We start from the raw sequence: 57,671 nt of genomic DNA on the forward strand, positions 1-57,671 counted from the left end.
TCTATACAAAGCTAGAAGAAGATATAAAATATATGAAAAGTGCTTTAGAAAATGATGAAAAACCAAAAGCAGTTCAATTAAAAAAGCGTAGCGAGGATTTTGAAAACTGTATAAAAAGAAGTGGAGGAGCAGCCCTTACAAGTGATGATTCAGGAGTTATTTCACTTCAATATGGAGGACAATTTCCAATAAATAATAATGTTAATGAATGTACAAACGATTATTATAGAAGAATGAATTCTAAATTTGAAGAAATATTAAATTTAGCAAATAGCTTAAGTTTTACATCATTTTCTATTGAAGGAGATGTTGAAAATGCAGAGAATTCACTAAGAAATCAAACAATGAGTTTAACGGACTTTGATAATTCATTTAATGTATATTGTAGTGACGTAAGAGATATGGAAGACAATATATGTTCTGTATTTTCAAAAATATCAGGAATAACTGAAGGAATATCTAAATTTAGAGATGTTTCTATTATTTCAGAAAATGGACAAGTAGATAAAAATGAAGTAAGACAATTAATGTTAAAAAATCCAGGAGAATTAACAGCAGAAGAAAAGCAAATACTAGAATATGCAAAAATTGTTTTAGGAGAAGATGAATATAAGAAAATAAAAGAAACTGTATTTACATATGAAGAAGCAGGGAAATACATTAAATGCAATGTTTTAGGAATTGATGTAGGATTTAAGACATATTTTGCAAATGAGATATCTAATTTGCCTAAGCAAATAGTTTATAAAAAAGATGGATATACTTATATTTACGATTTAATACAATGTCCTCCACCTACATTTTATGGGGTAGAACTTCCTAATGATGATATAGTAACAAAAGATGGTGGAGTGATTAGCAATAAATTATATGGTTATAAACTTGTTTATACTAATGAACCAGTGGTATTAACAGGGATTGTTTCTGTTTCATCTATAGAAGGGGTTACTGAAGTTGAATCAATTGTATCTAAAAATGCATTAGAGCATATTTTTCATGGAAATATTAATGGAAAAGGATTACCTTCTGGATATCACAAACCAAGTATTATGTCAAAAGCTACAATATCTAATATTAGTAGTTCAGATAAATTTGGAGTTTATAAGGGGATGGTTGAAATGAATGGGAAAACAAAATTTTCAACATTTTTCCCTGATAGTTGGAACAGAGTAAATATTATAAATTCAATAAAAGAAGTTCATGAGGGGATACAATTTAATAAAGCAGGATGGTATACGGGGAAGACTAGTTCTGGAATGCCTATAAAAATGTGGTTGAATGAGAAAGGGCTAGTAGATACTGCATTCCCAGTTTATTCAAAATAAATAGAAAGGAGTAAAATATATGAAATATATGTTTTCAATTGAGAAAAGTAATTATGGATATAATAGGATTATCCTTCCACAAGAAATTAAATTGATAGAGTATGTTTTCGAAGATATGGAGTCATTTGGAGAGCCAATCTTCAAAGAATTTATTGAGAGAGTAATTAATAGAGTTAGTAATAATGAGGAGGTATCAGGTAATATTTGCAGTCTTGAAATAAATAGAGATTTTACAAATATTATTGTTGATTTTGTACCAAGTGAAATGTCAAATAAATGTAAAATAGAAACTGATGAATTATTGTCATTAATGCAAGTGTGGATAATTATAAATAAATCACAGTTATAATTAAATTGCATAATTATTATTCTATAGTAAGCATACGAGGAAAGATAAAAGTAATGTTAGGATGGTAGTAATGGTTAAAAATCGTTACTACCATTAATTTTTATGGTTATAGTTTTAACTCTAATCTATTATTTCAGAAAATGGACAAGTAGATAAAAATGAAGTAAGACAATTAATGTTAAAAAATCCAGGAGAATTAACAGCAGAAGAAAATCAAATACTAGAATATGCAAAAATTGTTTTAGGAGAAGATGAATATAAGAAAATAAAAGAAACTATATTTACATATGAAGATGCACGGAAATACATTAAATGTAATGTTTTAGGAATTGATGTAGGATTTAAGACATATTTTCCAAATGAGATATCTAATTTGCCTAAGCAAATAGTTTATCTGATGACTACCCACTCTAATACTCCCATCTTTTTCAAAGTGGGAGTAAAGAGTGGCTATGTCCCTGGATAACGAGTTCTAAGGAGTAAAACTCCTAAGAACTCTGTTTATAAAAAAGAGGGATATACTTATATTTACAATTTAATAGAATGTCCTCCACCTACATTTAATGGAATAGAAATTCCTATTGATGATATAGTAATAAAAGATGATGAAGTGATTAGCAATAAATTATATGGTTATAAACTTGTTAATACTAATGAGCCAGTAGTATTAACAGGGACTGTTTCTGTTTCGCCTATAAAGTGGAAAGGCAAAGCTAAAATTATTAAAGGTAGAGGTAGTGCGACTAAGGGGGTAAGACAACCTGTTTCAGTAAATGCAAATGAAATCAGATTTAGCCAAAGTTCAGTTAATGGTGCAGATGAAATAATTAGTAGTATGAAAGCAAATGATTGGAAAGGTGACCCGATTGATGTTGTTAAAATGAGTGATGGTAAGCTAACTACAATAGATAATACAAGGGTAGTTGCAGCAAGAGAGGCAGGAATAGATGCACAAGCAATTATTCATGATGCTAACGAACTTTTACCAGAAAATTTAATTGATAGATTTACAACTAAAAAAGGTGTTCCTAAGACATGGGGAGAGGCGATTGAATTAAGAATTGGGAAGCAAAAAGCATAATTTAGGAATAGTAATCCACTTGGAGCAGATACTATGGAAAGGATAGGTAAATAATTATGAACGTAGAAGTTTTAGAAGATAGACTAGGAATTGATGGGTTTCAATATCCAGATTCATTTATTAAAGCTATAGAATTAAATTTATTAGACTTTGATTTGTGGTATATAATGGATGAGGAAAGAGTGTTAAATAGGTTAAAAGGAATTACAGAAAGATATCCAAATAGAAAGCTAATACCTTTTGCTAGACGAGATGACAATGATGATATAGCATGCTTTGAAGTAGGCAAAGGTGAGAAAGTCCAAGTAATACATGATTTTGCATCAGAAGGTTATGAGCAAAGAAAAGAATACAATGATTTTTGGGCTTGGTTAGAAGATGCCATTAATGAAATGATTGAATTCAATAGAGAATAAAAAAGGAGATGAGTCTTATTAATTATTTACAATTAAGTAAGGAGATATCATACGCCCTAAGACATGCTCCTTGGGAGTATGAATTGGAACTAGATGAGAATGGATGGGTTAGTGTAGAACAATTATTGATTGTTTTAAAAGAAAATAGTAAATGGGAAAGTGTAACCATAGGAGATTTAGAGCATATAATCGAGAATTCTGATAAGAAGAGACATGAGTTAGTTGATGGAAAAATTAGAGCTTTATATGGACATTCTGTACCGATGAGGATAGTAAAAGAAAGCTCAGAACCACCAGTAATACTATTTCATGGTACTGCAAGACGTTTTTTAGAGTCAATAGAGAATAAAGGGTTATTACCAAAGGGCAGGCAATATGTTCACTTATCGAATGATACCGAAACTGCAATTCAAGTCGGTAAAAGACATGATGATAAGCCGATTATTCTTGAAATTGATGCTAAAAAGGCTTGGGCTGAAGGTGTTAAATTTTATTTAGGGAATGATAAAGTATGGTTAGCTGACAATGTACCAAGCAGATATATAAAAGTCACGTCATAAATACTAGAATATACAAAAATTGTTTTAGAAGAAGATGAATATAAGAAAATAAAAGAAACTGTATTTACATATGAAGAAGCACGGAAATACATTAAATGTAATATTCTAGGAATTCATGTAGGACTTAAGACATATTTTGCAAATGAGATATCTAATTTGCCTAAGCAAATAGTTTATCCGATGACTACCCACTCTAATACTCCCGTCTTTTTCAAAGTTGGAGTAAAGAGTGGCTATGTCCCTGGATAACGAGTTCTAAGGAGTAAAACTCCTAAGAACTCTGTTTATAAAAAAGAGGGATATACTTATATTTACAATTTAATAGAATGTCCTCCACCTACATTTAATGGAATAGAACTTCCTAATAATGATATAGTAACAAAAGATGGTGGAGTGATTAGCAATAAATTATATGGTTATAAACTTGTTTATACTAATGAACCAGTGGTATTAACAGGGATTGTTTCCGCTTCGCCTATAAAGTGGAAAGGTAAAGCTAAAATTATTAAAGGTAGAGGTAGTGTGGCTAAGGGGGCGGCTGAAGCTGAAAAAACTTTTGTTGATATGATGGAGCCTGCAGAAGCTGCTAGATATGAATCATACTGGAAACAAGGTGCTGGTTCAATTCAAAAAGTAAAAGAGAATGGAGAATTTGTATATAAAGTAATGAACGGAAAAAATATCAATACAAGGCAACGCTTATATACTGTACCAGGAGAAAGAAGTATTAAAGATATAAAAATTAATGGTAAGACTGGAGAAACGTATATAAGAGAAACTATATTTGATAAATATGGTAGAAGAATAGGTAATAATGACTATACTGACCATGGTAGACCTGATATTCCATCCCATACAAATCCCCATCATCATCCAAATCCTTATAACGAGCCAGCACAACATGGTGATGGTGTTCCAGGATTACATCCTGATACACCATAAGGGAGGTGATTAAATGACAATAGCAAATTATATATATATAGCAGTTATAAGTGGTTATTATTCTAAATCAGACTGGCAAGGGTGGGCTGATAAACAAATATTAAACAATAATGATGTTGAAGAATGGGTATATAAAATTTCATTAGCAAAAGACATAGATGAATTATGTACAGCAGTGTATGATAAAAAGATAGAAGAATGTTATTATGAGAATAATGAATTTTCACAATATGATGCTGTGGTTGGATATTATTATATGTTATATATAGAAAAAAGAATAAGTCTATATGCTTTAATTGATAGGTTAAGTGATGATGATGATATATCAGCAGAATCATCAATACATGAGCAGGAAAATTTCTATATTATTTTTGATAAAATAAATAAAGATAGCGAATTGATAAGCGACTCATTATTTATTAAAAGTATGCATGATTTATTTGAACCATTTAGAAAAATTGCAGAGGAACAAAAACAACAACTAGAATTATATTAAACTAATAGTTAGTGACTAAACTGAATACAAAATTAATTAATAACCTACTGCATAACAATTTAAATTTATATAGTACAAATAATATCAATAATAGGTTAAAAATAATTAAATGCATAATACTAATTCTGTAGTAAGTCCTCAGTGTATTGAGTGAAAAAATATACTTTAAAAACAACAAACAGCCATCAAAAAGAGGTTTTAATGCCAGTTACTATAGAAACATAGGGCATTCTGTAAAAGCTTCTTTTGATGTCTGATTCAAGCTAATAGGAAAACTCTAATGGATGCTAAAAGGTATCTGTTGGAGTTTTTCTTTTCAAGGTCTAAATTTGGATACAAGCAAGCTCGCTTACCTCTCGCAAAGGGGTCAGACCCTACCCGAAACATGTTGAAAATTAAATAATAATGTAATAGCTGAAGAAAAGGCAAGGATTAATTATAAAGGTAACAAGGATAAGTGAAAAATAAAAGCTTTAGGTGAGGAAATAATCATCTGAAGCTTTTAGCATTTTCAATACAAATGTTTTGATGTATTTATTTGATATTATAGTGTGTAACATAATTAAATAATAGGGTATAATATTAATATAAAGAAAGTATGGAATAATAAAATATAAGAGTAATTGTAAAGTTCATTTTTATCATAAATGTAAAATTATCTCATTAAGCTATAAAAGAATAAGAAAGGTGGAATAGCATTGAAGTGGAGTGAAATAAGAGAAAAATACCCCAATCAATTTGTGCTATTAAAAGCTTTAAAAAGTCATGTTGACGGAGATAAAAAAATTGTAGATGATGTTGCTTTAGTTAAAATAATTGAAAATTCCAAAGAAGCTAATGAATTACTTATTAGGAGTAAAGGAGATACCTTCGTATTTCACACATCTAAAGATAAGTTGTCTTTGACAATTGTGCAAAATCCCGTTTACAGAGGTATATATAATTATGAAAATAGTATATAAGAATGGGCTCTTGTATGTTTCTTTAGAAATAATATACAGAGGTAAGAGAAAAATAGTTGATGATATTATTATAGATACAGGGGCATCACATACAATAATTTCTCCAGATGCAGTTATAGAATTAGGGGTTGAACCTGATGGGGAAGATGAATTCGTAACTATGTATGGAATTGGTGGAGAACAGTATGCATATAGAAAAATTATTGAAGGTATAAAACTATGTGAATATGAAGTAAAGGATATAAAAGTAGATTTTGGTTTAATAGATGATTATGGGAGAATTAATGGTTTATTAGGATTAGATATATTACTAAAATTAAATGTTAATATAAATTTAAAGAACTTAACTTTAAATATGGAGTAAGTAAAAAATAAAAGCTTTGGATGAGAAAATGTTCCATCCTAAGCTTTTTACATTTATTTTATTTAATGATTTTTATTGTAGACGTGTAAAGATGACTATGTATAGTGATAATATTTTTAGAAAGTATTAAAGAAGCTTATAAATAATATTGAAAAAGTAATTCCAAAAGCCCAAGAAAATTTAAGTATTGATGAAGTACAGAAGTCGCAAAGGGGTCAGACCCCACTCTAAATACTTAGATAATTTAAAAGATTGAATACAAATGTGATTTAGTATCAAAATGTTGTACTCTAAAGCCAGAATTATATTTTTTTATAATGTTACTTAATATATTTCCGGAAATTACATGTGTTAATTTATTAAAAAATATTTTATTATTAATAATAGTCAAATATAAAGAACCTCCTTTTGTAGATTTCTCATCAAAATCTATTTAACCAAAAGAGGTTCTTTTTTTCATTATTAAATTATTTCCATTGTCAACAAGTATATATTTTTTTGATGCAACAACAGTAGCCTATTGAACACTTATTTGGGTACTAGGAATTGTGTGGAAAAGAAAATAGACTACCGCAATTTGAAACTATAGTAGATGTAGATAGATATCAAGCAAAATTTATTGATGAACATCAGAAGAACAAATTTGCATTTCAGGAAGGAATATTAAGTCTTTGCTACAAAAGGTTTAAATATCCTATAAATATACAACATTAATGGATTTTTTAAAAGAATCATCTTTGTATTGGAATGATATCCAATATGAGGATACATTTGTTCTCTAGGAAAAATACATCAAACTTAACACTAATATACAAAATTATTAAAATAAAGGAAGAACATTAATATTAATGTAAAAAATAGATATATATTGTCAATTGTATTAATATTGATATGCAATAAAGCAAATCAGTATATAGGAGAATATGGATGGATTTTCAGTTAGACATTGGTGAATTAACTAATACAATAAATGAATATGAAAATTTCATAAAGATACTATCAGAGCAAAAAGAAAATATTAATAAAGCAGTTAAAGAACTTACTGACTTAGGATGGTCAGGTGAAGCAAAAGATAAATTTTTAGAAAATCATATTAAAAAGCAGGAATTCTATACAAAGCTAGAAGAAGATATAAAATATATGAAAAGTGCTTTAGAAAATGATGAAAAACCAAAAGCAGTTCAATTAAAAAAGCGTAGCGAGGATTTTGAAAACTGTATAAAGAGGAGTGGAGGAGCAGCCCTTACAAGTGATGATATGGGAGTTATTTCACTTCAATATGGAGGACAATTTCCAATAAATAATAATGTTAATGAATGTACAAACGATTATTATAGAAGGATGAATTCTAAATTTGAAGAAATATTAAATTTAGCAAATAGCTTAAGTTTTACATCATTTTCTATTGAAGGAGATGTTGAAAATGCAGAGAATTCACTAAGAAATCAAACAATGAGTTTAACGGACTTTGATAATTCATTTAATGTATATTGTAGTGACGTAAGAGATATGGAAGACAATATATGTTCTGTATTTTCAAAAATATCAGGAATAACTGAAGGGATATCTAAATTTAGAGATGTTTCTATTATTTCAGAAAATGGACAAGTAGATAAAAATGAAGTAAGACAATTAATGTTAAAAAATCCAGGAGAATTAACAGCAGAAGAAAAGCAAATACTAGAATATGCAAAAATTGTTTTAGGAGAAGATGAATATAAGAAAATAAAAGAAACTATATTTACATATGAAGAAGCATGGAAATACATTAAATGTAATGTTTTAGGAATTGATGTAGGATTTAAGACATATTTTCCAAATGAGATATCTAATTTGCCTAAGCAAATAGTTTATCCGATGACTACCCACTCTAATACTCCCATCTTTTTCAAAGTGGGAGTAAAGAGTGGCTATGTCCCTGGATAACGAGTTCTAAGGAGTAAAACTCCTAAGAACTCTGTTTATAAAAAAGAGGGATATACTTATATTTACGATTTAATAGAATGTCCTCCACCTACATTTAATGGAATAGAACTTCCTAATGATGATATAGTAACAAAAGATGGTGGAGTGATTAGCAATAAATTATATGGTTATAAACTTGTTTATACTAATGAACCGAAAGTATTAACAGGGAATGTTTCTGTTTCGCCTATAAAGTGGAAAGGTAAAGCTAAAATTATTAAAGGTAGAGGTAGTGTGGCTAAGGGGGCGGGTAAAGCTGAACCCGATTTTGGAAAGAAATTGGATTATCTTTTTGGAAAAGCAACAGGGAATCAACACAATCTCGAGAGAACAGCTGGAATGGAAAGTGAATTAGCAAAAAAGATGGGGATTACTGATACTCCTGAGAACAGAGAATACATTATGCAGAAAATACGTGAGTCTTACTTAGATAACAGCAGTATATCTAAGGTAGAACAAATGTCTTATGTTGCGAAAGAGTTACCAGGTAAACCTACTCTAAATTGGACTGGCACAACAAGAGAGACTTTTATAATGGGACCTGATAGAGGAGCTATGTTGCAGACGCTGTGGGATGATAATGTGCTAAAAAATATCATAGTAAGAGGTGGAAAAGGAGTTAAACCACAAACAATAGAAGAAATATTATCTCAAATTAAAAAATAATAGATAGAAAGAGGCGATTATTTTTGAAAATTGCATTTGGAGAAAAAGCTATTTCATTACAAAAATTTGAAAATGAATATGAATTTTGTGAGTATTTGGAATCGTGTGATTCAAGTTTGTTACTAAGCTACAATGAAGATTATTCAGATACGTATGATACAATAACACTGCATTGTGAAGAGAAATTCTCCATTGGAATAAAGTATGATTGGCATGGATTACAACCTAATATTTTAATCCTTCCGAAAACTCAAAAGATAGTTTGTTCATTTGAGAACGAGATTGTATGTATTAATTGTGAATCAAAAGTTGTAGATTTCAGACATTCATTGAATTCACTTGTCTTTTCAATAATTCATGTAGAAGATTTGAGCCTAATTATTGTGATACATGAGTTTGGAGTATTTGTGATAAATGAAAAAGGACAGAAAATATGGGCTTGCGGTGGGACAGACATTATACAAGATTATAAGTTAGTTGATAAATGTATCAATATTCGATGTGCAGATGGATACGAGATTGCTTACTCTATAGTAGACGGGAAAGCTATTTGTTAGAAACTGGTTGAAAAAATTTAAAAAACTTACTAAAAGTAATAAAGAATAACACAAATAAGGAGAAATGTATTTTTAATGAGCAAGAGTAAGAAGGTTAAGAAAACAAAAAAAGGCAAAGTTGCAATATGAACTGAAGAACAATATGAAGAATACCTAGCAGGATTATATGGTATGGAATATATTGCAGGTTTTACTGAAGTTGGTATATCTTATGGAGTATTTAGAGAAGATTTAGAGGTATATGGTGGAAATAAATTTAATTATCCGAGAGAATTTGATGATAAAATATCATTCTAAATAAAAAAATCCCATGTTAAACAATTCAGTTATGTAAGGATTTTTGGAAAAACAAAAATAATAAATATAGTAAGGATGTAATAAAAAATGAATTATAATGAGTTTATCAAAGCGGTGGATAAAAAACTAGCTACTATGGATGAAAGAGAGAAAGAAAAATGGATACATAACTTAGCACGTACAATTCAAGAAAATGAAAGATGTAAATTTTTAAATTCTCTAAATGGTGAAAATAACTGTGGCGAGATTATTTATGATATTAAAGAAATACAAGAGTGGTGTGAAAAAATACAAAATGGAGATATTTATTTTGAATGTAGTTATTGTGAAGTATATGGTGAAAATTATTGGAGAGATTATTCCTATGAGTATTATGATACCTATGAAATAGGAAAAAAGCTAACTTTTGCATTTCAAGTAGCTGAAGACTTATTATATCAAAAAAAATATGAAAAAGCTTCAGTTTTATACAATTTGCTTATAGATATGGTATTTCAAGCATATGATAGTGACTCAGAAGAGATAATGGAATTAGGAATTGAAGAATTAGTTGATGAAAACTTGGTTTCTTTAAATTTAAAGAAAATAGTTCTTAACTTACTATATGCAAAATATCAAACTTCTAATGGAGAAGAGAGGGTACAGGCAATTTATAGTTATATCAAATTGAATATTTCAAGAGATATAAAGCTGGAAGAATTTTTTACTATAGGGACAGAAGAGTTAGTAGGAATAGGTGTATTTTTAGAAGAATGGATTGCTTTTTTGAAGTGTGAAGATGGAGACTTAGCAGGAAACTTACTTTTTGAGGCTTGTATGCTTCAAGGGGACATCGAAATGTTATGTGACACAGCTAGAGAAATGGTACAAAAGCACCCTGTTTTGTATTTAAGAGCATGTGAATACTTAATTGATGAAAGAAAAGATACTGAATGTGAAAAAATAGGATTAGAAGCGATTAGTTTACTGAATGAAGAGTTAAATATTAGAGGCAAGGTGGCAGATTTAACTGCAAAGGCTGCAAAAGAATTAGGACATACAGAAGTTGTTTGGAAATGCTATAAAGCAGCTTTTCATTCGGAATCAACACTAAACCACTATTTAAGACTTTTTGAAGCTGAAAATTATGAGAATATAACAGATATTAATACTATGAAACTAAGAATATTACCTGAAAAATCATTTATAGATTTTAATAATATTAACAATCAAATGAAAATCAATAATATTTCACTGGAACATAAAAAAATACTTCGTTTCTTTAATGGAGAATTCGATTATATTTATGAAGAATGTAAGAAAGATAAAACTTACTTAGGTTGGAGTAATAATAGTAAGGGTATATTTGTACCATTATTTATTCTATATTTAGGCCAAAGCCATAGCCTTTCTAAGGCCGGTGAAAAATTAATAGAAGGCTTAAAATGTAGGCTAAATTATTCAAATGATGATGATAAAAATTTAGTTGAACGTTTTTTTATCTGGAAGGACAAAATTAAAATAACAAGTGAACAATATGAAAAATATATTACTTGGCTACACTCAGAGGTTGACAAAAGAACTGATGCAGTTGTAGGTGGAGGTTTTAGGGGAAGCTATTACAAAGCAGCAGTACTCATATCTGCACTAGGAGAAACAATGGAATCACATGGTAATATAGGCACAAAGATAAATATTATAGAGAATTATAAAAAAATCTATTCTAAGAAGAGAGCATTTAAAGCGGAATTTGAAGTTTTGAAATAGGGAGAAAAGATCCGTGTCTTTGTGGAAGTGGTAAGAAGTACAAAAAATGTTGTGGAAAATAGTAAAGTAGTGAGAAGGTATTGTGATAGAAACATCAAAAATAAAAGAAGAATTTGAAAAGGTTGAAAGCGAAAATTATAAATTTAGAACATACTTAAAAAATCGTGCAGATATAGATGAATTAGATGAGCAATTTTTAGAATTACATAATGAATTATTTAAAAAATTATGATTGCAGTAAATGCAGAAATTGCTGCAAAGAGTATTTAGTAACATTTGAAGAAAATGAAATAGATCAAGTTTCTAAGCTACTTAAAATAACAAAGAAAGAATTTATGGATAAGTATATAGAGGAGACTATCAATGGATATGAGGTAAAAGGGAAACCATGCTGCTTTCTAACTGAAAATGGTGCTTGTGAGATTGAAAAGTGTAAATCAGAAGGATGTAGAGAGTACCCATTTACAAATAAGCCAGAAAGATTATTCAGTTTGCTTAGTATAATTGATTTTGCAAGTCTTACTAGGATATTTTAACACCATCCTTGGAATTATTAAAGGTGCTAAAACTTTGACGCTTACGTTGTAACTAGGGTATGGGGTATTTAATATACAAATCAGGATAACATTGAAGATATAAATAAAAATAATGAAGAATATATTGATAATACTGAAGTGCTTAGATATTGGAATGAAAAAAGTATTTTAAGTGAATCTATAGAGAGTTTTTTAAATAAATTTAAAGAATTTATAGATAGGGAGTTTGTAAATTATAAGGAGAATGACTTTATCTTAGATATTCATGATAAAACTTCCATAATTAAAATAATAATAAAATATACAAGGTATAAGAATATAATTTTAAGTAAAAATGCATGGGAATGGATTGAAGATGAAAATGAGTTAAATGTTCTTAAAAATTATTTATATAATAGGTTATAATAATTATATAAAGATTTGCAGAAAGTAAGTGAGAGTAGTTTGGATTTTTGGAATAATGATATAGATGATGAGGTGTGGAGTGATGTATAAGCAAGGAGATATATTACTTATACCTATTCCTTTCAGCGATTTAACATCAAGTAAGAAAAGACCTGTCCTAGTATTATCTAATTAACAGTATAATTGTAAAACAGAGGATATAGTTGTTGCAGCAATAACTTCTAATTTACAGTCAAAAGACTGCTCAATTCAATTTACAAATAATGATTTAATAGAAGGGTCGCTTAAAGTTACTTCTTGTATTAGAGTAGATAAAATATATACATTGTCTAAATATATAGTAGTTAAAAAATTTGGAAGTGTCAAAAAAGAGATAATTGATAAGGTTAAAATTCAAATCGGTGATTTATTAAAAGAAGAGATTAAATAAAGTGTTATTTATAACAAAGAACATCTATCTATAAATGGTAGGTGTTTTTGTTATTGATAAAAATGAAAAATTATATTTAATCATACAGTGTTATTGGATATAATATTATTAAAAATAATTAAAGTAAGAGGAATTAATGTGTTGCTTAATAGCAAAGAAATTTGCAGAGCTGAAGGATATGAAAACTATATTCATGAAAAATGTTGTAAAAAGAATAAGTAAAAAGCAAAGCTTCAGGTGAGAAAAGAACAAAAAAGGCTATTTAAATAGTTACTATACTTAAATCATTAATTTTAGTAACAAACCTCATTGAAAACTGAACCAAAGTAATTTGTTATTAATGAGGTTTGTTTTATGTTGCTTTGATTATGAAAGAAATACATTGATAGTTCTTTAGTAGCAACCTCACCCCATGCTTCAGAGCCATGACCAGGGTGTGAACAATAGGGGACTGATTCCTGTAAAAATACAACATATGCATAGGTAGTATAGAATGTGTTGTTGATGATAGGTTATAATGTTGTTATGGGATTAATTTTTAAGAATTTACAGAGCATGGAGGAATTAGAGCATGAAATTTTGCTGGAGTACATTAATGGTTAAAAATATGGAGGAATAAAATGAATTTTATAGCTATAGATTTTGAAACTGCAAATGAAAAAAGAAATAGTCCATGCTCAATTGGTATTGCTGTTGTAAAGGATGGACATGTTGTAGAAAGGATATATCATTTAATAAGACCCAAGGAAATGAGATTTATGCCAATTAATATTGGAATCCATGGAATAAGACCAGGTATGGTTGAGAATGAAGAAGAGTTTGATAAAGTATGGGAGAAGATTAAGCATTATTTCCATGGAAATTTAGTAATAGCTCACAATGCTTCTTTTGATATATCAGTTCTAAGGAAAACCTCAGAACTTTATGATATAGAGATACCTGATTTTAAGTATATTTGTACAATGAAACTTGCTAAAAACTTTTATAAAGGAATTGAAAATGCAAAATTAAATACAGTAAATGATTTCTTGGGATATGAGTTTAAGCACCATGATGCACTATATGATGCACTTGCCTGTAGTAACATATTGCTAAATATAGGAGAAGAATTAAAGTGTGATGATATTAATGAAATTTCTAAATTAGTAGGGGTAACTATTGGAACTGTACATAATAATGGATATAAACCATCACAGATTAAAGGAATGGTAATGAAAACATCTAATAGAATTTATGTTCATAAAAAAAGAAGTGTATTTGAAAGGTTAAAAGATGATGAGTTTAAAAATGAAGTGGTGGTGTTTACTGGAAGGTTATGCTCTATGTCAAGAGATGAAGCTATGTTATTAGTTAGAAGATTTGGAGGAACCACGGGAAGTTCTGTTACGAAAAAGACGACAATTTTAGTGACTAATATGAAAGATATAAAAGATTTGCATAGAGAAGAAATGAGTAATAAGCTTAAAAAAGCAGTGGATTTAAATGCAAAGGGACAGGGTATAAAGTTTTTAAATGAAGAGGAATTTTTAAAAACAAAGGAGCTGTCGCACTAAAATAATTAGTGTGGCAGTTTTTTACATAAAAACAAATCTCCCACTCAGAAGAGTGGAAGACTTATGGTAAAACTAATATATAAGCATATTATATTTCCATTTTTTAACATCATCAGCTATTAGTAAATCAGCCTCAGTGGTCTTTACTACTTCATCAACAGTTACATCTGGTGCCACTTCCATTAATACTAATCCTTTATCTGTAACCTTCATAACTGCTTTATCAGTAATTATAAGATCAACGCACTTTTTAGCTGATAAAGGTAATGTGCATTTCTTTAGCACCTTTGGATTACCTTTTTTATCACTATGACTTAAAGCAGCTATTACATATTTTGCTCCTGCTAAAAGGTCCATTGCACCGCCCATACCTGGTGCAAAAATTCCCGGTATATTCCAGTTTGCAATATTTCCTTCTTGATCCACTTCTAAAGCGCCTAATACAGTTATATCAACGTGTCCACCTCTTATTATTGCAAAAGATAGATCCATTTCAAATGTTGATGCTCCTGGCAATAAAGTAATTGGAGCTCCACCAGAATTAGCTAAGTCAGGATCAGCTTCACCTATGCTTGGAGTTGCACCAAACTTTAATGCACCATTTTCACATTGTAGTATTATTTCCATTCCTTCTGGCAAATAGTCTGCAGCCATGTTTGGTATACCGAATCCTAAATTAGCAACCATTCCATCTTTAAACTCTTTAGCGATTCTTCTTGCAATTATCTCTTTACTATTCATCATTTCTCCCCCTATTTCATTTTATTAGTTCCTGTCCATAAATCTTCAAAATATTCTTTTCTCTCTTTAAAAGAGTCTCCTTGAACTATTATATCTACCAATATTCCTGGTGTTCCAACACTATCAGGTGAAATTTCACCAACTTCTACAATTTCATCTACTTCAGCTATAACTAAATCAGCTGCAAGTGCCATAATTGTATTTGTTCCTTTAGTTGTTCCTCTATATACGATATTCCCAAGTTTATCAGCTTTATATCCCTTGATTAGCGCAACATCTGCCTTTATTGGTGGAAATACTAAATATTCTTTTCCATCTATAGTAAGTTTATCCCTTCCCTTTTCAATTTCAGTTCCAATACCAGTTGGAGTTATAACTGCGCCAAGTCCAGCCCCCCCAGCTCTTATACATTCTACTACAGTTCCCATAGGTATAAATTCAACTTCTAATGTACCTGCATTGTATTGTTCTTGTATTTCAGGACAAGTTCCAATATGTGACCCTACAAACTTTTTTATTTGTTTATTTGCTACAAGCTTGCCAATATCGTGAGTTTGTCCTGGGTGAGAAGATACAGGTTGAATAAGTGTAAGGTCTTTAACATTTGTCTCTGCTAATGCATCTATCATCTTTAATGGAGCACCTACTCCTAAAAAACCTGCTGTCATAATTTTCATTCCATCTTTAATATTTTCTACTGCTTCTTGTATTGTCTTAATCTTTGTCATTTCTCTATATACCTCCCAAATTTTATAATCTAACAAGGACTATTTGTTTTTAAACAACCCTCCTATTCTTAGAAATTTAATTCTTACATTATTATTATTCCTATATAATAATTATTGTTCCTATATAATTATTAGTATTATTATTTAATAATAATTATTCCTATATAATGATTATTATACCACATTTATCCAAATATTGAAAGTATATTATCTAAAGAGCTTTTTATAAGATACTCGTAAACATATAAAAGCTGCTCTAACATTAGAAAGAATGAACTCACCAAAAAAAGCTGCCACGTTAGCATATTTTTTATGCTACTGCGACAGCATCTTTTACATTTTTTTAACAACACTTTTAGAGCGTTAGTATTATATTATACAACATAATTAAACCATGGGATATTATAGTATGAGCATGAATATGAATATTATATCAGGTGGTTATTATAGATTAAAACATTAGAATTTTTATAATTTATGAATCTAAAAATCACTTGATAAATTATTATTATAAAAAATTTTAAATAGGGGTTGAAAAATATACCTTTTAGGTATACAATAAAAGTAGATGGATTGAGTATACTTTTAAGGAATATGTTTCAAAATGTGCTTTATGCAGTAAAATATATTGATTAAAGCGGAGGTGTATTTATGTTTTATAAAACTACAGAACAACATGAAAATTTGAGAGCAAAAATCAGAGAGCTGGCTGAAGAGGAAGTTAAACCTATTGCATTTATGTTGGATCAGGAAAATAAATTTCCTTGGGAAGCAGTTCATAAATTAGCTGATATGGGTATGATGGGAATACCATATGCAAAAGAATACGGTGGAGCAGGACTGGATGTAATAAGCTATGCAATTGCCGTTGAGGAGTTATCAAGAGTGGACGGAGGTACAGGTGTAATTCTTTCTGCCCACACATCTTTGGGAGCATATCCAATTGCTGCCTATGGAACAGAGGAGCAGAAGCAAAAATACTTAGTTCCACTGTCAAAGGGAGAGAAACTTGGAGCATTCGGTCTTACTGAGGAAAATGCAGGTAGTGACGCTGGTGGTACAGAGACTACTGCTGTTCTAGAAGAAGATCATTACATTTTAAATGGTGAAAAGATTTTTATCACCAATGCAGGTGAAGCTGATATTTATATTATTTTTGCAGTTACTACACCAGATATAGGTACTCGTGGTATCAGTGCCTTTATTGTGGAAAAGGGCTGGGAAGGTTTTAGCTTTGGAAAGCATTATGACAAAATGGGTATTCGTTCTTCTGCCACTGGAGAGTTGATTTTCAATAATGTAAAAGTACCTAAAGAAAATCTATTAGGTAAAGAGGGAGAAGGTTTTAAAATTGCTATGTCCACATTAGATGGTGGGCGTATTGGTATAGCATCTCAGGCTCTTGGTATTGCTCAGGGTGCTTATGAGAATGCTTTAGAGTATTCAAAGGAGAGAATTCAGTTTGGAAGACCTATTTGTCAGCAACAGATTATAGCTTTTAAGTTGGCTGACATGGCTACAAAGCTTAGAGCAGCTAGATTACTTGTTTATAGTGCTGCAGAGCTTAAGGAAAATCATGAACGCTACAGCATGGAAGCTGCTATGGCAAAACAATATGCTTCAGATGTTTGTCTTGAGATTGTCAACGACGCTCTTCAAATATTTGGTGGAAGCGGCTATATGAAAGGCATGGAAGTTGAGCGTGCTTACAGAGATGCTAAGATTTGTACAATATATGAAGGAACTAATGAAATTCAGCGTTTAGTTATATCTTCTAGCATCATAGGAAAAATGCCAAAGAACAATGCTATTGGTAGAAGTTCTAAACGTGAACCTGCTACAGGTTATCGTAAGAAAGTGATTTTCAACGAAGGAACTGCTGAAGAAAGAGTTAACGCTCTTGTAAAAGCGCTTAAAGAAGATGGCTATGATTTCACAGTTGGAATTCCTTTGGATACTCCTATTACCAAAGCTGAAAGAGTAGTCAGCGTAGGTCTAGGTATAGGGGAAAAAGAAAATATGAAGCTTATAGAAGACTTGGCAGTTCAAGCCGGTGCAGCTATAGGTTCTTCTCGTCCAGTAGCTGAAACCCTTAGATATGTACCACTAAATCGTTATGTGGGTATGTCTGGACAGAAATTTAAAGGAAATCTTTACGTTGCCTGTGGTATTTCAGGTGCAGGTCAGCATTTGAAAGGTATAAAGGATGCTTCTACAATTGTTGCTATTAATATAGATCCTAATGCTAAAATCTTTAAGAACGCAGACTATGGTATCGTTGGAGATTTAATGGAGATATTACCAATACTCACTGCTGCTTTAGATAATGGAGAAGCAAAGAAGGAGGCTCCACCAATGAAGAAGATGAAGAGAGCTGTTCCAAAGAAAGTTGCTCCAACTTGGAAATATCATGTATGTAATGGATGCGGTTATGAATATGATCCTGGCGTAGGTGATCCAGAAGGGGAAATAATGCCAGGTACATTATTTAAAGATCTACCTGAAGAATGGACTTGCCCAGCTTGTGGTGAAGAAAAGGATATGTTTATAGAAGTATAATTATAGAAGTATAATTTTTGTAAGTAAATATAATGATGTGGTTTAATGTAAAGGAGGTTAAATTTATGTATTGTGTTAGAAATATAACTGAGGATCTTTATTGGGTTGGTGGCAATGATCGTCGCCTGGCTCTCTTTGAAAACATTCATCCCATTGAAAGAGGTGTTTCCTATAACTCTTACCTACTTTTAGATGAGAAGACAGTACTTTTTGATACAGTGGACTGGTCAATTTGCCGTCAGTTCCTTGAGAATATTAAAGGGGTTTTAGGGGATAGACCTTTAGATTATATGGTAATAAATCATATGGAGCCGGATCATGCAGCTTGTATTGAAGAAATTATTCTTCGTTATCCAGATGTGAAGATTGTATGTACCGAAAAAGCTTCTTTGTTTATGAGTCAGTTCGGGTTCCAGATTTATGGTAAGGTGACAGAAGTTAAAGAAGGAGACACTATGTCCTTTGGAAAACATAACGTTGTATTTGTGTCTGCTCCAATGGTACATTGGCCAGAAGCTATGGTGACATATGATACTACTGATGGTGTGCTATTCTCCGCTGATGCTTTTGGAACTTTTGGTGCTTTAGATGGTAAGCTATTCAATGATGAGATGAACTTTGATAGAGATTGGATTGATGAAGCTAGAAGATATTATACAAACATTGTAGGCAAATATGGCCCTCATGTTCAAGCTCTTTTAAAGAAGGCAAGCACTATAGATATAAAGGTTATCTGTCCACTACATGGACCAGTATGGCGTAATGATTTTGGATACTTGTTAGATAAATATGATAAGTGGAGTCGTTACGAACCTGAAGAAAAGGGTGTAATGATTGTATATGCAACAATGTACGGAAACACTGAAGCTGCTGCCAATGACTTGGCAACAAGATTAGTTAAAAGGGGAATGACCAATGTGGTTATGTATGATGTTTCAAAAACTCATGTATCCTATTTGATTTCTGAAGCATTTAAATATAGTCATGTGGTTCTTGCTTCCGTAACTTACAACTTAAAGATTTATCCACCAATGCTAAATTATTTAATGGACATGAAGGCATTAAATCTTCAAAAACGTACCTTCGCTCTTATAGAAAATGGTTCATGGGCTCCTCAGTCTGGCAAATTGATGCGTGAACTTCTAGATGAGATGAAAGAAATGACTGTTTTAGATGATGAGATGTCAATAAGCTCCAGCATGAAAGAAGAAGATGGGGATTCAATGGATGCCCTTGCTGATAGCATTATTAAATCAATGAAATAATTAAAAAATAATGAAAAGCACATGTAGCTGATCCTGTGAATTAGGGAAAGATGCATGTGCTTTAATTTTTATGGACTTTTTAATACCAGCATTATAAGATTTGAAGTTTAGCATAATACAAATATAGTCATTAAACCTTAACATGAGATGTATTCTCAAGCAATTGAAAGTTGAGAATGGAGAGTTGAGAGTTGAGAGTGAATAAAAATTTTACTAAGGAATTTGGTATTTTTTATAAACAGAGTTCTTGGCTTCAGAAGGAGTTTTTACTCCCACTGAAGCTTTATTAACAGAATTCTTAGGAGTTTTACTCCTTAGAAGTCGTTATCCTTTAGGGGAAATCGTTATCCAGGGATGTAGCCGCTCTTTACTCCCACTTTGAAGAAAAGCAGAGAACCCAAATCTTTGATTTGGTGTGAATCGCTTTCACAGAGTGCGATGGGAGTATTAGATCGGGTAGTCATCGGATAAATGGCAGATTATTAATTTTTCCCAAGTGAATTGCAAAATAAAAGTAGGATAAAGCTAATGATGTCAGTGTTTTACATAGTATTTTCTATAGAAAATTACATTTTACAAAATCACCTGGTAAATTTTTAAACAAACCTTGAGATTTCAATAGTTTTATGCTATTGTTAATTTTAAGGAATGCTGATTTTACAGTGTTAAACCTTAACATAGGATGTATTTAAATGCCCTATTTTTTCTCCTAATTCTTGTTGTGTTAAATCGTTAAACCTTAACATAGGATGTATTTAAATATCACTTCTATTGAAGAAACTAAGAACAGTAGAGCTGTTAAACCTTAACATAGGATGTATTTAAATTATTGTATATTAGAATTGTTATATAATCTTTGTATGGTTAAACCTTAACATAGGATGTATTTAAATTGTTCAATAAATCCTTCTATTTCACCTTTTATTATGTTAAACCTTAACATGAGATGTATTTTCAAGCAATTGAAAGTTGAGAATTGAGAGTGAATAAAAATTTTACTAAGGAGTCTGCTATTTTTTATAAGTAGCAGATTATTAATTTTCCCAAGTGAATTGCAAAATAAAAGTAGGATAAAGCTAATAATGTTAGTGTTTTACATAGTATTTTCTATAGAAAATTATATTTTACAAAATCACCTGGTAAACTTTTAAACAAACCTTGAGATTCCAATGGCTATATGCTACTATTAATTTTAAGGAATGCTGATTTTGCAGTGGTTGAACCTTAACATGGGATGTATTTAAATTGATTATGTGGCTGATATGAAAATGGGAGATTTTAGGTTGAACCTTAACATGGGATGTATTTAAATTTGCAGTAGGCGTAGCTGCTAAAGATATGGGTGGCGGTTGAACCTTAACATGGGATGTATTTAAATAAGATTAATTCTAAGAGCAATGGCAAGAAATCAGGTTGAACCTTAACATGGGATGTATTTAAATTCCTGTATATAATATTTAAGGCAGTAGTTGTGGAGTTGAACCTTAACATGGGATGTATTTAAATCTGGCGAGCTTAACGTTAAGCTCGGAACGGTAGTGTGTTGAACCTTAACATGGGATGTATTTTCAAGCGATTGAAAGTTGAGAACTGAGAGTTGAGAGTGAATAAAATTTTACTAAGGAGTCTGCTATTTTTTATAAATGGCAGATTATTAATTTTTCCCAAGTGAATTGCAAAATAAAAGTAGATTAAAGCTAGTAATGTCAGTGTTTTACATAGTATTTTCTATAGAAAATTACATTTTACAAAATCACTTGGTAAACTTTTAAACAAACCTTGAGATTCCAATGGCTTTGTGCTATTGTTAAATTTAAGGAATGCTGATTTTACAGTGTTAAACCTTAACATAGGATGTATTTAAATTCTTATCCAAAACTCCTAATGATTTTGCCATGCTAAGTTAAACCTTAACATAGGATGTATTTAAATTGACAATCAAGTAAGAATATTGGGAGTGATTTTAGTTAAACCTTAATATAGGATGTATTATTTAAATGAAATAGATAATTAACGGCAAAAATAGGAAAAGTAGATTGAACAATATGAAGTTTTTTACATTTATTTAATGGCTTTTATTGTAGACATGTAAAGATGGCTGAGTATAGTGATAATATTTTTAGAAAGTATTAAAGGAACCTTTATTAAGAAACTTATAAAGAATGTTGAAAAAGTAATTCCAAAAGCCCAAGAAAATTTAAGTATTGATTAAATACTATATGGATTAAAAGAACTGCAGTAGGAGCTTATGAAGCTTAAGGCTTAATGTAAATACAGGCTTAGATACAGAAGTCTATAATGGAGAGTATGCATGAATTGAAAAGGAAATAGAAAGTCTAAGAGAAAAAACAAAGAATTCAAGAAGCAAAGTTGGATGAGACCATGAAAAAAATAGAGAAGAAGAGATTGAAGATATTATAAAAAAGCAGAAATTAGTAAAAGAGTTAGAGAGATATTATAGGGAATTTGAATTCAAATTATTTATAATATAGGATATAATATAAATAATACAAGTTATATAATTAATTGTGTGATAAAGGGTGTGAGATAAATGAGTGCTGAAAAAGTAAAAGTTGATTTAAATATATCTAATGATTTAATACCTCTTATAGAAGATTTAGGACTTTCAAAATCTTTAAATGATAATATAACCATATCTATAGCAATTGCATTATTTACAAGTAAGTCAGTATCTTTAGCACGTGCAGCTGAAATAGCAGAAATGAAACTTGCTGATTTTATGACTTTACTTAAAAATAAAAATATACCTTGGAATGAATATACAGAGGATGAATTTCGTCTTGATGAAATTGCAATAAAAGACTTTAAAGATGAATTAGGAGAAAGTAAAAATGATTAAAGTTGTATGCAATTCAAGTCCTATTATAGGGTTAAGTATTATTAAAAAACTAGATTTATTATGGGAGATTTTTGATGAGGTATATATTACAGAAGAAGTTTATAGAGAAATAGCAATAGATGAAAAAGTCAAAAGGATAGGAGCAAAAGAATTAAGTGAAGCTGTTAATAGTAATCATATAAAAATATATAGTGTAAAAAATAAGCTTTTAGTAGAGCAATTATATGGACGACTTCATAGAGGAGAACTTGAAGTAATGATTGCAGCAAAAGAATTAAAAATAAAAAGAGTAATAATAGACGATAGGTCAGCTAGGCATTTTGCTGAAACAATGCTATTAAGATCAATTGGATTGATGGGAGTTCTATTGCTAGCAAAAGAGTATAAAAAGATTGAAAGTGTAAAAAAATACTTAGATATATTAATAGAAAATGGATTTAGAATGTCAGTAAAATTATATAATCAGGTTTTAAAATCAGCAGGAGAAATTGAGTAATGATTATCAAAAATCAATAAGAATACAGAGTTTTTGTGAAAATTGAAAATTGTATTTAGTTTTAAAGATTTAAATCAATTAAATAAATTTTGTTATATAATAATGGGTAGACAAATCTTATAAAGTAAGGTTAATCTACCTTTGTTTTATTTTTGGTATAATTTAATCAAATTTAAACATCATTATTAAAAACTGCAATGTTTAATAATATCTGTGATTTTTCCAAAGAACATATATATGCAGGTTTAACCATAACATGAGATATATTTAAATTAATAAACAGCTAGAAATAAACAAACTCACATAATGTTTAACAATAACATAAGACGTATTTTCAAGTAATTGAAAGTTGAGAGCTGAGAGTGAATAAAAATTTTACTAAGGAGTCTGCTATTTTTTGTAAACAGAGTTCTTGGCTTCAGAAGGAGTTTTTACTCCCACTTTGAAGAAGAGCAGAGAACCCAAATCTTTGATTTGGTGTGAATCGCTTTCACAGAGTGCGATGGGAGTATTAGAGCGGGTAGTCATCGGATAAATGGCAGATTATTAATTTTTCCCAAGTGAATTGCAAAATAAAAGTGAAATAAAGCTAACAATATTAGTGGTTTGCATAGTTTTCTAACAGGAATTTTTATTTTATAAAACTACCTGGTAAATTTTTTGGCAAACCTTGAGTTTCCAATGGTTTTATGCTATTGTTAATTTTAAGGAATGACGATTTTACAGTGGTTGAACCTTAACATAGGATGTATTTAAATAATGAAAGATAGATATAAAGACGGGTGGGAAGATATGTTGAACCTTAACATAGGATGTATTTAAATGATAAGCCAGTATTGGTTGCAGATGTGAACCAATTGTTGAACCTTAACATAGGATGTATTTAAATGAAGCGGCTAACGAGATAAGATGGTTTAAAAAGTGGTTGAACCTTAACATAGGATGTATTTAAATCAACGTATGTAAAGTACATTTGTACGCTAAATTTTAGTTGAACCTTAACATAGGATGTATTTAAATTCTGTGAGGTACATTGTACACTCACCTTTAAATATTGTTGAACCTTAACATAGGATGTATTTAAATTTATGTCATTAGCTGTTAACTTAGGCTTGTATAGCTGTTGAACCTTAACATAGGATGTATTTAAATGACATATCAATCTCGTCTTTAAAAAAATAGGTCCTGTTGAACCTTAACATAGGATGTATTTAAATAAAAAATAAAGCTATGGGAGAACTTCTTAATAAAGAGTTGGATGTATTTAAATTTGTTTTCGTTGCTACATAGTGCGTAGCTAGTAACTGTTGAACCTTAACATAGGATGTATTTAAATTACCTCCCAATATTTGTAATTAAATTCTAAGTTTTAGTTGAACCTTAACATAGGATGTATTTTCAAGTAATTGAAAGTTGAGAGTTGAGAGTGAATGAAAATTTTACTAAGAAGTCTCCTATTTTTTACAAATGGCAGACTATTAATTTTACCAGGTGGATTGAAAAGTGAAAGTGGCTTAAAGTTAATGATACAAATGGTTTGTGCAGTGTTTTCTATAGAAAATTGTATTTTATAAAATCACCTGGTAAACTTTTAAACAAACCTTGAGTTTCCAATGGCTATATGCTATTATTAATTTTAAGGAATGCTGATTTTACAGTGGTTAAACCTTAACATGGGATGTATTTAAATTATAAGAAATTAACAGGTAATTGGTAATTTCTTATAGTTAAACCTTAACATGGGATGTATTTAAATTGTAATGATTCATGAGGGTTTTTATTTACTTAAGTGTTAAACCTTAACATGGGATGTATTTAAATGAAACTAAGGGACTACCTGATACCAAAATAAAAGAAGTTAAACCTTAACATGGGATGTATTTAAATTAGGTATTATTAATGGCTATACTCCTATATTTAAAAGTTAAACCTTAACATGGGATGTATTTAAATTATTCAACCCAATGGACAAACCAAGGAAAATATTCGTTAAACCTTAACATGGGATGTATTTAAATCAACGTGCATCTTTGTATAATAACAATATGCAACCTGTTAAACCTTAACATGGGATGTATTTAAATACAAAATCCTAGTTGGAAATTCTTATATTCGGAGATGTTAAACCTTAACATGGGATGTATTTAAATTTTATATTTACCTCCTAATTTTTACTTAATCTGTGTGTTAAACCTTAACATGGGATGTATTTAAATTGTAAATCTCTGCCAGCCCTTACTCTAAAGAAAAAACGTTAAACCTTAACATGGGATGTATTTAAATGTGGGTGAAGACAAATTAAAAGATTTTAAAAGAGTGTTGAACCTTAACATAGGATATATTATTTAAATGAAATAGACAACTAACGGCAAAAATAGGAAAAGTAGATTAAATAATATGAAGTTTTTTACATTTATTTAATGATTTTTATTGTAGACATGTAAAGATGGCTGCGTATAGTGATAATATTTTTAGAAAGTATTAAATAAAATAGCTAATTCATGTAAATTAGGAAAAGATATATATACTTTAATCTTCATAAACTTTTTTTATAACAATTCCTTTTTTAAATCCACTTCGTTTAAGTTTTTTTCTTCTTTTTAAAAGCTCCTCTTCAGAATATATCAATTCAGAGGAAATTCCAAACATAATTTTAATTAAATATGTAAAATCTCTTTTTTTAGCATAATGTATATTAATTTTTAAGTTCCCAATAATATGTATTTAGCTGAAATAAAAAATACATATAGAGATAATGAATTAACGACAAAGATATAGGACATTACTTAAAATATCAATAGCTATTCTCTTATATAGATATATACTTTAAAGTATGGTAATATATATTTGTTAACCATAATAAATGTTGTATTTAAATATACGTTAAATTAAATGATTTAACAAATATTAATTAAAAATTAACCATAACATTTGATGTAAATTACAAAAAAAATTTAATAGCGTTATTATTTTAGTACAATTCAATATATAATATAATCAATACGTTAAATTAAATGATTTATATTAGAGGTGATTATATGACTAAATTATCTATTCAATTCAGATTGTTATATATATTAATAGATGAAAATATTCATAGTGCAAAAGATCTAGAAAGAGAGTTGGAATTAAAAAATAGCACTTTAAGGTGGTATATAAATAGCCTCATATTATCAGGGTTTCAAGTAGAATCTTTGAGAGGAAGAGGAGGGGGATATAGACTAGATAAAAAATGTGTATAAATAATATTTGGAAATTGATAAAAAATGATAAATAGAGTTGAAAAATGTATGTAAAAATGTAATAATATTTACAAATAAGGTTAAAAAGCGTAAAATTAGGTATGAGGAGGTGGATACATGAAAGTATTTGAAATATCTATTTCAGTATTTTTAATAAAAGACATAGATTCAAAAGATTCTTTTGAAAAAATAGCTCAATTTATTGATAGTGGATTAGCAAAAAAAACAGAATTATTGGAACTGCATAATAGCAATACATATAAGAATTATTGTTTTTGCTCATTTTATCCAATACAACAAGATAGGGTTTACAAGTGTGGGAATATTTATACAATAAGGATAAGAACAATTGATCACAAGTTAGCGAAATTTTTTAATGAGGAATTAGTAAATCATTATAATCAAGATATAAAAGCTTTAACATCAACTATAAGAATATTACCTAGAAAATATATAGATAAAATATATTCTATAACTCCTTTAATACTAAAAACTAATGAAGGGTATTGGAAGAATAATATTTCATTAAGCGAATTTGAAAGAAGATTAAAAGAAAATATGGTAAAAAAATACAACTTGTTTATGAATACAAAAATAGATGAGGATTTTCAACTTTATACATCTATAGAGTTTAAGAATAAAAAACCTGTAGCAATAAACTACAAGGGAAAAACGATACTTGGGGACAAGCTAACTATACACATTAGTGATGATAGAATGGCTCAAGAGTTAGCATACATGAGCTTAGGTACAGGAGCTTTGGAGATGAATGCAAGAGGCGCTGGGTACATGAACGCTAAATGGCTGTAAAAAAGGTGGTGAGTATGTGTTAAGCCAAGCTTTAGAAGTATTTAAAAAAGAATATGAGGAAAAAGGAGATGAATTTATTCTAGGTACATATATTCCAGCAGATGGAACATATGTAGTAGTTAAACCCAATAATAATGATTTTATTATAGAAGATTCAATAGACATAAAGTTGGACAAAAAGACTGGAACTATAGATAGAACTATAAATAATATAGATTTTATATGTTTCGCTGATTATTATAGTAAAGTAACAGATATGAATAAAGCAATTTTACCAAGTGGGGGTAAAGTAATACAAGGAAATAACTATTTATCGTTTATTATAAAAAAAGATAGTCTTACTAATGGAAAGCTTACAATTGATATAATAGATAAATATTATAGTGTACTAGAGAACCCAAGGTTAAAATACTCTCAAAAGCCTAAAGCTTTGGAACTATATGAATTGGCAGAGAGAAAAGTTGGAGAAGTAGATAAAGATAGGTTAAACAAGATAAAGACATGGATTAAAGAAAACTTATTTGAAAAATTCAAAGAACTTAATGGTAAGGATTATCTAAAGATATTTTTTTATTATCCAGCAGAAGATTATAAAAAAGAAAGTGAAAGATACTTTATTCCTAACATATACAATAGTAATGATTATAACGGAAAATCAGACAATATCATATATGGGTTGCCCAATGATAATATGGGGTTAAATTCAAAAAAGCCTTATTTAGAGAACAAAACTCGAAAAGTTTCTGTGCCATATCTTATTGACCAGGAAGAGGTTATGTGTCAAAAGAAGTTTTTTGATTATCTCATGAACCAAGCGTCTTCTGGAAAAGTTAATATTTATATAGGAAATGAAATTAATCCCTTAAATAATAAGGAATCTTTAGATAAAGAGTTTAATGGTATCTTCTTAAGATTAAAAAAAGGTAAAGAGGTAGAAATTCAAGATTATGATATAGTTTGCAATTATAATCCAAATTTAAAAAAAGTGTTTGAATATGAAAATATAATTGGAGTAGATTATGAGAAGTTAAATGCGAAGTATGGACTAATTAAAACATTAAAGGGAATGCATGAAACTATTAATGAAGTTATGTTTAGTAAATTTTTAAGCTCTAATTATTTTACTGAACCAGGTGATATATCAATAAATGATGGCACTTTAAAATCTAATTTGTTAATATGTAGAACAGCATTATTTAATTGGTTTTATAAAGGAAACTATAAAAACATATGGAAGTTACTTAATAAAGTATCGTTGAGTTTGGTTAAAGGATCTATTGAAAACGGTTACTTTACAAAAGCTACTGATCAATTCAATTTAAGACTATCTTTAAAGGAGTATTTTGAAGGAGGGGAAGAAATGGCAGATGTTATATTTGAGGTAAAAAATAACTTAAGAAATAAAATTTCTCAGAAAGACACCAGTTTTATAGAAAATGATAGGGAATATTTTTTTGCAGTAGGACAATTGGTAAGTTTCTTTATATCTAGAAGTAAAGGAAAGAAAAAACCGCTTTCACTTGCAAATCCATTTGTTAATGCTAAAAAAGACCAAGTTATAAAAGAAAAGTTGAAGGCGCTATATAAAAAATATAATTATGATATAGAAAGTTATAATTTTAAATTTAAAGGATTATATGCCATGATTATGTCCTATGAAGTGGATGGCAAAATTGATGAAGATATGATTATTGCGGGATATTTGCACAGTAACTTATTATATGAAAAGGAACAAGAGAATAAGGAGGTAGAAATTAATGAATAAAAGAATTTATGGAATTATTGGAATAGTATCAATTATGTCTAATTGGAATGCAGACTTTACAGGATATCCTAAAACTATATCCACTGGAGAGATTTTTGGAAGTGATAAAGCTTTAAAATATCCTATAAAAAAAATGTGGAGTAATGAAGGAGAAAAAGTTTTATATATAAAATCTATGAAGCTATCAGAGGGCAAAAATGGAGCAGTAGATTTAGTACCAAGATCTTTAAAAGAAAGATATGAATGTCTTTTTAATGAAACTGATTTAAAAAAATCTAAAGACAGTAAAAAACTATTAACTAATTTATTTTCAGCTATAGATGTTAAGAATTTTGGAGCTACATTTGCAGAAGAAGGTAACAACATATCAATTACAGGAGCAGTTCAAATAGGACAAGGCTTTAATAAATATGAGGATTCCTATGCTGAAGAACAGCAAATACTATCCCCATTTAGAGATGCTTCAGATAAAGGTAAGGAAAAAGAGAGTCAGGAGGAAGCTAAAAATTCCACATTAGGTACTAAAATAGTAAGTAATGAGGCTCATTATTTTTATCCATTTACAATTAATCCTTCAGCATACAATGAATTTGTAGATCTTGGTGTAACAGATGGATACACTGAAGAGGATTATAAAAAATTTAAAGAAGCAGCATTGAGTTCTGCAACCTCTTTTGCTACTAATGCAAAGGTTGGATGTGAAAATGAGTTTGCATTATTTGTTGAAACTAAAAGCAATACATATCTTCCAACTCTTTCGGAATATGTAAGATTTGAAAAAGGTGATGATAAAAATATTATAACTTTAAGTTGTGGAGATTTATTGAATTCTTTAAAAGATAGTATAGTATCAGTAGAAATCTACTATAATCCATATACTACAATAATTAATGAGGAGATAGAAGGAGTTAAGAAATATAATATATTTACAAAGCAAGAGGTGTAAAATATGGAGGTTATAAAGTTTACTTTAGAGGGGAGATTTGGCTTTTTTAAGAAACCAGATGTTAATACTTATCTGTATTTTACCTATGGAAATATTCATAAAGTAGCTCTCCTAGGGATATTTGGAGCAATTTTAGGCTATAAGGGATATAATCAAATGAGTTTTGATAAAAAATATAAAAAAGATTTTAAAGGTTTACTCGAAAGCAATGAAAGATGTTATCCTGAATTTTATGAAAAGCTGAATCATTTAAAGATAGGAATTATTCCTAAAGAGGTTAGCATAAATAAAAAGGTACAAGTTTTTAATAATTCTGTAGGATATGCATCTAAGGAACAAGGTGGAAACTTGATTGTAAAAGAGCAATGGTTAGAAAATCCAAGTTGGGATATTTATATAGCTATAGAAGATGAAGAAAGTAGAAAGCTTGCTAAAGCACTGATGGATAGAAGTTTTGTATATATCCCTTATTTGGGTAAAAATGATCATTTAGCAGATATAAAAAATGTTGAGCTAATATCAGATGTTAAAGAAGCAAATTCATTAAGTACTATTGATAGTTTGTTTATAAAGGATGATTTTCAAATAGTTGAAAACAATGATCTTGATGAATTTGATGAGGTAGAAGAAGATATTTCAATATTTAAATATGAAGAAAAGTTACCTGCTTCTTTAGATGAAATAACAAATAAATATGAGTTAAAAAGTTTCATATATACAAATGCAAGTTTGATGAAAACAGGAAATACTGTTGCTTATAGTGTATGTGGTAAAAATATAGTGTTTGTATAATTTAAGAACAGTTCTAAATTTAAAACAGAGTTAATTAAAAGAGGAGGTTCTTATGCCTCCTTTAATTAATTTAAAAGGAGATTTTTATGTATTTTGATTATTGTAGAGAAATTAATATTTGTGATTATATAAACAATAAATATTCAATATATGCTCATACAAAAGAAACAAAGAATGAAAAGTTACAGGATCATATAAACCTTTGTATAAAATACTTTTTTAAAATTATTAATGAAAAACATTTAAATGAAGTTTTTGAGAAATTGGAATTGGAGTTTTTAAATAACTTTTCATTAGAAGGAAGAAAACTATTTAGGGAAATGATTTTAAATACAATTACATTACATGATATTGGTAAGGTAAATCCTTATTTTCAAAAAAGTAGATTAAATAATGATTTAAATATAAAAGAAGCTGAAAAATATAATAACTCTCATCATTCAATATTATCTTCTATTGTTTATATTGATATATATTTCCCAAAGATTAAAACATTTGAATCAAAAGAAAAGTATTTGCTACTAGATTTTATGATGATGAATGCATATATAATATCAAGACATCATGGAAATTTAATTTCTTGGCATGACTTTAAGGAAAAATTTTCATTAGACGGTGAAGGAGAAAAGCTAATTGATAAAGATGGTCAGCGTGTATTGTTTGAAAAAACCCTAAATAAAAAAATAGATATTAAGATAAAAACCATAAACAAGATATTTGAGATTATAGAAGAAAAATGCATTGAAAGATATAAGCAAGAACAGCTGATTTATAGATATATCTATGAAAGATTGATGCTATCTATATTGGTAGCTTGTGATTTTTACTCAACATCAGAATTTATGGAAGATGTGGAGATAAATGATATAGGAATTATCAATGATATTGATGAATTTTATGATGTGTTTAAAGAAGGGCAAATATATAAGTTAATACGAAAATATGAGGAAAAAGAATATGGAGGAAATAAAGATTTTTCTCATATAAAAGATATAAATATATTAAGAAATGAAATGTTTTTAGATGCGGAAACAACACTTGAGAAAAATCTAGAATCTAATATATTTTACTTGGAGGCTCCAACAGGTAGTGGTAAAAGTAATGTTGCTACAAATTTAAGCTTTAAATTATTACAAGAGGATAAGACCAAAAACAAAATATTTTATGTATATCCATTCAATACATTAGTAGAACAAAATATAAATACTTTAGAGAAAGTATTTGAAAAAGAGGACAATATACTCAATAAGATTGCTGTAATCAACTCAATTGAACCTATTAAAGTTGATAAGGAAATTAGTAAAAATGAGGATATGAATTTAGAATACTACAAAAAAGCCTTACTTAATAGAGAATTTTTAAATTATCCTATGATACTTACAACTCATGTTACTATTTTTAAATATTTATTTGGAACAGCTAAGGAGGAACTTTTTCAACTTCATCAACTAGCAAATAGTGTAGTTGTATTGGATGAAATCCAAAGCTATAAAAATTTAATATGGGGAGAGATAATAACATTTTTAAGCTGTTATGCAAAGCTTTTAAATATAAAAATTATAATAATGTCTGCTACATTACCAAATTTAGATAAGTTATCTATTTCAAAGGCTGATACTATTAAATTAATCCAAAATAGAGAAAAATATTTTGAAAATCCTATTTTCAAGAATAGAGTGAAGGTGGATTACTCCTTATTAGAGAGTGAAAATATAACAGATGATTTGTATGAACATGTAAAAAAGCAAAGTTATAGTGATAAAAAAATTCTTCTTGAATTTATAAGTAAAAATTCAGCGTATAATTTTTATAATAAATTAAAAGAAGATGAAGAAATATTCTGCGATGTAGAGCTTATGAGTGGTGATGATAATATAGGAGAGAGAGATAGAATTATAAAAAAAGTAAAATCAATAAATTCTATAATATTAGTTGCAACACAGGTTGTAGAAGCTGGTGTTGATATAGATATGGACATAGGATACAAGAACATATCTATGTTAGATAGTGAAGAGCAATTCCTTGGAAGAATAAATAGATCCTGTAAAAAGGATGAATGTACAGTTTACTTTTTTAAGGTAGATGATGCTGAAAACATTTATAAGGGTGATATACGAAGAAATAAGGATATAACACTAGAAAATGAAAGTATACGAGAAGTTTTAAAAGAAAAGAATTTTAATAAATTTTATGATTTAGTTATTGAGAGATTACAAAATATAACAAATGGATTTAATGAATTAAATATAGAGAATTTTTTTTATAAGGATGTTAAAGAGTTAGAATTTAAAAAAGTAGAAGACAGGTTAAGATTAATTTCTCAGCAGGAAAGCAAAATATCAGTTTATTTAAGTAGCAATATTATAGTAAAAGGTGAGGAACTTAATGGGGAGAATTTGTGGTATGAGTATAGAAAATTATTAATTGATAAAAAAATGGATTATTCTAAAAGAAGAGTTAAGCTATCTGAAATTAGATCGAAGATGAATAATTTTATATATGAAATTAAATGGAGCTATGATTTTCCTTATAATGATAGGCTAGGAGATTTATATTTCATAGAGGATGGATATAAATATTTCAAAGAAGGTAAGCTGGATAAAGAAAAATTTATAACTGGTATAGGAGATTTTATATAATGAGAGTTAATGGAACTTTAATAAACTACTATTTTCATTGTAAAAGACAGTGTTATCTTCATGGAAATAGACTTAATCTTGAAGATAATAGTGAAAATGTAAAGATAGGAAAGGCAATACATGAAGAGAAAGAATCTAAAAGTAAAAATAGTGAAATTGCAATAGATAATATAAAGATTGACAAGCTTACAAGTGAATACCTAGTAGAAATTAAAAAATCAGATGCAGATGTGGAAGCTTCTAAGTGGCAATTGTTATACTATTTAAAAGTTTTAAAAGACAAAGGGATAGATAGAAAAGGCAAATTAGAATTTGTTGAGAAAAATAAAGGAAACAATAAAATTTTATATTTTGAGCTTAATGAAGAATTGTTGCAGGAATTAGATAAATATGTACATGAAATAGATGAGTTAATCCAAAGTGATAAGATTCCTCCAGTTTTAAATGTTGCAAAATGTAAAAAATGTGCATATTACGAATATTGCTATATATAGAGAGGTGAACAAATATAAATGGGTAGTACAAGGTATATAACATCTATGGGAGAATTAACTAGGAAAGATAATTCATTATGTTTTAGGAAAAATGGTAAAAATGTATATATTCCAGTAGAAAATACGAAAGAAATATACTGTTTAAATGAAATTAGTATAAATTCAAAGCTACTAGATTTTTTAGCAACAAATAATATAATTGTTCATTTTTTTAATTATTATGAAGGGTATAGTGGAAGTTTTTATCCAAGAAATCAATATAATAGCGGCAAGCTTTTAGTTAAATAAGTTGAAGCTTTTACTAATAAAAGATTATGTGTTGCTAAACCTATTGTGAAGGGGATTGGTGGTAATATATCAGAAGTATTATATCATTACTATAAACATGGTAAGAAAGAGGTTAAACCAACTATTGATTGGATAAATAAAGAATTTATTGAGAGTATAAATGAAGCTGAGAATGTAAAACAACTTATGGCTGTTGAAGGAGAAGTATGGCAAAGGTTTTATGGCGAATTCAAAAATATATTACCAGAGGATTTTATAATGAATAAAAGAGTAAAACGACCACCAGACAATCCTATTAATGCTTTAATATCCTTTGGAAATACTTTATTATATGCAAAAACTATATCCTCCATATATAGAACTCACTTGGATCAAAGAATTAGTTTTTTACATGAACCTTCAGAGGGAAGATTTTCTTTAAGTTTGGATATAAGTGAGGTTTTTAAACCTGTAATAGTATATAAAACAATATTTGAATTAGTTAATGATAAAAAGTTACAAGTAACTAAACACTTTGATAAAAAGGTGAATTATTGTTTACTAAATGAAGAGGGAAGAAATATATTTATACAAGCATTTGAAGAGCGACTAGAATCTGTATTTACTCATCCTAGATTGAAAAGAAAAGTTAGTTATAGAACTGCAATTAAGTTAGATTGTTATAAGCTAATTAAATTTATGATGGAAGATAAGGAATTTATTCCGTTTAACCTTCAGGAGAAAATGTAAATGGGTAAAAATCTGAATTATAATTATGCTTTTCTTTTCTATGATGTTAATGAAAAAAGGGTTCAAAGAGTTTTTAAAGTTTGTAAAAAATATTTATCTCATTTTCAAAAGTCTGTTTTTAGAGGGGAAATAACTCCATCCAAGCTAATTTCTTTGAGAAAGGATCTGAATAAGGTTATTGATAAAAGTGAAGACTTTGTGTGTATTGTAAAATTATTAAATGATAATGTATTTGGTGAGGAGATTTTGGGAGTACAGAGCAACAATACTGGAGAGGATTTAATAATTTGATTTTACCAGGTGAAATATATTTTAAACAAACCTTGAGTTTCCAATGGTTTTGTGCTATTGTTAATTTTAAGGAATGCTGATTTTACAGTGGTTGAACCTTAACATAGGATGTATTTAAATTGCAAATTGGTAGCGGATTACAAATCTTAAATTTGTTGAACCTTAACATAGGATGTATTTAAATATATATAACTTCCTTATCCTGGGAAGGTCATGCATGTTGAACCTTAACATAGGATGTATTCAAATACTGTTCTGTTGCAGCTAAAACATGGTATCAATGACGCCGGGGTCATTACAGAAACTGGAAAGTTTTTGTATGTTTGAAATTTTTGGTGTTTTAACAGAAGAAGAAAAACAATATGTTGTAAATAATATTGTAAAACAATTTTCATCACAAGAAAAATATAAAGAGTAAGCTTCAACTGATTTTAATACAGATTCTGATAAGATTAGTGCACCAATTAGATTGGAGAATAGTTCAGATGTAATAAAGGATAAAGTAGATAAAGGACAAGCAACTATTGACCATAAGATAAAAGTGTGAAAGAAACTAAAAAAAAGCAGAAGCATTTTGAGAATTGTCTAAAAAATATAAAAATAAAGCTAAGGAAATCGAAGCAGAATTGGCAATGTGCTATTTAGGAGGCATAGAGACAAAAAAGATATTTAAAAAGCATTTTCTTTGCTTGTTAAGGAGTATATGCAAAATCAAATAAAGCATTACAATTATTAGGTGATGATTATTATTGTGAAAATGGTGAAGAGGAAAATATAGTCATAAAATAGTGTTGACAAGATATACCGACTGGTTTATTATGAAGTGAATAACTTTTGTGAAAGGAATATAAACGATGAAATCAACTAAAGGTGAACAAGCAAAGCAGTGCTTAATAGAAATAGCTTCAAAATTATTTCTAAAGAATGGATATTCAAATACAGGAATAAATGAGATACTGCAAGAAGCTAATATGTCAAAGGGTTCATTTTATTTTTATTTTTCGAGTAAGAAAGAACTTGGAATTGAAGTAGCAAAGTATTACGGAAAAGCTCTATTAATTAATTGGTTAGAACCTCTATCAAATAATTCTTGGGACATATTTGTACATAAGATGGTATCTGATATAAAAAGCTCTGTATCAACAGGTAACTATTTCGGATGTCCAATAGCTGTATTAGGTTTAGAAATAGCCTTTATTGAAGATAATCTTTCAGAAGCATATGCAACCGCAATTACAAAACTAATTAATATTTTCTCAAAGTCTCTACAAGTATCAGGATTATCAAAAGATAAAGCTGATATTATTGCTAAAAAAGCATTTGCTCTTTATGAAGGACACATACTTTATTATAGAATATGTAAAGATGAAAGTGCCTTTGATTGTATCCTTAATGATTTATTAGCATTAGTATAATATAGAATAAATTCATAGTTAACTTTATTTGAAATATTATTTTGTTGACTATGAATTTCCATAAAGTTGTTTTTTTGTATTATATAAACCGACCGGTCTAATATATAAAGCGTAATATTATTTAATATAAGCCTAATAAATTAATTAAAAGAAAGGGAGATAAAATATGCCATATGCAGAAGTGTCAATGAGTAAGAATTTTATTACAGATAAGAAAGTGTCTATCTTATCAAAGAAGTTGACAAAAATAATTATTGAATCAGAAGGTTTGAAAGATAATCCTATCTCACATTCAATCGCTTTACTGGATATTAAGGAATTTGATAGTTTGTACGTTGGAGGTGAAAAAGGTAGTAAGGATAAAGTTGTGATAAAGATTTATGGATTTTCGAACGCTTTCAGTGAAGAAATAAAAAAGAAATTATTTTTAGAAATTACCAATGCTTTCATTTCTGTTAGTGATAAAACACGATTGCAGAAGGGGAGAAATATATGGTGTATGATAATTCCTTTGGGTGAATTTGATTTTGGTGTTGGTGGAATACCCGTAACATTAGAATTGACAAGGCAACTTGTTTCATCCTATATAGAATAAAAATATGAATTAATATAGATTCGTAGTATTCTTTTTATACGACATAAATGCTGAAGAAGGAAATACGAACGATGGTCTTTGAAAATTGAATAATGTAGTGTTAAAAATACCTATGCTTTTTGTAAAGTAATAGAAATATACAGATGATATGGTATAATTTTTATAATGATTAAATACAGGATATTTAGACATTAGTAAGATATTGCGTAGTTAAAAAAGTAATTAGAGGTTTATACATTTTGAGAGGTATGAAATGAAAAAAATATTGAAATTAAAACCACATACCTTCTTGCTTGTTATACTTATTTTATTAATTATTGGAGTTATTTGGCAGGAGTTAATGGTAAACAGTGAAAAGAATCAATATACAGCAGTTGGCAATCATGTTGATGTAGGTTCCTACAATGCTCATTATTATACTAAAGGTAGTGGGAATACCATTTTTGTTTTCATTTCAGGTGCTGGAACTCCATGTGCTTATACCGACTATTATTATCTGCAAAATGAATTAAGCAAGTATGGTCAAACCATATCTTTTGACCATGCAGGTCTTGGATGGAGCTCTAAAACAAATGCAAAGAGAGATATTGACAGTATTACAGATGAATTATCTATTATTATTAACACAGTATCTAAGAAAAATAAAGTAGTATTGATAGCTCACTCATTAGGGTCTTTAGAAGCAATCAGATATACTCAAAGAAATTCTGAAAGAGTATTAGGAATAGTATTTCTTGATGCAGGAAGTCCTGAGTTTTATAGTAAAGATTCTGAATTAAAATCTTTTGCTCTTAACCGTACATTGGCTGCTTTTCGTGTTACTGGAGTGAATCGACTATTTGGAGAACTTGATGTTTTGCTCCCAATGTATGGGGAAAGTATGCGATATAAAAAGCTACCTCAGTCTGTGAGAGAAATTGACAAAGCAATGTATTATAGGTATACAGGTAGCTATTCAAATTTTAAAAATATCATATATATTAATGAAAATGCAGAAAAAGTTTTGGATGGTAAGTTATTAGGCAATATTCCAATTTTAATTCTATCCTCTGATGCTGGAAGTTTATGGAGACAAGTGCAAGAGCAATTAGCAAGGTGGTCTGATAACAGTCAGCAGATAATGATAGACAATGGAGCTCACTATCTATATTGGTCAAATACTGAGGATGTAATTAAATATATTGATACTTTCTTAAAGGGAATTCCCATTCACATGGGTTTATAGGAGCAGTTTTACCTATCTAAATATAAAAATTCGAAGGCTTACTTAGATTTCAAAAGGAATATATCATTGCAGCAGTGTTATAATATCCAAAAACATATTTTTGAGGAATCCAAACTTGGGAATTTAAATTAAGTATACTAACAGTTATAATTATTTCATTTATTGTACCAGCAAATACAAGACAAAACGGAACTTTAACAGTATATAACTTTGGATTTCCCTGTGAGTATTGGTCAATATATCAAGGTAATAAAGGAAGTACTCAACTCTTTAGCAATCTATTTAATGGAAATAAAGGAATGAGCATTAATATATTGGGTTTATTTGCGGATGTATTTATGCCTTATTGTTATTAATAAAGAAAATATATATACAAATTAAGATACAATAGAAAAAATTGAACAGTTTATTTAGAACACCATATTATTCAAATTTTATGGTATTTTTATGTCATACTTTTCTTATAAAGCGTCTTATTAGTAAATGTGAATTAAGGAAGGCACAAATGACATCCCTTAAAATTTATAATATTATCAACACATAGCTTAATTATAAAATAAACTTAGTTATAAACATATTTGAAGCTTGTCTACCGTTAGCAGTCAACTGTGTAGTATTAATAGAAAAGAAATAGGCTGAAATCAAAGGGTTAGAGAAATCTAGCCTTTTTTGTGTTTTATGTACCCTAAAACTATTTGAGGGTATTTTTATTTTTAATTAGAATCAACAATGAATAAATAAAGAAATTAATAAGTAAATTAAAATAATTAATAAAAAAATAAAAATATATAAAATAAATTAATTAAAATATTGAAATTATAAATATTAGTAGTATAATACAATTATGGAGAGTGATTTGTATGGCTTATAAAATATTAACTCAATGTCCTGTATGTAATTCCAAGCTTACAGTTACAAAATTAAAATGCAAAAAATGTAATACTGTTATTGAAAATGACTTTGAACTTTCTAAGTTTTCTTACCTCACTATGGATCAACTAAATTTTGCAGAAGTTTTCATAAAATGTAGAGGCAATATTAAAGACGTTGAAAAGGAACTTGGAATATCTTATCCTACGGTTCGAAGCAAAATTGAAGATTTAGTTGTTTCACTGGGGTATGTACCTATTAGGGAGAAAGCAGATAATAGTTCTGAAGTAATTGATAAGCTTGAAAAAGGAGAAATTACAGCAGAACAAGCATTAAATTTATTAAAAAAATAGTTTAAAAGGAGTTGGATTAAATGAATGACGAGATTATGAAGGTATTAAACATGCTGGAAGAGGGAAAAATTGATGCGCAGAAAGCAGGAGAACTTATAGAGGTATTATATGCTTCTAAAAATAATATTCCTGCAGTAACTAATTCAGATAAAATGCTAAAAATTAGAGTTAATTCACAAAATGGAGACAACGTAAATATAAATATACCCGTTAAGTTCATAAGAACCATAGGGGGAGCTATTAAGAGAATACCTAAGGTAGAAGGGGTAGAAGGTATGGAGGATATAGACATTCAGGCTATTCTTCAGGCTGTAAGTGATGGACTGGACGGTAAGATTGTAGATGTGAAAAGTGAAAAAGGGGACAACGTTGAGATTGTTGTTGAATAACACCATCAGAGGCACAGGTAGTAATAATTCTTCTGTGCAGAAAAGGAATGTGGAAGGGAATTGTTGCAATGAGAATTTATATAAGAGAAAAAAATGGTAAAAGATTTTTTATTCCCATACCTTTAAGTATTGCAAGTTTAGGATGTCGAATAGCTTCCTATGCTATAGAGAAATCTGGAAAGAATCTTAATCAGCAGCAAAGGGACATAATTGACTGCATAGATTTTAATGAGCTTGCCAAGAGCATAAAATATCTAAAGGGTTACAGAGGTCTAAAATTGGTGGAAGTTACATCAGCGGATGGCGATGAAGTAACCATAACTTTGTAAACAAAATAGTAGTCGCAACGACCCTGGGTGTCGTTACAGAAACTGGGAAGTTTCTGTAATGTGGTGATAAAAAGTTATATACTATTATATGTAACTATTAAGTATAAAGGAAAGAAAGAATCTTCTATAAAAAATATTAATCTCAATATACAGGAAGGTCAATGTATAGTTTTATGTGGAAGAAGTGGTTGTGGAAAGACAAGCAATACGCGTCTTTTAAACAGTCTTATATCATATTTTTATCCAGGAGATTTAAGTGGAGTTGTAGAGATTGATGGTAAATTAATTTCAAATCTTCCAATTTATAAAATATCAGAAAAAGTAGGGTCTGTATTTCAAAATCCTAATACTCAATTTTTTAATACAGATAGTGAAATTGCTTTTGGCATTGAAAATCTTTTAGTTTCAGCTATAACACATTATGCAGAAGTAAGTAAAATTGAAAGATATGAAAATTATATTCATGAAAAATGTTGTAAAAAGGATAAGTGAAAAATAAAATAGTGACATTAGAAAAATTTATTATTTGTTACTTGACGTTATAAATAAAATAATTTACAATATACATACTGAACGAATGTATGTATATAGGATGTGGTTTAATGGCTAGAAATAAGTATCCAGAAGAAACAATTGAACGAATACTTGATGTGTCTTTAAAACTTTTTTTAGAAAAGGGATATGAACATACTACTATTCAAGACATTGTTAATGCTCTTCAGGGGCTTTCCAAGGGTGCTATATATCATCATTTTAAATCAAAAGATGAAATAGTAGATGCAGTTTTTGAAAAAGTTTTTTCTGAAAATAAATGGTTTTTAAAATTAAAGGAAGATAAAACCTTAAACGGGCTACAAAAAGTGCAAAAATTATTTATTAATTCAATTGCAGATAATACACAGATTCAAATGCTTCCTATAACCAGTTCTCTTTTAAAAAATCCAAAGTTCTTGGCAAAACAGATTGAGCAAACACTTACACGTGGAGCAGAGCTTTTTAAAGAGTTAATAGAGGAAGGTATTGCAGATGGTTCTATTAAAAATGATTCACCTAAGGAGCTAGCTGAGGTGATATTACTACTTACTAATGTCTGGTGGAATCCTGCAATTTCTAAAGTTACTCGTGAGGAATGGATTGCTAAGATAACATTTTTAAAAAAATTACTTGATGGAATAGGATTACCATTTATTAAGGATGAAGCTATAGAATCAAGCAAACAATTTTATGACTTAGCTTATGGTGAAACAAATAATGATTAAGTCAAACTGCCTATGGGCAGTTTATTTTTACAATTATACATACGTTCGGTCGGTATTAAAAGAAGGAGTGGATTAAAATGAATAATTCAATTGTTGTTAAAACAGAAAATTTGACGAAAACATTTTATAGTAAAGAAGTCGTTAAAAATTTCAACATGACAGTATATGAAGGTTCTATTTATGGATTCTTAGGAGCTAATGGTGCAGGAAAAACAACTGTATTTAAACTTCTTACTGGTTTATTAAAACCAACAATGGGGAAAATAGAGATTTTAGGAATGGATATGGCGGTGAGTAAAAATGATATTTTACGAAATATTGGCTGTATTATAGAAACACCTGTATTTTATGAACATTTATCTGCTGCTGAAAATCTCAAAATTCATCTTGGATATATGCATAGGGAGGAAAATAATATTGAACAGACCCTTGAATGTGTAGGACTTGTAGGGGTAGGAAAGCAGTCAGTTTCAACATTTTCTATTGGTATGCGACAAAGATTAGCTATTGCAAGGGCTATTATACACAAGCCAAAGCTACTCATACTTGATGAGCCTATAAGTGGCTTAGATCCAATGGGTATAAGGGACATGCGTGAATTATTTTTAAAACTGGCAAAAACACATAATATGACTATTTTGATATCAAGCCATATTTTAAGCGAAATTGAACATATTGCTGACACTATAGGAGTTATTAATAATGGCAAAATTGTAAAGGAGGCTGCACTAAGTTCTTTAAAAACCCAAATTACACATGGTCTTGAGAATTATTTTTTAGATGTTATGAATGGAGGAAAATAAAATGATTAAATTAATTCAACTTGAACTTAAAAGAAATAAACTTAGAACTTATATAATTTCCACTGGAGTTATTGCTTTATCTTTGATTGTATTTATATATATGTTTTTGTTTATTTCAACAAAAACTCAGGTTAGTGGAGATGTTTATATTAAAAATGTTTTGTCCAACTATGAAACAATTATATTACTTGTAAATATAATAAGCTGTGTATGTTTTGCTACTCTTTCTGGGGTAATGTATTCCCGATTTGTTATTAATGAGTATTCTGGTAAAAGAGCCATACTTCTGTTTTCTTATCCAGTTTCACCTAAAAAAATAATGTTTACTAAACTCTTAATAGTTTCTTTATTTACATTTCTTGCTTATATATTAAGCAGTATTCTAGTTTATACAATCTTTTTTATGGGAGAAATATTTATACATATTATTCCTGATACATTGACAATTTCAAAATTAATTATAATTGTAAAAACTACTGTCATAATGTCTCTTTTTTCATTGGGTACAGGTATCATTGCAATGAGAATTGGTTTTTCAAAAAAATCTGTTCCAGTTACAATAGTTTCTGCTTTTACTTTATCTGTAATTCCATCAAATATTATATCTAATGCTATTGGAATTACTTGGTTTCCTTTTGTATTTATGATTATTTCTGTCATAGTAGGCATGGCAGTATTTGTGAATTTGGTGAATATTGTTAATAAAATTGAGGTGGAATAAATATCATGAGGGAAAATACGAAATTGTTTAATAAAGATTTTTCTTTAATAATTATAGGTCAGATAATTTCACTCATAGGGAATGCAATCCTTCGTTTTACACTACCACTATATTTATTAGATACAACTGGTTCAGCTACTTTATTTGGTAGTATATTGGCCATAGCAATGATACCTAGTATTTTATTATCACCTTTTGGTGGAATGATTGCAGACAGAGTAAACAAGCGTAACATTATGATTATATTAGATTTTCTAACAGCAGCAATTATGCTTGTTTTTGGAATTATGTTGTCTGGTAGTCCATCAGTTCTTAGCATATCTATAGTTTTAATATTGTTATCAGTTATACAATCTTTTTATCAACCTGCAGTACAAGCAAGCATTCCTGCCTTATTATCAGAGGACAACATATTGAAAGGAAATGCCATTGTGAATCAAATCAATGGACTATCCAATTTATTAGGTCCTGTTTTAGCTGGGTTTTTGTATGGATTATTTGGATTTATGTCAATTGTTATTTTTAGTGGAATAAGTTTTTTTATATCTGCTATAATAGAAATATTTATTAAAATTTCCTTTATACCTCAGGAAAAAGAATCAAATATTTTTAAAGCTGTAGCATATGATTTTAAATTAAGTAAAAATTTTATTATAAATGATAATCCAACTATTTTTAAAATAATGCTAATTATTGCAGCCTGTAATTTATTTTTAACTGGAATGATTATGGTTGGTTTACCAGTGATAATAAAAGGCAAACTGGGTTTAAGCAATCAACTTTATGCCTTATCCCAAAGTATGTTAATGATAGGTACATTAATAGGTGGGATTTTAGTTGGGCGAATATCTGAAAAAATTCATGTAAATAATAGTGGAAAATTTTTTTTAATTACTACTCTTGCTTTATTGCCTATTGGCGGAACGCTTGTTTTCAATATAAACTCAATTTTGTCATATGCAATAATAGTATGTTCTACAGTTTTGATTATGGCTTCTGTAACAATGTTTAATATTACAATAATCACATTTATTCAAAAGGAAACTCCTTTGCAGATAATGGGAAAAATTATTGCTTTTATATCTACTATAAGTATTTGCACATTACCTTTAGGACAATTAATATATGGCTATTTGTTTGATGTAATGATGGACAAGGCATATATTATTATTTTGGGAGTTATTTTTATAAATATGTTCATCACAATTGCATCAAAGAGAATGTTTAAACTACTTTGTTAGGTTATTTTCAATCATTTTACCTTACATCAATTGTAAGTGTTTTCAGACTTCTACATTTGATATAATTTAAATAAATCAATGATCAATTCTAGGATTTTTCAGCAAAACTGTAAAAGGAGAGTTATATTGTGATTAATCAAAGAAAATTATTAGAAGTCCAAGGCTTACAAAAAAACTATGGAAAGAATAATAACATAACCAAAGCTATACAAGGGATTAGTTTTGACGTTTTTCCAGGAGAATTCTTAGGAATAATGGGACCAAGTGGATCTGGAAAAACTACATTATTAAACTGCATTGCAACAATAATAAAACCAACATCTGGGCGTATACTTTTAAATGGTAAAAACATAAGTGCTTTTGGTAGTAAAGATTTAGCTGAGTATCGTGGTAGTCGAATTGGATATTTGTTTCAAGACTTTGAATTACTGGATAACCTAACTGGACAAGAAAATATATTATTACCATTATCTATTCATGGGGTAGATTTTGCAAAAGCACAAGTTAAATTAGATGAGTTAGCAAATTTCTTAGAAATTACGGATATTCTTAACAAATTCCCATCTCAGATGTCTGGAGGACAGAAGCAAAGGGTAGCCGCTGCACGCAGTTTGATTTCTGATCCAGATATTGTTCTTGCGGATGAACCTACAGGAGCATTGGACACACGTTCTGCAAGGATTTTAATGAATAAGTTGGAAGGTATTAATAGAAGTAGCGAAAGAACTATATTGATGGTTACCCATGACCCTAATGCAGCAAGCTTTTGCTCAAGAATTCTTTTTATTCAAGATGGTGTAATATTTCATGAACTGCGCTGCAAACAAGATGAGTCTCGCCAGGAGTTTTATGAAAGAATTTTAAAGTTATTATCTCAGTTTGGGGGAGGAAGCGGAAATGTTCTATAGGCTGATTTATCGTAATGCTAATCGAAGTCGTAAGGAGAACTTAATCTACTTTGCAACACTTGTAGCAGCAGTGGCTTCGTTTTATATAATTCTTTCTCTTGGAAGACAGGATGTTATTTTATTTTTAAAGGAGTTTGAAAGTGATGCAATTGATAAGTTTTTAGCTAGAATGCCGATTATTTATATATTTGCATTATTTTTATTGTTTTTCTTAATTTTATTTGCTAATAGGTACCAATTAAATCGGAGAAGTAAAGAGTTTGGACTTTATCTTATGTTAGGAATGCGCAAAGAACGCCTTATTTTTCAACTTTTAGCAGAGGCATTAATTACTTCCATTTTAGCACTTATTGGAGGCATTTTAATAGGCGGATTTTTAGCGGAAATAATTAGCTTAACGGTTTCTAAATTGGTTGGACAGGGAATTGTGGGTCATCAACTAACCTTATCGGTAGATGCGATTTTCTTTACAATAATGGGTTTTTTATTAATTCAGTTTATAGCATTAACCATTCTTGGTGGAGGATTATTTAATCAGGACTTACATCAATTACTTTATGAGCAAATGGATAAAAAACAAGATATGGGGCAGTTAAAAGGCAATACACTGAATATTTTAATAGGTTCTATATTACTAGGTATTGCATATTGGATTGTCTTATATCATTTTATGGACTTTGCAGGAATTGTTCCGTTTGTAGCAATAGCTCTGGGAAGTTTAGGAACTATATTTTTTATGAATGGATTTGGAAAATTACTAGGTTTATTAGCAGGATTGTCTCAGCGTAAATCTACTAAAGGGTTGCACACATTTACATTAAGGCAGTTTCAAGAGAACATAGCTAATAGATCTACCTCTGTTGCGGTAACATCTATTTTAATCACATTATCTATTATTTTGATAGCAAATGGTGCCTCAACTATTTTGAACTCAGGAAGTAGGTTATATAATAGAAAAAATTCCTCCTTATATGATTTTACTGTTAATGGAGATAATGCAAAAGTTAAGGAGTATCTTACTTCAAAAAAAATTGCACCATATGTAGAGGATTTAAATCTATTGAAGCTTGGAAGAATGAAACATCAAGGTGTTCATAGAGAAGATGGAATGTTGTTGTCATTAGTTGATTGGTCCAAGTTAAGAGAGCAAATTATTATGGCTCTGCCAAGTGATTATAAAGATGAAGTTTTATCCAGAGAAATTCAGTGTTATGATATTGGTGAAGGAAATCCTGAAGCAGTTAATCTGTTTGGCATCCTAGAGACATGTACAACAACACCTTATCTCATTCCTGAATCATCTTATAATGGAATTTTAGAAGCTATAGGGGAAAAACCCTTGAACCTACATTCAAATGAAATTGTTTTATATTTTAATCCAGACTTTATGCCTATGGATAATTTAGATAAAATACCTGTACTAGATAACATTATTGAAAAGGCTGCAAAAGAAGGGCAAAGTTTGATGAGTATTAATAATCAGGAAGTATTTATACGTCCATCAGTTCCCATGAGAGGATTAGTAGCAGACCGTTCAGCAGAAATTTTTTCAGCATTTATAGTTCCAGATACTATGTTTGAACAATTAATAAATACAGAAACCTATGTGTCATATTGGAATTTTCGAATCCCACAAAAGATGCAAGAACAGCAAGGGCTACTGAAACCAATGATGGAGGCTAGAGATTTATTAAAATTTTCAGGATTTAGTTTTGAAAGTTATTTACAAAATTTTGGACGCCAGCTCTTTGGTGTTGTTGCTACAAGTTATACAGTTTTATATATGGGATTTTTATTTTTGATTATTGCTTGTACGGTATTAGCTTTACAATTTTTAACACAAATGAGACAGACTGGACAACGTTATTTAACACTTTCAATTTTAGGTGCAAAACGTAATCAAATGAAAAAATCTATGTATAGACAGGTGTTATGGACCTTTTTGTTACCCATATCTCTTGCATGCGTCAGTGGAGCTGTTGGAATAAGGGCTATAGCTTCATTTGTTGATATTTACATTGAAAATCAAGCATCGTATCCTATTGCATTTACCTTTGCGTGTATTGTGATTGTAACAGTAGCGATTTATGGGGTAGCAGTTGCCCGTTCAGCAGATCATGAGATAGATAAGTTACGCTGGAAGCCTAATATAGATTAGTCATATTAAAATAAATAACAAGTCAAAGATGCATACTGACTTATTTGTTTTTTTAATGTGCCTTAAGGAACTATTAAATTTCACATGGAAGGAGGTGCTGAAGTGGCTAGGATTACAATTGTTGAAGATGATTTATTAATGAGAGAAGAATTAATGAATGTATTAGAAAAAGCTGGTTATGAAGTAGCATTAATTGCAGACTTTCATGATATGGTTGATCAAATAGCTACTTTGACACCAGATTTAGTATTGTTAGACATTAATTTACCAGAACAATCAGGATTTGAAGTATGCAAGAATCTAAAATTAAAAGGGATTGGTCCAATATTGATTCTTACATCTAGAGATAAGCTACAAGATGAATTACATGGTCTTAAATTAGGTGCGGATGATTATCTCACAAAACCATGTAATCGAGATAGATTATTAGCGCGTATTCATAACCTGCTAAGAAGATTTGAAGGACAACCAGAATTAATAGATGTTGGCAGTTTTTTGCTAGATCCCAATACTTTTACTTTGTATAAGGGATCTCAATCGCTATTATTATCAGCTAATGAAGGAAGAATTTTACTGGCTTTAGTACAGAATAGACCTGACATTGTATCCAAATCAACACTGAGTAAATTTTTATGGGGAATAGACCAATATATAGACGAAAATGCACTTCAAGTGAATATCACTCGATTAAGAAAAACATTGCGTCAATTAGACTTAGATCATCAAATAGAAACAATAAGGGGGAAAGGGTATAGACTTAGGGGGTATATGAAGCCATGAAATGGATAAAGCAAATATATGATTGTTTTCATGCTTATAAACAATGGTTTCTTATGTTGATAGCTACCAGTGTCCTATTTAGTTTTTTAGCTTGGCTGGCTTATCCAGAAACCTTTAAGGTGTTAGTAGGATTAATGATTGTTTTTACTCTAGCTATGATATGGGTGTCTGTATTTATTATAATTAGAAAGCAAAAAATAATAGAAGAAGCTTTTCAAGATTTTTTATTAGAAGCAAATGAGACCAATGAAGAAATATTGTGCCATGTATCTCCTAAGAATCATTGGTGGTTTATCCATAGGATAGGGAGCCTTATAAGATCATATCAATGGGAGCTTAATGATCAAGTCATTGAATTGGGCGATTATGAAAATTATATAGAGGGCTGGGTTCATGAAATTAAAAAGCCTCTATCATTAATGACATTGGTATTAGATAATCGTACTGACGAAATGTCTCCACTTGTTAGACAGCGTATGCTTCATATTAGAGATGAAATGCTTGGAGATGTAGAGCAAATTTTGTATTTTGCAAGACTTGGGGCTATTCATAAAGATTATATTTTTGATTCTATAAACTTACTAGCATTTTGTAAACAAACAATTGAAGATCATCAAACATTACTAGATGAATCTAGTTTTCAAATACAATTCATAGGTGAAGAAATGGAAGTTTTTTCTGATCCAAAAGGATTAGCTTTTATATTAGCACAAATAATCACCAATAGTACGAAACACATTTCACAGAATCAGGATATTCCAATTTTGAAGTTTGAGACGCTTTATGACAAAGTGAGAGATAAAGCTATCTTAAATATTAGTGATAATGGACCTGGTGTAGCTGAAGAAGATTTACCCTTTATTTTTGATAAGGGTTTTACTGGAGGGAAAGGTACTTATACCAGACAAGCAACAGGCATGGGACTTTTCTTAGTAAGCAAGATGGCTCATGATTTAGCAATTCAGTTGGATGCAAAATCAGAGTTAGGTTCGGGGTTGACTATATCGCTAATATTTCCAAATGTGAAACAATAATCTATCAACTACACATTAATGAGTCAATCTCAAGCAGTGATGATATGAAAAGAACTTTTCTTACTACTGTGCATACATTATTATGAAGAGCAGTAAAATTAAAAAATTAGATGAAATGTGCAGTATATTATAGGAAGGTGATACATTGAAAAGACTCAATCCAGATAAGTTGTATGTTGAATTCAGAACTGGTGTTACAATGACTGAGCCAGTAATAGGCCGTAAGTATACATTAACGCACTCGGATATAACTGCAGACCTTTTTCTTACCATAGGTCTGCAGTTTGCCTATGATAAGGTCAATGCCATGAGGGATGAGGTGCTTGCAGAATGGAGAACGAATCATGGATTTCCATTTCTATACGTATATGTTTATGTAGATGGTGAATTTGGTTCAGGAGTTTCTGCTGTGCGTGATGCAATTTTTAGGCGTGAGCTGCCATTAGCTTTGGAAGCTATCAGGTATGGTGATAGAAAATTCTTCCAAACCCATTCAGATTTAGATAATGCACCAATATGGATACATTTTGATTCAACAAACCCAAAGTATAACCGGTTCGAGAATTGGGGCACTCCCGATGATTATAAGTAAGATGTTGCTCTAAAATGGAATTCTTTTAAACAAACAATATACAAATTGGCAAAAGGTTCATCAATTGGTGGGAAACAGAATGAAATATTTTTTCAAGAATGGCAAGGTAAAAGTCAAATTATCATGTTTTGGTAAAGTATATAGTATTCTTTGTAATGGGTTAAGAAACAGTCCCTTTGTCAAAAATTATAGAAAACATAAAAAAATAGGGTTATAATATAATTGCATTGGTATGGACTAATGCAATTATTTTTTATATTTTGGAGGACAACTAATGATAACAGGTGAATTAAAAAGCAAAATAGATAGAATATGGGAAACCTTTTGGACTGGTGGTATAACTAATCCATTAGAAGTCATAGAACAATTTACATATTTTTTATTTATAAAAGACTTAGATGATAATGAAACATTAAAAGAAAGCGACGCAGAATTACTTGGAATACCTTTTGAAGGAATGTTTCCAAGTGATAAGCAGTATTTAAGATGGAGTAAATTTAAAAATGAAGAAGCAGGGGAAATGTATAGAATAGTATCAGAAGAAGTTTTCCCTTTTATTAAAAATATTCATGGAGATAAACAATCTGCATACTCAAAATATATGTCAGATGCTATGTTTAAAATACCAACTCCACTTTTGCTATCTAAAATAGTTGATGCAATAGATAAGCTTGAAATAGATGATAAGGAAGTTAAAGGAGATCTTTATGAATACCTTTTATCTAAGGTAGCAACAGCAGGTACAAATGGTCAATTTAGAACTCCAAGACAAATAATAAAGATGATGGCGGAGTTAATGAAACCAACACCAGAAGATATTATAGTAGATCCAGCAATGGGAACAGCAGGTTTCTTAGTAGGAGCTGAAGAATATTTAAGAGAAAAGCATAATGATTTATTTTTAGTCCAAGGATTAAAAGAACATTTTAACAATAAGATGTTTAATGGCTTTGATATGGATAGAACTATGCTTAGAATTGGTGCTATGAATATGATGCTTCATGGAGTGGACAATCCTAATATTGAATATAAGGACTCCCTTTCAGAAACCAATAAGGACAGTGAAAAGTATACATTAGTATTGGCAAATCCTCCATTTAAGGGCAGCCTAGATTATGAAGCGGTATCCGCTGATCTTTTAAAAGTTAGTAAAACAAAGAAAACAGAGCTATTATTCTTAGCATTATTTTTAAGGATATTAAAAACTGGTGGAAGATGTGCATCCATTGTTCCAGACGGAGTACTATTTGGGTCAACAAAGGGACATAAAGATATAAGAAAAGAAATAGTTGATAAAAATAAACTTGAAGCCATAATAAGTATGCCAAGTGGAGTGTTTAAACCTTATGCAGGAGTATCCACAGCAATTATCATATTTACTAAGACAGGAACTGGTGGTACTGACAAGGTTTGGTTCTATGATATGAAAGCAGATGGATATTCCCTAGATGATAAGAGAAATCCAATAGAAGAAAATGATATTCCAGACATAATTGAAAGGTTTAATAATTTAGATAAAGAAGAAGATAGGAAGAGAACAGAACAAAGCTTTTTTGTACCAGTAGAAGAAATAAGAGAAAATGGATATGACCTTTCTATTAATAAATATAAGGAAATTGAATATGAAGAAGTAAAATATGATGAACCTAAGGTTATTTTGGAGAGAGTTAAGAAGTTGGAGAAAGAGATAACTGAAGGGTTGAATGAATTAGAAAGAATGATAGAGGGATAAAATATGCATTTAGTAAATCTTAAAAATTATATAGAAACATTAGAATCTGGTAGTAGACCCAAAGGTGGAGCAACAAATAGTGGCATACCAAGTTTAGGTGGAGAACATATAAATTCTAATGGTGGATTTAATATAGAAGAAAAAAAACTTAAATATGTGCCAAATGAATATTATAATTTACTTAAAAAAGGTATTATAAAAAAGAATGATATATTAATAGTTAAAGATGGGGCGACAACAGGAAAAGTAGCATATGTAGATGAAAATTTTATATTGAATAAAGCGTGCATAAATGAGCATATTTTCTTATTGAGAACTAATGAAAAACTTTATTCCAAATACTTATTCTATTTTTTATACTCAAATAGAGGGCAACAGGAAATACTAAAAGATTTTAGAGGAGCTACAGTTGGTGGAATATCCAAAAAATTTATAAATATAAATTTTCATTTACCATCTCTAAAAGATCAAAATAAGATTGTTGAAATCTTAGATATTTCAAAAGAATTAATAGTCAAAAGAAAAACTCAAATAGAGGCTTTGGATGAATTAGTTAAATCGAGATTTATCGAGATGTTTGGTGACCCAATAACAAATTCTAAAGGATGGGAAGTTAAGTTATTGGGTGAAGTTTGTGATATGAAGGCAGGTAAAAACATTAAAGCATGTGATATATCAGAAGTAAATTCAGAAGAACTTTATCCTTGCTATGGGGGAAATGGATTAAGAGGATATGTTAAGCAATATTCTCATGAAGGAAACATACCACTTATTGGGCGTCAAGGTGCATTATGCGGAAATGTAAAATATGCACAAGGAAAGTTTTATGCAACAGAACATGCTGTAGTGACTCAGCCAAAAGTAGAAATGAATACTTATTGGTTATATTATTTACTAAATGAGTTAGATTTAAATAGGTTTTCTACAGGGGCAGCTCAGCCAGGGCTTACGGTAGGAAAACTGAATCTAGTAGAAATCCCTATAGCTCCATTTGACATGCAAAATGAGTTTGAGAAACTTGTTAACCAAGTCGACAAATTGAAATTTGAAATGGAGAAGAGCTTAAAAGAATTAGAGGACAACTTTAATTCATTAATGCAAAAAGCATTTAACGGAGAGTTGTTTCAATAAATACTAATAATAAGGAATATGTTATGAATTGTGTATGGGTAGGATTTGATAGAGAATTTAATACTGAATTGATTTGTAATGTCACAAAGGAAAAGTTTAAATTAAGAGAATGTTATTGTTATACTATTAATTCTATTAAAGAAGTATTAGATAGATTTGAATCAAACTCTTTAGTTAACTCTGATGATATAGCATTTTATCAAGTTATAAGAAATGAAAGTGAATTTCCTTTAGTTTTGGAATTCTTTAGGTTAAAGGATGTTTTCACAGAAATGCCCACGGATATTTATCTTGGATATGAATTATCTATAGCTCTAGGATGTAAGACAATTGTAGATGGAACTGGATTCGGTGATGATGCCAGTCCATATTGGGATATTGTTTTTGATAAGGGATGTCCTTATTTAGCTGACGATTTAGAAAGTAAGTTTTGTGATGAGGGAGGGAAAAAAATACAAATTATAAGGCAGATGGAATTACAAGAGCTTAAAAGAATTAGAGGACAACTTTAATTCATTGATGCAAAAAACTTTCAATGGAGAATTATTTAATAAATAGAGGTTTTAAATGTAGCTATTTGGAAATTAAGTCCTTATAAATGGAAAAAATATTACAATCTAAAACTTTAGGTTTTTATCAAAAGGGTGATTGCACCATTTTTGATTTTTATAATAAAAAATTCTGTGTAATTATAGATAAAATCTTGGAGAAATCCAAGATTTTTGTATTATAAATTATTTAGATGTAATGCAAGATCACAGTACATATTAAGTTTATTAAATTTGTTTGAAATATTATGACTAATGAATTAAAATAAAGATACAATAGAAATATAGGAAGGTGAACTAATGAAGCCCACAAACTATGAAGATTTAATAATGAAAAGAGCAATGGATATTTTTGCAGAGGAAGGACTAAAATTCTTTGGAATAAATAAAAAAGTTAAGGAACTTGGCTCAACAGAGTTAGTAGTTTTAGAGACTAAAAGTATGTTTATGGACTATACTTTCCTAATGGAAGATGATACTTTTATACATTTTGAGTTTCAAACAACTAATAAAGGGAAAACAGACTTAAGAAGGTTTAGGGCTTATGAAGCGCTATTAAGTCATCAAACTGGAAAAGATGTAGTCACATATGTTGTTTATTCTGGTAACATAAAAAATCCAGTAAATACTTTAGAAACAGGAATAAGTGAATTTAGAGTAAACTCAATATCCATGGCAAGTAAAGATGGAGATAAAATATATAATGATATTGTAGAAAAAATAAAGTCTGGAATGGACATTACAAAACAAGATATAATTTCTTTAACCTTCACTCCTATTATGGGTGGAAATATAAGTACAGTAGATAAAATACTCAATGCTATAAGGATAGTAAAAGATATAAATAAAGATTATAAATATGACGTAGAATCCATATTGTATGCCTTTGCAAATAAATTTTTAAGTGGAATAGATTTGGAAAAAGTAAAGGAGGAATTAAAGATGACTGAACTGGGTAAAAGCTTAATACAAGAGGGAAAAAAAGAAAAAGCTATAGAAATAGCTAAAAAAGCAATAAAAAAAGGTTTAGATAATGAAATAATAAAAGAATTAACAGATTTAGATATTGATGAAATTGAGTTAATAAGAAAAGTATTAGAATAAAAACCAAAAGTCTTGGAGAAATCCGAGACTTTTCTGTGTCAAATATTGTTTTAATATGGTAATATATTCATAGGAAACAGTATATGACATTAAAAGGGGGAATGAGACCTTTGTGTACTAACTTTGAATTTCTAAAGTTTAAAAAAGAATTTAGTAGTTTTTCAAATGCTTGTATTGAAGCGGAAAAGAGTATATTAGTAAGTCCGGCAACCACTGCTATTTTAAGCAGACGTGCATTAGAACTTGCTGTTAAATGGGTATATAGTTTTGATGAAGATTTAAAGTTACCATATCAGGATAATATAAGCAGTTTAATTCATAATAACAGTTTTTTAGAACTTATTGATAGTGGAATGCTGCATTTACTTAAATTTGTTATTAGTTTAGGTAATGTGGCAGTTCATACTAATAAAAATGTTAGTAGAGAAGAAGCAATCCTTTCACTACATAATTTATACCAATTTATTAATTGGATTGATTATTGCTATGGAAATGATTATAAGGAAAAGCAGTTTGATGAAAATTCTCTTCTAAAGGGAGAAGAAAAAAGAGTAAGACCAGAAGAACTTAAAGATTTATACGAAAAATTAAGTTCAAAGGATAAAAAGCTTGAAGAGATTATAAATGAAAATGAAGAGCTAAGAAAAGAGCTTACAGAAAAGAGAAAACAAAATACTGAAAACTATGATTTTAATATAGATGAAATAAGCGAGTTTAACACAAGAAAGATTTATATAGATGTAGAATTAAAACTTGCTGGATGGGATTTTAACAAAGATATTGGAGAAGAAGTAGAGCTTTTCGGAATGCCTAATAATAAAGAAAAAGGTTATGCTGATTATGTTTTGTATGGTGATAATGGAAAGCCACTTGCAGTAGTTGAAGCAAAGAGAACAAGTAAGGATGCTAAGGTTGGACGTGAGCAAGCGAAATTATATGCTGATTGTTTAGAAAAGCAATATGATGTAAGACCAGTTATTTTCTTTACTAATGGATTTGAAACTTATATTTGGGATGATTACAATGGTTATTCTGAAAGAAGGATTTATGGCTTCTTTAAAAAAGATGAGCTTCAGCTTATGATTGACAGAAGAACTCAAAAAAAGAGTTTAAGAAATATTAATATAAAAGATGAAATAAGCAATAGATATTATCAAAAGGAAGCTATAACCGCATGCTGTGAGGAATTAGAAAGAAGAAAGAGAAAACTTTTATTAGTTATGGCAACAGGAACAGGTAAAACAAGAACTGCTATTTCTTTAGTTGATGTATTAAGTAAAAATAATTGGGTTAAGAATGTATTGTTTTTAGCAGATAGAACAGCTCTTGTAAGACAGGCTAAAAAGAATTTTTCAAAACTACTTCCAGATCTTTCACTTTGTAATTTATTAGATAACAGGGATAATCCAGAAGAATCAAGAATGATTTTTTCAACATATCCAACAATAATGAATGCTATTGATGATACTAAAGCTAAAGATGGTAAAAGATTATTTACCTCAGGACATTTTGATTTAATTATCGTGGATGAATCCCACAGAAGCATTTATAAAAAACATAGAGCTATTTTTGAGTATTTTGATGCATATTTAGTAGGGCTTACAGCTACTCCAAAAGATGAAGTAGATAAGAATACATATACTATTTTTGATATGGAAAATGGAGTACCTACTTATGCCTATGAATTTGAAACAGCAGTTGAAGATAAATTCCTTGTAGATTATGAAACTGTAGAAGTTAAATCTAAAATAATGGAAGATGGAATTAAATATGATGAATTATCTGATGAAGAAAAGGAAGAATATGAGGAAAAGTTTAACAATGATGAAAATGTAGGAGAAGAAATAAGCAGTGATGCTGTTAATGAATGGCTATTTAACGCAGATACCATAGACTTAGTTTTAAATAAGCTTATGGAAAAGGGATTAAGAATTCAGGGAAATGAAAAGCTGGGCAAAACTATAATTTTTGCTAAAAGCCATAAACACGCAGAAGCCATTAAAGAAAGATTTGATAAATTATACCCAGAACTTGGTTCAAGCTATGCAAAAGTAATAGATAATAGAATTAACTATGTAGACAGCTTAATTGATGATTTTTCTGATAAAAACAAGCTGCCACAAATAGCAATAAGTGTTGATATGCTTGATACAGGTATTGATGTTCCTGAAATTTTAAATCTTGTTTTCTTTAAAAAAGTAAGATCTAAAACTAAGTTCTGGCAGATGATAGGAAGAGGTACAAGACTTTGTGAAGATTTATTAGGTATTGGAGAAAATAAGGACAAGTTTTTAATATTTGATTTCTGTAATAATTTCGAATTTTTTAGAATGAATCCAAAAGGCTTTGAGGGTAATTTAGGACAGACTCTAAGTGAGAGGATTTTTAATCTTAAAGTTGATCTAATAAAAGAACTTCAAGATTTGAAGTATTCAGAAGAAGAATATGTAAGCCATAGAAAAGAATTGCTTACGGATGTACTTGAAGACGTAAATAATTTAAATGAAGATAATTTTATGGTGAAAATGAACTTGAAATATGTTCAAAAATATAAAAATAAAGAACAATGGCAGAGTCTTGGAGCGGTTAACACAAGAGATATTAAAGAATATATAGCTCCACTTATAAAAACACTGAATGATGACGAGCTTGCAAAGAGGTTTGATATACTTATGTATACTATTGAACTTGCTAAATTACAAGATAATAATGCAACAAGACCAATAAAAAGCGTTATAGAAACAGCGGAAAGTTTATCAAAGCTTGGAACTATACCACAGGTTCAGGAACAAAAATATGTTATAGATAAAGTTAGAACAACTGAATTTTGGGAAGAAGTTGATTTGTTTGAATTGGATGAAGTTAGGCATGCACTAAGAGAGCTTATAAAGTATTTAGAGAAAACCAATCAACAGACTTACTACACTCATTTTGAAGATATGATAATAAATGAAGAATCTCATGGAGCTATCTACAATACAAATAATTTAAAAAATTACAAAAAGAAGGTTGAATATTATCTTAAAGAACATGAAGATCAACTTGAAATATATAAACTTAAAAATAATAAGAAACTCACAAAACAAGATTTAGAAACTCTTGAAGCTATTATGTGGAAAGAACTTGGGACAAAAGAAGAGTATGAAAAAGAGTTTGGAAACATGCCAGTTAATAAGCTTGTAAGAAAAA

Annotated in this window: 57 protein-coding genes, 2 pseudogenes and 4 CRISPR repeat arrays (2 of these 63 running past the window's edge); of the genes and pseudogenes, 57 read left to right on the forward strand and 2 right to left on the reverse strand. The window is 29.3% G+C overall.

What is annotated here, in order from left to right; genetic code table 11:
• The 22 genes and pseudogenes from J2Z24_RS21270 to J2Z24_RS05625 form a co-directional block, all read left to right on the forward strand.
• Positions 1-1,325 carry the 3' portion of an EndoU domain-containing protein gene (locus J2Z24_RS21270; RefSeq protein ID WP_241392946.1) on the forward strand. It extends 181 nt beyond the left edge of the window, so the window shows 1,325 of its 1,506 coding nt (coding positions 182-1,506); its start codon lies beyond the left edge, outside the window; its stop codon occupies positions 1,323-1,325.
• 19 nt (positions 1,326-1,344) lie between these two features.
• Positions 1,345-1,674 (forward strand): hypothetical protein, encoded by a 330-nt coding sequence (locus tag J2Z24_RS05530; protein WP_035152649.1) that lies wholly within the window; start codon positions 1,345-1,347, stop codon positions 1,672-1,674.
• 175 nt (positions 1,675-1,849) lie between these two features.
• Entirely contained in the window at positions 1,850-2,140 is a 291-nt protein-coding gene (locus J2Z24_RS05535) for a hypothetical protein (RefSeq protein WP_146750606.1), read from the forward strand.
• A gap of 144 nt (positions 2,141-2,284) precedes the next feature.
• Complete coding sequence (locus tag J2Z24_RS05540) at positions 2,285-2,755, forward strand: hypothetical protein (protein WP_207657985.1); 471 nt, start codon at positions 2,285-2,287, stop codon at positions 2,753-2,755.
• A gap of 56 nt (positions 2,756-2,811) precedes the next feature.
• Positions 2,812-3,171 carry an SMI1/KNR4 family protein gene (locus J2Z24_RS05545; RefSeq protein ID WP_035152525.1) on the forward strand — a complete coding sequence of 120 codons (360 nt, stop codon included), beginning with the start codon at positions 2,812-2,814 and terminating at the stop codon, positions 3,169-3,171.
• A gap of 8 nt (positions 3,172-3,179) precedes the next feature.
• Positions 3,180-3,731: an RNA 2'-phosphotransferase gene (locus J2Z24_RS05550; protein ID WP_173702707.1), complete on the forward strand. Its 552-nt coding sequence runs from the start codon at positions 3,180-3,182 to the stop codon at positions 3,729-3,731.
• A 393-nt stretch (positions 3,732-4,124) separates the two neighbouring features.
• Positions 4,125-4,673, forward strand: coding sequence for a hypothetical protein (locus J2Z24_RS05555; protein WP_035151684.1), 549 nt, complete (start codon positions 4,125-4,127; stop codon positions 4,671-4,673).
• Between the two features lie 13 nt (positions 4,674-4,686).
• Positions 4,687-5,169 carry a hypothetical protein gene (locus J2Z24_RS05560; RefSeq protein ID WP_035151687.1) on the forward strand — a complete coding sequence of 161 codons (483 nt, stop codon included), beginning with the start codon at positions 4,687-4,689 and terminating at the stop codon, positions 5,167-5,169.
• Between the two features lie 698 nt (positions 5,170-5,867).
• Complete coding sequence (locus J2Z24_RS05565) at positions 5,868-6,131, forward strand: hypothetical protein (RefSeq protein ID WP_035151691.1); 264 nt, start codon at positions 5,868-5,870, stop codon at positions 6,129-6,131.
• Positions 6,115-6,495: a retropepsin-like aspartic protease gene (locus J2Z24_RS05570; protein ID WP_035151694.1), complete on the forward strand. Its 381-nt coding sequence runs from the start codon at positions 6,115-6,117 to the stop codon at positions 6,493-6,495. Before J2Z24_RS05565 ends, J2Z24_RS05570 begins: the two co-directional genes overlap by 17 nt.
• 546 nt (positions 6,496-7,041) lie before the next feature.
• Positions 7,042-7,209, forward strand: coding sequence for a hypothetical protein (locus tag J2Z24_RS05575; RefSeq protein WP_156950272.1), 168 nt, complete (start codon positions 7,042-7,044; stop codon positions 7,207-7,209).
• A 213-nt stretch (positions 7,210-7,422) separates the two neighbouring features.
• Positions 7,423-8,421, forward strand: coding sequence for a hypothetical protein (locus J2Z24_RS05580; protein ID WP_111947735.1), 999 nt, complete (start codon positions 7,423-7,425; stop codon positions 8,419-8,421).
• A 144-nt stretch (positions 8,422-8,565) separates the two neighbouring features.
• Positions 8,566-9,126 (forward strand): hypothetical protein, encoded by a 561-nt coding sequence (locus J2Z24_RS05585; RefSeq protein WP_111947736.1) that lies wholly within the window; start codon positions 8,566-8,568, stop codon positions 9,124-9,126.
• 95 nt (positions 9,127-9,221) lie between these two features.
• Positions 9,222-9,683 (forward strand): hypothetical protein, encoded by a 462-nt coding sequence (locus J2Z24_RS05590; RefSeq protein ID WP_146750607.1) that lies wholly within the window; start codon positions 9,222-9,224, stop codon positions 9,681-9,683.
• 171 nt (positions 9,684-9,854) lie between these two features.
• Positions 9,855-9,980 (forward strand): hypothetical protein, encoded by a 126-nt coding sequence (locus J2Z24_RS21595; protein WP_276512140.1) that lies wholly within the window; start codon positions 9,855-9,857, stop codon positions 9,978-9,980.
• Positions 9,981-10,067: 87 nt separating this feature from the next.
• Positions 10,068-11,726, forward strand: a complete 1,659-nt coding sequence (locus tag J2Z24_RS05595) for a hypothetical protein (protein WP_035151879.1) — start codon at positions 10,068-10,070, stop codon at positions 11,724-11,726.
• Positions 11,723-11,788: an SEC-C metal-binding domain-containing protein gene (locus tag J2Z24_RS21895; RefSeq protein ID WP_206538624.1), complete on the forward strand. Its 66-nt coding sequence runs from the start codon at positions 11,723-11,725 to the stop codon at positions 11,786-11,788. Before J2Z24_RS05595 ends, J2Z24_RS21895 begins: the two co-directional genes overlap by 4 nt.
• Before the next feature lie 20 nt (positions 11,789-11,808).
• Positions 11,809-11,958 carry a hypothetical protein gene (locus J2Z24_RS05605; RefSeq protein ID WP_156950274.1) on the forward strand — a complete coding sequence of 50 codons (150 nt, stop codon included), beginning with the start codon at positions 11,809-11,811 and terminating at the stop codon, positions 11,956-11,958.
• The gene (locus tag J2Z24_RS05610) at positions 11,936-12,262 is read left to right on the forward strand and encodes a YkgJ family cysteine cluster protein (RefSeq protein WP_051593430.1); all 327 of its coding nucleotides are present in this window, start codon (positions 11,936-11,938) and stop codon (positions 12,260-12,262) included. The genes J2Z24_RS05605 and J2Z24_RS05610 overlap by 23 nt, the downstream gene beginning before the upstream one ends.
• 138 nt (positions 12,263-12,400) lie before the next feature.
• A complete protein-coding gene (locus J2Z24_RS05615) occupies positions 12,401-12,667 on the forward strand; it encodes a hypothetical protein (RefSeq protein WP_035151877.1) in 267 nt (88 codons plus the stop codon).
• Positions 12,668-12,860: 193 nt separating this feature from the next.
• Positions 12,861-13,097: pseudogene (locus J2Z24_RS21275) on the forward strand (type II toxin-antitoxin system PemK/MazF family toxin); the annotation flags it as partial.
• A 620-nt stretch (positions 13,098-13,717) separates the two neighbouring features.
• Positions 13,718-14,650, forward strand: coding sequence for an exonuclease domain-containing protein (locus J2Z24_RS05625; RefSeq protein WP_035151875.1), 933 nt, complete (start codon positions 13,718-13,720; stop codon positions 14,648-14,650).
• 72 nt (positions 14,651-14,722) lie between these two features.
• Here J2Z24_RS05625 and J2Z24_RS05630 read toward each other — a convergent pair whose 3' ends face one another.
• Entirely contained in the window at positions 14,723-15,391 is a 669-nt protein-coding gene (locus J2Z24_RS05630; protein WP_035151874.1) for a 3-oxoacid CoA-transferase subunit B, read from the reverse strand.
• Between the two features lie 11 nt (positions 15,392-15,402).
• Entirely contained in the window at positions 15,403-16,119 is a 717-nt protein-coding gene (locus J2Z24_RS05635; protein ID WP_035151890.1) for a CoA transferase subunit A, read from the reverse strand.
• 651 nt (positions 16,120-16,770) lie between these two features.
• Here J2Z24_RS05635 and J2Z24_RS05640 point away from each other — a divergent pair.
• The 35 genes and pseudogenes from J2Z24_RS05640 to J2Z24_RS05810 form a co-directional block, all read left to right on the forward strand.
• A complete protein-coding gene (locus J2Z24_RS05640; protein ID WP_085059172.1) occupies positions 16,771-18,678 on the forward strand; it encodes an acyl-CoA dehydrogenase family protein in 1,908 nt (635 codons plus the stop codon).
• A 65-nt stretch (positions 18,679-18,743) separates the two neighbouring features.
• Positions 18,744-19,943 (forward strand): FprA family A-type flavoprotein, encoded by a 1,200-nt coding sequence (locus J2Z24_RS05645; RefSeq protein WP_035151872.1) that lies wholly within the window; start codon positions 18,744-18,746, stop codon positions 19,941-19,943.
• A 664-nt stretch (positions 19,944-20,607) separates the two neighbouring features.
• A CRISPR array of direct repeats spans positions 20,608-20,902; the repeat unit is 30 nt; unit sequence GTTAAACCTTAACATAGGATGTATTTAAAT.
• Between the two features lie 257 nt (positions 20,903-21,159).
• Positions 21,160-21,516: a CRISPR direct-repeat array (repeat unit 30 nt).
• Positions 21,517-22,494: 978 nt separating this feature from the next.
• Positions 22,495-22,803: a UPF0175 family protein gene (locus J2Z24_RS05650; protein WP_051593429.1), complete on the forward strand. Its 309-nt coding sequence runs from the start codon at positions 22,495-22,497 to the stop codon at positions 22,801-22,803.
• Positions 22,796-23,299: a PIN domain-containing protein gene (locus tag J2Z24_RS05655; protein WP_035151869.1), complete on the forward strand. Its 504-nt coding sequence runs from the start codon at positions 22,796-22,798 to the stop codon at positions 23,297-23,299. Before J2Z24_RS05650 ends, J2Z24_RS05655 begins: the two co-directional genes overlap by 8 nt.
• A gap of 728 nt (positions 23,300-24,027) precedes the next feature.
• Positions 24,028-24,517: direct repeats of the CRISPR family, unit length 30 nt.
• Between the two features lie 212 nt (positions 24,518-24,729).
• Positions 24,730-24,873 (forward strand): hypothetical protein, encoded by a 144-nt coding sequence (locus J2Z24_RS05660; protein ID WP_156950273.1) that lies wholly within the window; start codon positions 24,730-24,732, stop codon positions 24,871-24,873.
• An 86-nt stretch (positions 24,874-24,959) separates the two neighbouring features.
• Positions 24,960-25,582: a CRISPR direct-repeat array (repeat unit 30 nt; unit sequence GTTAAACCTTAACATGGGATGTATTTAAAT).
• Positions 25,583-26,337: 755 nt separating this feature from the next.
• Entirely contained in the window at positions 26,338-26,541 is a 204-nt protein-coding gene (locus J2Z24_RS05665) for an HTH domain-containing protein (protein ID WP_035151868.1), read from the forward strand.
• A gap of 117 nt (positions 26,542-26,658) precedes the next feature.
• Positions 26,659-27,351 carry a CRISPR-associated endoribonuclease Cas6 gene (cas6, locus tag J2Z24_RS05670; protein WP_035151867.1) on the forward strand — a complete coding sequence of 231 codons (693 nt, stop codon included), beginning with the start codon at positions 26,659-26,661 and terminating at the stop codon, positions 27,349-27,351.
• A gap of 16 nt (positions 27,352-27,367) precedes the next feature.
• Positions 27,368-29,116, forward strand: a complete 1,749-nt coding sequence (cas8b, locus tag J2Z24_RS05675) for a type I-B CRISPR-associated protein Cas8b/Csh1 (protein ID WP_035151865.1) — start codon at positions 27,368-27,370, stop codon at positions 29,114-29,116.
• Positions 29,109-30,062 (forward strand): type I CRISPR-associated protein Cas7, encoded by a 954-nt coding sequence (locus tag J2Z24_RS05680; protein ID WP_035151864.1) that lies wholly within the window; start codon positions 29,109-29,111, stop codon positions 30,060-30,062. The genes cas8b and J2Z24_RS05680 overlap by 8 nt, the downstream gene beginning before the upstream one ends.
• 3 nt (positions 30,063-30,065) lie before the next feature.
• The gene (gene cas5b, locus J2Z24_RS05685) at positions 30,066-30,854 is read left to right on the forward strand and encodes a type I-B CRISPR-associated protein Cas5b (protein WP_035151862.1); all 789 of its coding nucleotides are present in this window, start codon (positions 30,066-30,068) and stop codon (positions 30,852-30,854) included.
• An 86-nt stretch (positions 30,855-30,940) separates the two neighbouring features.
• Complete coding sequence (locus J2Z24_RS05690; RefSeq protein WP_035151860.1) at positions 30,941-33,493, forward strand: CRISPR-associated helicase/endonuclease Cas3; 2,553 nt, start codon at positions 30,941-30,943, stop codon at positions 33,491-33,493.
• A complete protein-coding gene (gene cas4 / locus J2Z24_RS05695) occupies positions 33,493-33,987 on the forward strand; it encodes a CRISPR-associated protein Cas4 (RefSeq protein WP_035151858.1) in 495 nt (164 codons plus the stop codon). Before J2Z24_RS05690 ends, cas4 begins: the two co-directional genes overlap by 1 nt.
• 18 nt (positions 33,988-34,005) lie before the next feature.
• A pseudogene (cas1b, locus tag J2Z24_RS05700) lies at positions 34,006-35,004 on the forward strand (type I-B CRISPR-associated endonuclease Cas1b).
• Positions 35,005-35,295, forward strand: a complete 291-nt coding sequence (gene cas2, locus J2Z24_RS05705; RefSeq protein ID WP_035151857.1) for a CRISPR-associated endonuclease Cas2 — start codon at positions 35,005-35,007, stop codon at positions 35,293-35,295.
• A gap of 854 nt (positions 35,296-36,149) precedes the next feature.
• Positions 36,150-36,710 carry a TetR/AcrR family transcriptional regulator gene (locus J2Z24_RS05710; protein ID WP_035151855.1) on the forward strand — a complete coding sequence of 187 codons (561 nt, stop codon included), beginning with the start codon at positions 36,150-36,152 and terminating at the stop codon, positions 36,708-36,710.
• Positions 36,711-36,876: 166 nt separating this feature from the next.
• Positions 36,877-37,305, forward strand: coding sequence for a hypothetical protein (locus tag J2Z24_RS05715; RefSeq protein ID WP_035151853.1), 429 nt, complete (start codon positions 36,877-36,879; stop codon positions 37,303-37,305).
• Positions 37,306-37,558: 253 nt separating this feature from the next.
• Positions 37,559-38,530 carry an alpha/beta fold hydrolase gene (locus J2Z24_RS05720; protein WP_035151851.1) on the forward strand — a complete coding sequence of 324 codons (972 nt, stop codon included), beginning with the start codon at positions 37,559-37,561 and terminating at the stop codon, positions 38,528-38,530.
• 860 nt (positions 38,531-39,390) lie between these two features.
• Positions 39,391-39,753 (forward strand): DUF2089 domain-containing protein, encoded by a 363-nt coding sequence (locus J2Z24_RS05725; RefSeq protein WP_035145443.1) that lies wholly within the window; start codon positions 39,391-39,393, stop codon positions 39,751-39,753.
• A 20-nt stretch (positions 39,754-39,773) separates the two neighbouring features.
• A complete protein-coding gene (locus J2Z24_RS05730; RefSeq protein WP_035145441.1) occupies positions 39,774-40,142 on the forward strand; it encodes an SHOCT-like domain-containing protein in 369 nt (122 codons plus the stop codon).
• Positions 40,143-40,210: 68 nt separating this feature from the next.
• Complete coding sequence (locus J2Z24_RS05735; RefSeq protein WP_035145439.1) at positions 40,211-40,471, forward strand: hypothetical protein; 261 nt, start codon at positions 40,211-40,213, stop codon at positions 40,469-40,471.
• Positions 40,472-40,531: 60 nt separating this feature from the next.
• Positions 40,532-40,963 carry an ATP-binding cassette domain-containing protein gene (locus tag J2Z24_RS05740; protein WP_035145437.1) on the forward strand — a complete coding sequence of 144 codons (432 nt, stop codon included), beginning with the start codon at positions 40,532-40,534 and terminating at the stop codon, positions 40,961-40,963.
• A gap of 110 nt (positions 40,964-41,073) precedes the next feature.
• Positions 41,074-41,730 carry a TetR/AcrR family transcriptional regulator gene (locus tag J2Z24_RS05745; RefSeq protein WP_035145436.1) on the forward strand — a complete coding sequence of 219 codons (657 nt, stop codon included), beginning with the start codon at positions 41,074-41,076 and terminating at the stop codon, positions 41,728-41,730.
• A 77-nt stretch (positions 41,731-41,807) separates the two neighbouring features.
• The gene (locus J2Z24_RS05750; protein ID WP_035145435.1) at positions 41,808-42,533 is read left to right on the forward strand and encodes an ABC transporter ATP-binding protein; all 726 of its coding nucleotides are present in this window, start codon (positions 41,808-41,810) and stop codon (positions 42,531-42,533) included.
• 1 nt (position 42,534) lies between these two features.
• Positions 42,535-43,254, forward strand: coding sequence for an ABC transporter permease (locus tag J2Z24_RS05755; RefSeq protein WP_051593135.1), 720 nt, complete (start codon positions 42,535-42,537; stop codon positions 43,252-43,254).
• 5 nt (positions 43,255-43,259) lie between these two features.
• Positions 43,260-44,495 carry an MFS transporter gene (locus J2Z24_RS05760; RefSeq protein ID WP_035145433.1) on the forward strand — a complete coding sequence of 412 codons (1,236 nt, stop codon included), beginning with the start codon at positions 43,260-43,262 and terminating at the stop codon, positions 44,493-44,495.
• A gap of 131 nt (positions 44,496-44,626) precedes the next feature.
• On the forward strand, positions 44,627-45,403 hold the full coding sequence (locus J2Z24_RS05765) for an ATP-binding cassette domain-containing protein (RefSeq protein WP_206538598.1): 777 nt from the start codon (positions 44,627-44,629) through the stop codon (positions 45,401-45,403).
• Positions 45,393-47,561 (forward strand): ABC transporter permease, encoded by a 2,169-nt coding sequence (locus J2Z24_RS05770; protein ID WP_035145431.1) that lies wholly within the window; start codon positions 45,393-45,395, stop codon positions 47,559-47,561. The genes J2Z24_RS05765 and J2Z24_RS05770 overlap by 11 nt, the downstream gene beginning before the upstream one ends.
• A gap of 102 nt (positions 47,562-47,663) precedes the next feature.
• A complete protein-coding gene (locus J2Z24_RS05775; RefSeq protein WP_173680092.1) occupies positions 47,664-48,341 on the forward strand; it encodes a response regulator transcription factor in 678 nt (225 codons plus the stop codon).
• Positions 48,338-49,375: a sensor histidine kinase gene (locus tag J2Z24_RS05780; protein WP_035145428.1), complete on the forward strand. Its 1,038-nt coding sequence runs from the start codon at positions 48,338-48,340 to the stop codon at positions 49,373-49,375. The genes J2Z24_RS05775 and J2Z24_RS05780 overlap by 4 nt, the downstream gene beginning before the upstream one ends.
• Positions 49,376-49,520: 145 nt before the next feature.
• The gene (locus J2Z24_RS05785) at positions 49,521-49,967 is read left to right on the forward strand and encodes a staygreen family protein (protein WP_035145426.1); all 447 of its coding nucleotides are present in this window, start codon (positions 49,521-49,523) and stop codon (positions 49,965-49,967) included.
• A gap of 274 nt (positions 49,968-50,241) precedes the next feature.
• The gene (locus tag J2Z24_RS05790; RefSeq protein ID WP_035145424.1) at positions 50,242-51,699 is read left to right on the forward strand and encodes a type I restriction-modification system subunit M; all 1,458 of its coding nucleotides are present in this window, start codon (positions 50,242-50,244) and stop codon (positions 51,697-51,699) included.
• Between the two features lie 3 nt (positions 51,700-51,702).
• Entirely contained in the window at positions 51,703-52,830 is a 1,128-nt protein-coding gene (locus J2Z24_RS05795; RefSeq protein ID WP_035145423.1) for a restriction endonuclease subunit S, read from the forward strand.
• 23 nt (positions 52,831-52,853) lie between these two features.
• On the forward strand, positions 52,854-53,342 hold the full coding sequence (locus tag J2Z24_RS05800) for a hypothetical protein (RefSeq protein WP_035145421.1): 489 nt from the start codon (positions 52,854-52,856) through the stop codon (positions 53,340-53,342).
• A 336-nt stretch (positions 53,343-53,678) separates the two neighbouring features.
• Entirely contained in the window at positions 53,679-54,482 is an 804-nt protein-coding gene (locus tag J2Z24_RS05805; RefSeq protein ID WP_035145420.1) for a hypothetical protein, read from the forward strand.
• 110 nt (positions 54,483-54,592) lie between these two features.
• Positions 54,593-57,671 carry the 5' portion of a DEAD/DEAH box helicase family protein gene (locus J2Z24_RS05810; protein ID WP_035145445.1) on the forward strand. Its footprint extends 269 nt past the window's final position, so the window shows 3,079 of its 3,348 coding nt (coding positions 1-3,079); the start codon lies at positions 54,593-54,595; its stop codon lies beyond the right edge, outside the window.

This window comes from Clostridium tetanomorphum (genome assembly GCF_017873215.1).
Taxonomy (GTDB): domain Bacteria; phylum Bacillota; class Clostridia; order Clostridiales; family Clostridiaceae; genus Clostridium_AO; species Clostridium_AO tetanomorphum.

Excerpts from the sequence above, each read along its gene's own strand:
- J2Z24_RS05610 (WP_051593430.1), top strand. The coding sequence starts at position 11,936 with ATGAATTATTTAAAAAATTATGATTGCAGTAAATGCAGAAATTGCTGC.
- J2Z24_RS05735 (WP_035145439.1), top strand. The coding sequence starts at position 40,211 with ATGAGAATTTATATAAGAGAAAAAAATGGTAAAAGATTTTTTATTCCC.
- J2Z24_RS05710 (WP_035151855.1), top strand. The coding sequence starts at position 36,150 with ATGAAATCAACTAAAGGTGAACAAGCAAAGCAGTGCTTAATAGAAATA.
- J2Z24_RS05800 (WP_035145421.1), top strand. The coding sequence starts at position 52,854 with ATGAATTGTGTATGGGTAGGATTTGATAGAGAATTTAATACTGAATTG.
- cas6 (WP_035151867.1), top strand. The coding sequence starts at position 26,659 with ATGAAAGTATTTGAAATATCTATTTCAGTATTTTTAATAAAAGACATA.
- J2Z24_RS05550 (WP_173702707.1), top strand. The coding sequence starts at position 3,180 with ATGAGTCTTATTAATTATTTACAATTAAGTAAGGAGATATCATACGCC.
- J2Z24_RS21595 (WP_276512140.1), top strand. The coding sequence starts at position 9,855 with ATGGAATATATTGCAGGTTTTACTGAAGTTGGTATATCTTATGGAGTA.
- J2Z24_RS05760 (WP_035145433.1), top strand. The coding sequence starts at position 43,260 with ATGAGGGAAAATACGAAATTGTTTAATAAAGATTTTTCTTTAATAATT.
- J2Z24_RS05630 (WP_035151874.1), bottom strand. The coding sequence starts at position 15,391 with ATGAATAGTAAAGAGATAATTGCAAGAAGAATCGCTAAAGAGTTTAAA.
- J2Z24_RS05755 (WP_051593135.1), top strand. The coding sequence starts at position 42,535 with ATGATTAAATTAATTCAACTTGAACTTAAAAGAAATAAACTTAGAACT.
- J2Z24_RS05570 (WP_035151694.1), top strand. The coding sequence starts at position 6,115 with ATGAAAATAGTATATAAGAATGGGCTCTTGTATGTTTCTTTAGAAATA.
- J2Z24_RS05545 (WP_035152525.1), top strand. The coding sequence starts at position 2,812 with ATGAACGTAGAAGTTTTAGAAGATAGACTAGGAATTGATGGGTTTCAA.
- J2Z24_RS05560 (WP_035151687.1), top strand. The coding sequence starts at position 4,687 with ATGACAATAGCAAATTATATATATATAGCAGTTATAAGTGGTTATTAT.
- J2Z24_RS05745 (WP_035145436.1), top strand. The coding sequence starts at position 41,074 with ATGGCTAGAAATAAGTATCCAGAAGAAACAATTGAACGAATACTTGAT.
- J2Z24_RS05805 (WP_035145420.1), top strand. The coding sequence starts at position 53,679 with ATGAAGCCCACAAACTATGAAGATTTAATAATGAAAAGAGCAATGGAT.
- J2Z24_RS05715 (WP_035151853.1), top strand. The coding sequence starts at position 36,877 with ATGCCATATGCAGAAGTGTCAATGAGTAAGAATTTTATTACAGATAAG.
- J2Z24_RS05730 (WP_035145441.1), top strand. The coding sequence starts at position 39,774 with ATGAATGACGAGATTATGAAGGTATTAAACATGCTGGAAGAGGGAAAA.
- J2Z24_RS05750 (WP_035145435.1), top strand. The coding sequence starts at position 41,808 with ATGAATAATTCAATTGTTGTTAAAACAGAAAATTTGACGAAAACATTT.
- J2Z24_RS05725 (WP_035145443.1), top strand. The coding sequence starts at position 39,391 with ATGGCTTATAAAATATTAACTCAATGTCCTGTATGTAATTCCAAGCTT.
- J2Z24_RS05665 (WP_035151868.1), top strand. The coding sequence starts at position 26,338 with ATGACTAAATTATCTATTCAATTCAGATTGTTATATATATTAATAGAT.
- cas5b (WP_035151862.1), top strand. The coding sequence starts at position 30,066 with ATGGAGGTTATAAAGTTTACTTTAGAGGGGAGATTTGGCTTTTTTAAG.
- J2Z24_RS05655 (WP_035151869.1), top strand. The coding sequence starts at position 22,796 with ATGATTAAAGTTGTATGCAATTCAAGTCCTATTATAGGGTTAAGTATT.
- J2Z24_RS05690 (WP_035151860.1), top strand. The coding sequence starts at position 30,941 with ATGTATTTTGATTATTGTAGAGAAATTAATATTTGTGATTATATAAAC.
- J2Z24_RS05625 (WP_035151875.1), top strand. The coding sequence starts at position 13,718 with ATGAATTTTATAGCTATAGATTTTGAAACTGCAAATGAAAAAAGAAAT.
- cas4 (WP_035151858.1), top strand. The coding sequence starts at position 33,493 with ATGAGAGTTAATGGAACTTTAATAAACTACTATTTTCATTGTAAAAGA.
- J2Z24_RS05530 (WP_035152649.1), top strand. The coding sequence starts at position 1,345 with ATGAAATATATGTTTTCAATTGAGAAAAGTAATTATGGATATAATAGG.
- J2Z24_RS05795 (WP_035145423.1), top strand. The coding sequence starts at position 51,703 with ATGCATTTAGTAAATCTTAAAAATTATATAGAAACATTAGAATCTGGT.
- J2Z24_RS05645 (WP_035151872.1), top strand. The coding sequence starts at position 18,744 with ATGTATTGTGTTAGAAATATAACTGAGGATCTTTATTGGGTTGGTGGC.
- J2Z24_RS05650 (WP_051593429.1), top strand. The coding sequence starts at position 22,495 with ATGAGTGCTGAAAAAGTAAAAGTTGATTTAAATATATCTAATGATTTA.
- J2Z24_RS05535 (WP_146750606.1), top strand. The coding sequence starts at position 1,850 with ATGTTAAAAAATCCAGGAGAATTAACAGCAGAAGAAAATCAAATACTA.
- J2Z24_RS05780 (WP_035145428.1), top strand. The coding sequence starts at position 48,338 with ATGAAATGGATAAAGCAAATATATGATTGTTTTCATGCTTATAAACAA.
- J2Z24_RS05790 (WP_035145424.1), top strand. The coding sequence starts at position 50,242 with ATGATAACAGGTGAATTAAAAAGCAAAATAGATAGAATATGGGAAACC.
- J2Z24_RS05580 (WP_111947735.1), top strand. The coding sequence starts at position 7,423 with ATGGATTTTCAGTTAGACATTGGTGAATTAACTAATACAATAAATGAA.
- J2Z24_RS05720 (WP_035151851.1), top strand. The coding sequence starts at position 37,559 with ATGAAAAAAATATTGAAATTAAAACCACATACCTTCTTGCTTGTTATA.
- J2Z24_RS05640 (WP_085059172.1), top strand. The coding sequence starts at position 16,771 with ATGTTTTATAAAACTACAGAACAACATGAAAATTTGAGAGCAAAAATC.
- J2Z24_RS05770 (WP_035145431.1), top strand. The coding sequence starts at position 45,393 with ATGTTCTATAGGCTGATTTATCGTAATGCTAATCGAAGTCGTAAGGAG.
- J2Z24_RS05635 (WP_035151890.1), bottom strand. The coding sequence starts at position 16,119 with ATGACAAAGATTAAGACAATACAAGAAGCAGTAGAAAATATTAAAGAT.
- J2Z24_RS05680 (WP_035151864.1), top strand. The coding sequence starts at position 29,109 with ATGAATAAAAGAATTTATGGAATTATTGGAATAGTATCAATTATGTCT.
- J2Z24_RS05660 (WP_156950273.1), top strand. The coding sequence starts at position 24,730 with ATGAAAATTTTACTAAGAAGTCTCCTATTTTTTACAAATGGCAGACTA.
- cas2 (WP_035151857.1), top strand. The coding sequence starts at position 35,005 with ATGGGTAAAAATCTGAATTATAATTATGCTTTTCTTTTCTATGATGTT.
- J2Z24_RS05595 (WP_035151879.1), top strand. The coding sequence starts at position 10,068 with ATGAATTATAATGAGTTTATCAAAGCGGTGGATAAAAAACTAGCTACT.